Below are 57,150 nucleotides of genomic sequence, written 5' to 3' on the forward strand. Positions count from 1 at the left end.
GACAAGGCGGCACAGATCCGGGTTGCCGATGAGGTCTTCGGCGGCACCGGCGGCGAGCGCTTCGTCGAAATGCTCGACCGGGGCGAGGCCAGCATTGCCGCGGTGATGAAGCGCGCCTCGGTGCTCACCGAAGAACAGATCGCGCAGGCCGATGAGCTCGACCGGCGCTATACCGCGCTCACGGCGAGCCTGCATCGCGGCTGGCAACAGGCGGCACTCGGCGCCGCCGACTTTGTGGCCCAGGTGCTCAATATCCAGACCGAGACCGACAATCTCGCCGCCTCTGACCTCTTTCGCAACCGCTTGCAGGCACCGCAGATCCTCGGGCCGGACGTTGACGGTGCGTTGAAGGACAACGGGCAGGCGGTGGCAGACAATGCCGAAGCCATTTCCGATTTGCTGAGCCTTTACGAGAGCTTCGGGGCCGAAGCTGACAGGCTCGCACCGATCCTGAGCCGCTTCGGTGGTGAGCTGAACCGCATGGGCGAGACCGCGGCCGGGCAGAGCTTGCAGGATGTGGCCCTCTCGATGCAGAGCCTCACCGGCAAGCTCGATGCAGGCGAGATCAGCGCGGGTGACTTCGAGCGGCAGATGCGGGCGCTGATCGAAGAGGCGCAATCGGCCTTCCGCGCGCTCGGTGACATTGACGATGCGCGCTTTGCCAAGGTCATTGACCGGCTGGGCGGGCTCTGGACCGCGCTTGAGGCGCTGCGCACGAAGGCGGCAGAGCTGCGCAACACCCTGCCGGGCGGGGGGCCTGCGCTCGGTGACACGCGCGCCGAGGCGATTGCCGAGGCTCGTTCGGGCAGCTATGCGCAAAGCAGCCCCTATGTGCTCGACAGCTCCCCCCGCCCGAAACAGCCGCCGCCGCTTCTGGGCGAAACAGGCCCCGAGCCCGGTGCGGGCAAGCGCGGTGGCGGGCGCGGTGCCGATGACTTCGCCCGCGTCGTCGCCGACCTTGAACGCGAGAAAGCCGCCCTTGATGCCGAAGCCGCTGCGCTGATCGCGTCTGCCGCTGCCGGGCGTGATTATGCCGATGCGGTGGAACTGGCCCGCACCCGTGCCGAACTCCTGACCGCAGCCGAGCGCGAGGGCAAGGCGATCACGCCCGAGCTGAGCGCGCAGGTTGATCAGCTCGCGCAAAGCTATGTGGCGGCAGGCAACCGCGCCGAAGCGGCGGCAGACAAGCTCAAGCGGATCGACGAAGCGGGCAAACGCGGGGCCGCGACATTGACCGACCTCTTCACCGGCGTTCTCGAAGGTTCCATGAGCGCCGAAGAAGCGCTCGGGCAACTTCTCCTGAAGCTCGCCGAGGTGCAATTCGAACGCGCGATGACGGGGCTCTTCACCGGCGCCTTGGGCGGCTTTGGCACATGGCTCGGCGGGGCGCTCGGCTTTGCCTCGGGTGGATATACCGGCGACGGCGGCAAGCTGGAACCGGCGGGCATCGTTCACCGGGGCGAGTTCGTCATGTCGAAGGCCGCAACCGCGCGTCTGGGCGTTGGCAACCTAGACGCCCTGCACAGTGCTGCCCTTCGCGGTTACAGCGACGGCGGCTTTGTCGGGGGTTCGGCACCGAAGGCGATGGGGGCGCTCGGTAAGGCCACGGCCGCGCCAGTAATCACGCTCAACAATGCGGTGACGGTGAACGCGAGCGGCGGCACGCCCGAAGCGAATGCCGACCTCGCCCGGCAAGTGGCAGATCAGACCGAGCGGGCGATGCGCGCCGTTGTGGCCGAAGAGATCATGCGTCAGATGCGCCCCGGCGGCATGATGCGCTGAGACTCCACAGGAGCGCCGTGGAGCGCGTTCTTCCTCCCGCGGGCAGGTTGGGCCGGAACGGGGCATGAGGTGACTCAGAAACCCCTCTCTGAGTCTCTGGCGGTGCTGCGGAGGCAGGGACCGGGAACGGGTGTTTCAGCCGAGGGAGAGAAGCGGGCGCAGCCCGCGAACGACCGGGGAAGGGAAGCATGTCAGCATTCCTTTCCGCGGTTTCCTATTTTGGTCCAAATATTATTTGTTGAGTAAATTAGAATACGAAGCCGCGGAAAGGAATGCTGACACACCTCCGGTTCAAACCTACTTTCCTCGGTTAGGTTTCCCCTTCCTCGGCCGAATTGAGCTTCCTCGGCAAAATCCCCGCACCATCCTCGGTTCGAAAGCACCGCCGCGGCGCCTTCAAAGAAATGCACAGAAACGCTCCGGGGGTGAAGATACCCCTTGAAGCGCTAACCGTTAACTATTATAAGCATGCATGTAACCCTTCCAACGTGAGTTAATCATGACCAATCATATTCGCCTTCCCTCGGAACGTATCGAACAACTGCGCCAGATCGCCGAGGCGAGACACACCACCATTGCCGAAGTGATCGCCGGGTTTGTCCGGTCCGAAATCGCCGCTGGCACGATCCCCGCCGCTGTGCCCGGCATCGACGTTGAAACAGCCGGAACCGAGATCGTCATCAAGGCGAACGGCTTCGAGGCCTCAGTGCCGATGCATGAGGGTCCGACGCTCGCCGACGTGCTGAAAGGCGCAGCCACGCTCTCGACCGATCCCGAGCGTAAGAAGCAATGGCTCGAAGGCCTCGGCGCGCTCTCGGGGGTGCAAGTCAGACGTGCGGGCAACGGCTTGAAGATCGTCTCGCCTTTGACAGGCCAAGTGTTCCCGCTCAACCTCGACGTTGCCGTTGACCTCGGCGAGGAAATCGCACGCCAAACGACCAAATAAGAACAGGGGCGAGCGCGGCAACGCTCCACCCCTGAATATGTCCTTTGATGACCCCTCGAAAATACCATGTGCTCTGACAACACTCAAGCCTCTACCCCGAGTTTGACCCCTTATTCCGGTCAATCTGACAAGGAGATTGAGGCGTGGTTTCGCTGGAAATACCCGAACGGCGCGACCGACAAATCGCCGGGGGCCTATGCGGCCGAACTCTTCAAATCACGACCGAACCGCGACGACCCGACCGGGAAAGATGAGTGGTATTCCCGCCTCACCGGGGCACAACTCGCTATTCTCGACGATGCGAAGCGCGTGAAGGGCGCCGAAAAGGACGAGAAGAAGCGCATCCAGTTTCGGGGCCGATACGATCTGAGCGACGAGGAAAGCCGCAAATACTGGGCGCTTCGTGACTTGCCCCCCGTGGGTGGCAAGATGGTGGAATGGGACCGGGCGCGGGACATGTTGCGAAAACGCAAGAGCGCTGCGCCCCGGAAAAACGCAGACCTCTCGACGATGACACCCGCCGACGCGGAACAGCACCGCCGCAAACAGAACGCCGAGGCCAAGCAACGCTCGCGCGCGAGGAAGAAAGCCGAGCAAGCTGCCGCGGTTCAGTTGGCCCCGGCCACGGCTCTTGCCTCAACGCAAGCCGCGCCGAGCGATGACATCGCCGCGTTACTCGCCATTCTCGACGCCGCCGAGATCGCCGCGGAAAATGATGAAGCCAACCGGAAATAGCTATCAAGCTAGATAGCTAAGTAGCTAATTTAAAATAGAAATTTCTATTGACGCCGGATTCCGGCCCGGTCTAGACTCTGCTTATCGAACCACTTCGGAGCACATGGGATGCCGACATTCATCAACGAAGAGACCTACACCCGCCTTCTGATCGACCTGCGTGAGGCTGCGCGGGCCGGTGATTGGGAAAGCGCCCTCGCCGAAGTTCTCGGTGGGGTGAACGTCCTGCCCGAGGCGTGCCGGGGCGACTTTGTGGGGTGAGAAAAGCGAGCATGCGAGGTTCGCTTGTTCGCGAAAAGACACCAATTTCGAAGCCGGTTGCGGCTCGACCTTTGATTCTAAAGGAGAAAACACCAATAATTTGCCTTCGATTTGCCGTGCGACAACCACTCGAAAAGTGTTTAATAACAGGTTTGCCCCGCGCAGATCAGCGCTGAGCACAAACCGGGACGGGCCGCCCTAGGAAAGCAATGACCCGCCCCTGATCGCAACGTTCGGAAAAGAGGAAAAACATGACCGAACATCTTAAGACGACACCCCTCAAACAGAAGGAAGCCGGTATGGCCCTCGATATCATAAAGAAGCCCAAAGCAGCAACACCTGCCCCGTTCATGATGACCAAAACAATGTTCACCCTGTGGATCAACAAGATCCGCTTGATTGGCGATTTCGATTTCCGTTATCCGAGCGCATACTTGAGTCAAGAACAGCTCGAAGGCCAATCTGATTGGGAAGACGTCGAGATTTATCTCGATACAACCGAGGGCCTTGTGACTGCGCGTCACGAGAAAGACTCAGAGCTGGTATGGGTGACGATCACTCCCCAAGCGCCTTGGTCAAACATCGAAGACGCTATGCACTGGTTGATGAACGAAGCGAAGGCGGCCTGAACACCGGCACCATGAACTTGTTCTCGGGCGGGGTGAAAACCTCGCCCGGCACATAAACGACAATGCGGGCGCTTCGTGTGCCCGCATTTTTCCTTTCCCACCGAACAAGATCGCGACACCGCCCTATAGAGAAAGGGTAATAACCCGAGCGTCCGCATGTCTGCACCCGTCACCCTTTCCGAGCTTCAAAAGATGCACCAGATGGCCGCCGCTCTGGTGGTAGCTGATCCGGTCTATCTGCCGGTCTTCGAGCGTATCGAGCTTGAGCTCGCGGCCTGTCAGGCCAAGGATGATGCGATCAGTCGGGCGCGCGCAATTGCTGCCTGTTACAAGGCGGTTGCTTGAAGCAGCTCTTGCATGTGCTCAAGCGTGGCGCCGTCACCATAGCGCTCGCGCGAGAGGCGATGCCCGAGCAAGTCGCGCCTGATCCTGTCATCAATCCCCGCGGCGAGCATCCGGTCTTCGAATGAGTGACGCAGCGAATAGAGCGTGTGGTCTTCGCTTTCCATGAGCCCGTTTTCACGCAAAAACTTGTTGATCGTAGCGGAAAGGCTGGCGCTGCTCTCCCGGTAGCGCGGAAAGCCCTCTGGGAAGGCGCGCAGGGCCTCAAGCGACACGCCAAGAAGGGGAACGATGCGCTTCGCGTGCTTCGTCTTCACTTGCCGACCTTCCGGCTCAATCGAGATATGCGGGACGTTGTGATTGAGCTTGATTGTCTTCGACGACAGGGCGGCGAGTTCCGAAGGTCGGCATCCCGTGTTGACCATCGCAAGCAGGATCGCGCGCGCCTCGGGGTTCAGCCCGTCCAGCGCACCCGGCGCAAGCAGCTTCTCCTTGATCCATTTCACTGAGAAGGGCGGGCGCTTCTTGGCGTCACCTTCCTTGAAGGCTAGATCAGTGAGCGGCAGCACGAGGCCGAGCCGCTTCATTCTGTTGACAGTCTTCAATATGTCGCCGAGGTGAATCAGATCCTTGTTTGCGCTGTTGGGTGTCAGCTCTTCTTCTTCGAGCCGTTCCATCCACCAGTTGCGGAAGTCGAGCATGTCGTCGCCGCTGATTTCGTGAATCGCTTTGTCACCGATGACCGCGATGAAGTTCTTCACGGCCTTGATCCTCGGGTTCTTCCAGCGCCGAAGCTGATCTTCGGACTTGCCAAGGGTCTTGTCCTTCGCGAGATTCCAGTAAAGCTCAAGTGCCTTACTCACCGAGAGCGCAGGGGTTGGTTCTGCGCCAAGCAGCGCGGCGGCATCGCGCATGTCCGGCGCCGTGGGTTTGTCCTTGAAACCGCCGACTTCCGCGAAGCGATCCCGCAGCTCTTCGAGCGGAAGCTTCGCGACCTGATCGGCCCGCATATAACGAAAGCCACGCGCCTCGGCCAAGTCGCGGGCGGCCTCAAAACGCGCCGCTGCATCCGTGGTGTCGCCCGCGAGCTTCGCTTCCCAGCCCGCAACCATCTGTTCCCAGGTTGCGGCCTCTTTCGTCTGCGCGACCGCGCGGGAATCCGTGTGCAGGCTCACCCATATGAACTCTCGCGGTTCAACCGACGCGTAACGTTTCGGGACGCGCCGATAGAGGTGCAAGGTTCCCTTCACCGAGCCGCCGCGAGTCTTGATCGCCATGATGTGCCCCTGAATGCTTCGGGGCGAGTGTAGCACAAAGTGTAATGCAAAATGTATAGCAAAAAGCGCCGGCGGGCACGAGTGCAAATCAAAAACCCCCTGAATATCAAGGGGTTACCGGACTTCAAATGATTGTGAATGGCGGAGACGAAGGGATTCGAACCCTCGAGACGGTTTCCCGCCTGCACCCTTAGCAGGGGTGTGCCTTCGACCACTCGGCCACGTCTCCGTCGATCCGTATATGCGGCAAGTCCCGGCAGAACAAGCGCCTTTTTACTGTGGCCGGAGGCCGCAGGCAAAGCGCAGGGTGTTTGATCCCCTGATCGAGGAAACGATCCATTCACTGGACTGGATTGACGCCCTCCGGGACAGGGGCGTCGCGACTGCGCCGCGTCCCCTCACGCTCTCCGAGATGCACAATGGCCAATCACATGCCACGACCGAGGCGTCGAGCGGGAAGCGCGGCATCACTCAAATCCGGTTCACGGCGTGGATGGGGTTGAGTTGACCTGGCCTCACCGGGCCAAAGCCCCTCACCCCTCTGCAGGTCTCAGGCCATCTGCCGCATGGCCTGCAAATCGGGCACTGGGGAGTGCCGGTCGACCGGCGGCATCCGCGCCGGGTTCTTCACGACCCTCCAGCGCTTCCGCTGCCGCCCCGGGGCGTCGTGAGTGGTCGTGACAACGTCGAGGCTGGCCTGCCTGCAGCCGCTCTGCCACCGCCCCCGTTGGCACTGGCCGCGCGCTATTTGAAGTTGCGGCTGTCCTTGATCTGGTCCCAGGCCCAGACAACTTGCTGCAGAAGTTCTTCCTGAGACCGGTCGCCACCGTTCATGTCGGGATGCAGCACCTTGATCAACGCCTTGTAACTTGCGCGGATCTCGGTCTTCGTCATCGTGTCCTTCGCCTCGAGGATCTCGAGCGCGCGTCGCTCGGTCGGTGGCAGCTTGCGCCCCACCGCGGCACGGCCCGGGTTCTGCGTCGCATTCTGCCCCAGAAGTTCCATCGGATCGGTGATGCCATGGCGCGCCCACCCCATCTCTTCCTTCGAGCGCCCGAAAGGCTTGGTGGGGCGCTCCCAGACATTGGCATTGTCGAGGAAGGCCTGAAATTCCTCCTCGCTCTGCCCCTGGAAATAGTTCCACTTCAGGTTGTACTCGCGCACGTGATCCTTGCAGAACCAGAAATAGTCATCGAGCACTTTCGGGCTCTTGGGGGCGCGATACTGGCCCGGCTCGTTGCAATCGGGATGATCGCATTTGCGCGTCGAGGTCTCGAATGCGCCCGACATGCCGCGTTTGCCCTTGGTGCGGCGCTGCTTGTCGGCAGCCGCGGAGATGTTGAAGCCGAAGGGGTCGGTCTTGCTCATGGGGCCTCGCGCATTCTCATCCTCGGCATCGCTTCTTGCGGCAACGGACCGACTCGGGGGGGAGAGGATAGAGCATTTGCCGCGAAGGCCAAGAGGCAAACTGCCCCTGGGCCTCTCCCGGACGCCGCAACGCTGCACAAGCAAGGATTTTCTGCCGCATCGCAGCAAAATATTTTGTTTACAGCCCGCTTGGGTCGGTTAACCTGCCCGCATCCGGGGGGGAGGCCGGTTCGCCGGACCCCGGGGAACGTCGCGAAACAGACGACTGGGAGGATATATTTACATGGATCGTCGCACCTTCATCCGGAAGGGCGCGCTCGGCACTGTTGCCGCCGCCGCCGGAACTGCTCTTGCCGCCCCCGCCATCGCGCAGGAGAGCCCGACCGTCACCTGGCGGCTCACCTCGTCCTTCCCGAAATCGCTCGATACGATCTATGGCGCAGCCGAGACGATGGCGAATTACGTGCGCGGCATGACCGACGGGAAATTCAACATCCAGGTGTTCGCGGGCGGCGAGATCGTGCCGGGGCTGCAGGCGATGGATGCGGTCTCTTCGGGCACGGTCGAGGCCTGCCACACCTGCTCTTATTACTACTGGGGCAAGGATCCGACCTTCGCCTTCGGCACTGCCGTGCCTTTCGGGCTCAACATGCGGATGCAGAACGCCTGGTTCTACTATGGCGGCGGCAACGACCTGATGAACGAATTCTATGCGGGCTACAAGGTCACCGCGCTGCCCTGCGGCAATACCGGGGCCCAGATGGGCGGCTGGTTCCGCAAGGAAATCAACACGCTTGACGACCTCAAAGGGGTCAAGATGCGGATCGGCGGCTTCGGCGGCAAGGTGCTGGAACGGCTCGGCGGCGTGCCGCAACAAATCGCGGGCGGCGATATCTACCCGGCGCTGGAAAAAGGCACGATCGACGCCACCGAATGGGTCGGCCCCTATGACGATGAAAAGCTCGGCTTCTACAAGGTCGCGCCCTATTACTATTACCCCGGCTGGTGGGAAGGCGGCGCCTGCCTGCATGCGATGTTCAATGTCGATGCCTATAACGCGCTGCCCGAACCCTACAAGGTGGCGCTCACCGCGGCCTGTCAGGCGGCGAACCAGGATGCGATGGCAAGCTACGACTGGAAAAACCCGACCGCACTGCAATCGCTGATGGCCAATGGCACCCAGCTGCGCCCGTTCAGCCAGGAAGTGCTCGACGGCTGCTTTGCCGCGGCCAACGAAGTCTATGCCGAGTTCGACGCCTCGAACCCCGCCTTCAAGAAGATCCATGACAGCCAATGGGCCTTCCGCAAGGAGGCCTATCTCTGGATGCAGCTGTCGGAATACAATTACGACACCTACATGATGATCCAGCAGCGCAACGGCAAACTCTGAGCCGCGCCCGCGAACCGCCCCCGGAGAAACCTCCGGGGGCTTTTCCTTGCCCGGCGCACTCCCTAGATAGAAGAAAACAAAGGGGGAGACATGCCCGGCATCCTGATCACCGGCGGCGCGAAACGGATTGGCGCGGCGATGGCGCGCGGCTTCGCAGGGGCGGGCTTCCGCGTCATGCTGCATTACCGCGCCTCTCGCACGGAGGCCGCAGATCTCGCTGCCGAGCTGAACCGCGATGGCGAGATCTGCCGTATTGTCGCGGGCGATCTTGCAGATCCGGCCGCGGTGCAGGCGGTGTTCGATGCGGCGGCAAGCTGGCTCGGGCGGGTTGATGTCCTGCTCAACAATGCGTCGAACTTCATGAATGACGATGTCTTCACGCTGAACGATGCGACGATGGATGCGCATTTTGCGGTGAACCTGAAGGCGCCGGTGGCGCTTGCCGCACGACTTGCCGCGCAGGAGATGGACGGCGCCGACGGGCTGGTGATCAACATGCTCGACAACAAGGTTCTGGCGCTGAACCCGGATTTCTTTTCCTACACTTTGTCGAAAGCGGCGCTCCATGCCGCGACAGAGATGCTGGCGATGCGCTTTGCGGGCGCGCCGCGGGTGAACGGCATCGCTCCCTCGATCACCCTAATCTCCGGCAAGCAGACCCCCGAGAACTTTGAAAAATCAAGCCGCATCAACCCGCTGGCGCGGCAAGTGACGCCCGAAGACCTCGTGCGCGCGGCGCTCTATCTCTGGACGGCGAAAGGGGTGACGGGCACAGTGATCGCGGTCGACGGCGGCCAGTCGCTCTGGCAATTGCCGCGCGACGTGGCCTTTCTGGTCAAGGAAGGATACCTGCATGGCTGAGCTCGTCATCCGCCTGGAAGAACTTGAGATTACAATGTTTCTCGGCATCCATGACTTTGAGCGCGCGCGCCCGCAACGGGTGCTCGTCTCCGCCGAGATCACCGTCACCGGCACCGACTGGACGGCCGGAACATTCTTTGATTACGATCCGGTCGCCGCTTTCATCCGCTCTTTCAACGGCACACGGATCGACACCCAGGAAGAGCTGGTGAGCCGCATCCATGCCTTCGTGCGCGCGCGCGAAGGCGTGGTCCATGCGGCGGTTGCCTCGAAGAAACCCGATGTCTACCCCGATGCAAAGGCGGTGGGCGTGCTGCTGCGTGGCTGAAACGGCCCGCCCGGGGGCTGCTGTTCAGGGATGCAGGCGCTCCGAAGCAAGACCTTAACCTTTCCGGCCCAGAGTCCCGGGCAAGTATGATCAGGGCGAGGGTTTTATGCCGGGGGGATTCGCGGATTTCGAAGCCATTCTGACCGGGTTTCCGGGAGCGATCGCGCTCGTGGAAGCCTCGGGCCGTCTGTGCTGGGCCAATCCGGCCTTCACCCGGCGTTTTGCCGCTGAGATCGACCCTGTCGGGCGGACGCTGGCCGATCTTCTGCCCGAGACATTGCTGCGCCGCCTGATTCCCACTCTTGCGATGACCCCCGGCGGCCCGGCCCGTTTCCGGGTCAGTTGCGAGGATGGCGGGAGCGGGACTTGCCCGCTCGATGTCTCGGTCTGGAGCCTGCCCGCCCCCCCCGAACCCGACTCAGGCGCGGTGCTTTACGCCGTGCAGCTCACCGAGGCGCTCTCCAGCGAGGCCGCCGCCGGAAGGCTCGGCCTTGCCCTCGCCCGCGCCGAGGCGGAACTCGAAGCCGCGCGCGCCGAGGTCGATATTCTGCGCATCTCTTCCGAGGCGAGCGGTGTCGTCGCCTGGCATCGCTTTCCGGAATTCGGCTATGGCGAGATCGGCGCGCATTTCGGCACCATGCTCGGCTATCCCGCCGAGGAACGCATCGATATCACCAAGCTCGCGGAGCTGACCCATCCCGACGATTACGAAATCACCAAAAGCGACTTCCTCGCGATGGTCGATGGCGAGAGCCAGTCTTTTTGCCATGATTTCCGGGTCCGCCGCGCCAATGGCAGCTGGGCCTGGATCACCTCGCGCGGTCAGCGCATCGACCGGAGCGATCAGGGTCTGCCGGTGATGATGTGCGGCGCGCTCACCGATATCAGTGACCGCAAGGACAGCGAGGCCTGGGTGCTCGAGGCCTTTGCCGAGGCACAGGAGGCGCGCGACGCCGCCGCGGGAAGCGCCGAGATGATGCGCACCGCGATCCTGTGTGGCGAGATCGCCGTCTGGACGCTCTGCCCCGACCTCGGCGAATCCTGGCTGCCTGACGAGGGCTATCAGTTGCTCGGCTACAAGCCGGGGGCTTTCATCCCGGATCATGCCGGCTGGCAAAGCCTGTTTCACCCGGAGGACCGCGACGAGTCGATTGCCCAGATGCGCGCGCTGGTCTCTGGCGAGAGCACGGTTTACGCGGTCGAGCACCGGCTGCGCCATGGCGACGGCAGCTACCACTGGTATCGGATCGTCGCGCGCAAGATCGACCGCTCCGCGCGCGGCCTGCCCTATCTCATCTCTGGCGCGACGACCTGCATCGACCGGGTCAAGGAAAACGAGCGCCGCTTGTCGGAAGCGCTCGCCGATGCGCAACAAAGCCGCGCGCTCGCCGAGGAACGGTCCGAACTGCTGCGCACCTCGGCAATCTGTGCCGGAATCGGCCATTTCTCGATCTGCCCCGAAACCGGCGAGGGCTGGACCGCGGACGAGACCTATCAGCTCTTCGGATTCGCGCCGGGCACTTTCCCATCGACCGAGGCCGGCTGGCGCGCGCTGATCCATCCCGACGACTTGCCCGAAGCGATCAAGCAGGCCGAGGCGATGAAAGCAGGTTGCTCGGACCTTTACTCGCATGATCACCGCAGGCGCCATGCTGACGGCAGCTGGCACTGGTATCGCGCAGTGGCCCGCAAAATCGACCGCACCGATCAGGGCCTGCCCTATCTGCTCTCCGGCGCAATCATCAATATCGACGCGGTGAAAGAGAACGAGCGCCGCCTCGCCGATGCCGCCACCCAGGCCGAAGAGGCGCGCGCCCGGCTCGACAATCTGGCCGACAACGCCCCCGGCGCACTGTTCGAATACCGTCGCGATGCCTCGGGCGCGGCGGCGCTGCCCTATTTTTCGGCCAAGCTGCCCCTTATGCTTGGGGTCAACGCACGCGATCTGATCGCCGACGCGAGCACGATCTATACGCATATGACCGAGGAGCATCGGGCGCAGATCCGCGAAATGATGGAGGTCTCGCAGCAACGTAACAGCAGCGCGATGGCCCGGTTCGCAATCGACCACCCGCAACACGGGCGGCGCTGGCTCGCGGTTCTCGCCCAGCCCTATTCGCAATCCGATGCGGCAACGATCTGGTTCGGCAACCTGCTCGATGTCACCGAGCAGGTGGCGATCGAGGAACGCGCCCGGAGCGCCGCCGAGGAGCTGCGCCGGGTACACGACCGGATGATGACGATGGCCGAGCATGCCCCCGGCGCGATTTTCGAGCTGCGTCGCCTGCCCACAGGGGCGCTGACCTTCGCCTTCTTCTCCCGCGTGCTGCCCGAACTTCTCGGCGTGAACCCGACCGATCTCAAGGCCGACATGAACGTGCTGTTCACCCATTTCCCGATCGAGGATCTTGAGCGCGCGCAGGAGGCGATAGACCAGTCTGCCCGGACGATGACGCGGTTCGAGCTCGAACACCGGATCGACCATCCCGAACGCGGCTTGCGCTGGATCCATGTCTCGGCGCAGCCCTTCGCCCGGCCCGACGGCACGATCGTCTGGTATGGCAATACGATGGATGTCACCGAGCGGGTCGAGACCGAGAAGCGCGCGGGCGAGGCGGCCGATGCGGTTCGACATGCGCTCGAACGGCTCGCCTGGATCGCCTCGATCGCGCCGGCCGGGCTTTACGAATTCAAGCGCGCGGCTGACGGCTCCACATCGATCCCCTATGCCAGCCCCTATTTCGAAGAGTTGATGGGGCTTGGCTATGGCTTCTTCCAGCAGAACCGCTCTGCCGAAGAGGTTTTTGCCAATGTGCATCCGGACGATCTGGATGATTTCATCGGCGCGCAAGGGCTGACGGCGACCAAAATGGAATTCTGGAACCAGCGGTTCCGCGTCGAACACCCGAGCCGAGGCGAGATCTGGCTGGCCAATTCCGCCACCCCGCGTCGGCTTGAGGACGGTGCGGTGGTCTGGACCGGCGCCCTGCATGATGTCACCCAGGACGTGCGCCGCGAGGCGGAGCTGCGCTCGGCGCATCTGCTTGCCGAAGACATGCGTGCCGAGAACGAGCGTCAGGCGCTTCATGACGGGCTCACCAGCCTGCCGAACCGGCGCTATTATGACAAGGTGCTCGCGCAGCGCATCGCCGGGGCGCAGGACGGCAGCAAGCGCGATTGCACGCTGATCCGCATCGATCTCGACCATTTCAAATATGTCAACGACACGCTGGGCCATGAGGCAGGCGACATGGTGCTGGTGCGGGTGGCGCAGGCGCTCCGCGAGACGCTCCGGGCCAGCGACTTTGCCGCGCGGATCGGCGGCGACGAGTTTTCCATCGTGCTGCGTTCGGGCAGCTCCCGCGAGGAGGCGCGCGCGATCGTCGAGCGGCTGCAGGCGAAGCTTGGCGAGCCGCTCCTCTTCGAGGGGCGGCAATGCCGGTTCGGCGCCTCCTTCGGCATCGCGCAGACCGAGGATCTGGCGCAGATGGGCTCCGAGATCCAGCTCTTCGCCGATGCGGCGCTCTACCGTGCCAAGAATGCTGGGCGCAACCGGATGGAATTCTTCACGCCCGAGCTGCACACCAACCTGCTGCTTGACCGCCGTCTCGCGGCAGAACTGCAAGAAGGGCTCGACCGCGACGAATTCGTGCCCTTCTTCCAGGCCCAGGTGTCAGCCGAGAACGGCGCGCTGACCGGGGTGGAAACGCTTTTGCGCTGGCACCATCCCGAGCGCGGCCTGCTCGCCCCCGATGCGTTCATGCATGTGGCCGAACAGCTGCGGCTCGTGCCGGAGATCGACCGCGTGATGATGGAGAAATCGCGCGGGGCGCTCGCGCGCTGGCGTGCCCGCGGCCTGCAGGTGCCCAAGATTTCCTTCAACGTCTCGGCCGGGCGGATGAACGACCCTGACGTGGTGCAATCGGCGCGCAGCATGGTCGATGGCGAGACGCGGGTGACTTTCGAGCTTCTCGAATCGATCTTCGTCGAAGAGGAAAGCGAGACCTTCCGGTTCCATCTCGATGCGATCCGCGAGGCCGGCATCGAGATCGAGATCGACGATTTCGGCTCCGGCCATGCCTCGATCATCGGGTTGATGCAAATCGCCCCCTCGGCCCTGAAAATCGACCGACGCATCATCGCCCCGGTGGCGCGCGATTCGCGCGCGGCGAACCTCGTGCGCGCGATCATCGAGATCGCCGAGACGTTGGGCATCGGCACGGTGGCCGAGGGCGTGGAGACCGAGGCGCAAGCCTCGGTGCTGCGCGAACTCGGCTGCGATATCTTACAGGGCTATTTGTTCTCGATGCCCCTTTCGGCCGATGATTTCGCGCGTCGGCAAGGAGTTACCTGGCTACCAGGCCCGGAAGGCCTCCCGCAGGCACGGCGGAGCTCCTGAGCCGCCGCTTGGCTCTTGCGGCGTGGACAGCCCGGGCCGAGGCGGCAAATGCCAGGCGCGAACACGGGTTTGCGGGCGGGCATATCTTCACGGCCTGATCGGGCCCGATGAAAAGGCCCCGTCCATGCGGACAAGGGGCAGCAATGGGCCGAGCACATTGATCAGCTCGAAGCCTTCGCAACGGGCGGTTTGCCGATGTGAGGTTGCGGCATTGCATCCGCAGCAATCGGTGACATCTGACGTTCGTACGGCCGGCTGTGGACAGCGCATTGCGCAGGATGCGGACGCAGCTTGTTCGAAAACGCAGCTGGCGCGACCAATGCAATGCGTCCTGAACCGCCGGATGAGAGCATGGTGGCACCGCATCGCGGGGAATTGCCAATAGCTCACCTAATGCAGCGATGGTGAACATTCTCCTTTGCGGGAGCCTGCGGCTTGCCCTTAGCTGATCGAGAAAACGGGCGTGTCCGCCGCAGCCCGATCCATCAGGGAGACGAACCATGCCGCCAAGGATGCGCCTAGAGGGCATCTACACCCCCGTCATCACACCATTTTCTGCCGCAGGCGAGATCGACTATGACGCCTTGGCCGAGCTGGTCGAACGGCTCGTTGGCGCGGGGGTGCATGGGCTCATCTCGGGCGGGTCCACCGGCGAGAACTATGCCGAAACGGTCGAGGAACGTCTGGCCATCGCCCGCTTCGTGACCGAGCGCGCCAAGGGGCGGCTGCCGGTCATCATCGGCACGGGGGCGATGCGCACGCCCGATTCGATCGCGCTGGCCGCGGGCGCGCGCGAGATGGGGGCGGATGCGATCTTGCTGGGCAGCCCGCCCTATGCGGTGCCGACGGAACGCGAAAACGCGCTCAATGCGCTGGCCATCGACCGCGCCGCGGATCTGCCGATTATTCTTTACAACTACCCGGGTCGGATGTGCGTCGAGATGGGGCGCGATTTCCTTGACCGTGTGGGGCGCTCGCGGAATGTCATCGGCATCAAGGAAAGCTCGGGCGACATCAACCGCTTGCATCTGCTTGCCCGGGATTATCCGCATATCCAGCTGAGCTGCGGCATGGACGATCAGGCGCTTGAATTCTTCGCCTGGGGCGCGCGCAGCTGGATCTGCGCGGGCTCGAACTTCCTGCCCGAAGAGCATATCGCGCTTTACGAAACCTGCGTGGTGCGGGGCGATTTCGCCAAGGGCCGCCGGATCATGTCGGCGATGCTGCCCTTGATGCGCGTGCTCGAACAGGGCGGCAAGTTCATCCAATGCGTCAAGCACGGGGTCGAGACCACCGGGCTTTACGCCGGAGCGATGCGCCCGCCGCTCAAGGGGCTGAACAAGGACGACAAACGCGAACTCGAACAGGTGATCGGGACGCTGAAAACGACCGTCGCCGCGATCCTGAAGGGGAACTGACCATGGCCGATCTCTTGACGCACGAAGACTACCAAGCGCGCGCCGCCAGCCTCGATCTGCCGCAAAACGCCTTCATCGACGGCAGTTTCCGCCCGGCGCTGTCGGGCAAGACCTTCGAGACGCTGAACCCGGCCACGGGCTCCGTTCTTGGCATGATCGCGGCCTGCGGAGCCGAGGATGTCGATTTTGCCGTTTCGAAAGCGCGCGCGGCTTTCGATGACGGGCGCTGGTCAAAACTGCCGCCGGGGGCGCGCAAGGATGTGCTGATCCGTCTGGCCAAGCTGATGACGCGTGATGCCCGTGACCTCGCGGTGATGGAAAGCCTCGACAGCGGCAAGACGATTTATGATTGCGAAACCGTCGATGTGCCCGAGGCGATCCATGTGATCAAATGGCATGCCGAACTGATCGACAAGATCTATGATCAGGTTTCCCCCGCCTCCGACGACCATATCGCGATGATTGTACGCGAGCCGGTGGGGGTGGTCGGCCTCGTGCTGCCGTGGAACTTCCCGCTTCTGATGCTGGCGTGGAAGATCGGCCCGGCGCTGGCCGCGGGCTGTTCGGTCGTGGTGAAGCCTGCCGCCGAAACCACGCTGACGGCGCTGCGCATCGCGGAACTTGCCCATGAGGCCGGTGTGCCGCGCGGCGTTTTCAACGTCGTCACCGGATCGGGCGCCGAGGTGGGCGAGCCGCTGGGCCGTCACCCCGATGTCGACATGGTTTCCTTTACCGGCTCGACCGTCACCGGGCGGCGCTTCCTGCACTATTCGGCGGACAGCAACCTCAAGGAAGTGGTGCTGGAACTGGGCGGCAAGAACCCCTGCATCGTGCTCGATGACGCCGAACATCTGGATGCCGTTGCCGCGCATGTGGTCAATGGCGCGTTCTGGAACATGGGCGAGAATTGCTCCGCGGCCTCGCGACTGATCGTGCAAAAGGGGATCAAGGCGCAGCTGCTGACACGGGTGGCGGAACATCTGCGCGCCTGGGTGGTGGGCGATCCGCTCAACCCGGAAGTGCGGGTGGGGGCGCTGGTGTCCAAGGCGCATTTTGGCAAGGTTTCCGCCTATCTGGAGGCCTGCAAGGCCGAGACTATCCATCTGGGCGGCCAGATCATCGCCGAGGGGTTCATCGAGCCGACCGTGGTTGAAGTGTCCTCATCCACCAGCAAACTGGCCGTCGAGGAAATCTTCGGCCCGGTGCTGACAGTGATCGAAGTGGCCAGTTTCGAGGAAGCCATCGCGGTGGCGAATGCGACCGACTACGGGCTTTGCGCCTCGATCTTCACCGCAAACGGCAAGCGGGCGCTGCGTGGCGCGCGGGCTTTGCGGGCGGGCACGGTGACGGTGAACAGCTTTGGCGAAGGCGACATCACCACGCCGTTTGGCGGCATGAAGCTGTCGGGCTTTGGCGGGCGGGACAATTCCATCCATGCGCATGATCAATATACGCAACTGAAGACGATCTGGCTGGATCTGACCGACCCCGCCGACAGCTCGACCGATTGAGGGACGCGATGAGCACGCATGAAGCGATCCGCCAACCGCGGTTCACCGGGCCTGCGGGCTGGGCGGCGATCCTGCCGCCCAGCCCGCCGCGGCCGGTGCTGCAAGGGGCGCAGGGCTGCGACATCGCCATCATCGGCGCGGGCTATGCCGGGCTCTCGGCGGCGCGCCGGTTGTTGCAGATCGATCCGAAGCTTTCGGTGGGGGTGCTCGAGGCCGGGCATCTGGCCGAGGGCGGCACCGGGCGCAATTCGGGCTTCATGATCGACCTGCCGCATGAGTTGACGGCCTCGGACTATGCCGCGGGCGGCGAAAGCCGTGACCGGGTGCTGACGCGGCTGAACCGGTTTGCGATCGATTTCGCGGCGGCGGCGGTGGCGGAATTTGACATCCCGGCGGGCTGGTTTCGCCGCACCGGCAAGATCAACGGCGCGGCCTCGGACGTCGGGTTGGCCGCGAACCGCGCCTATGCGGAGCATCTGGCTGCGCTGGGCGAGGCGCATGAGATGCTCGACGCGCGCGCGATGCGCGCGCTCACTGGCACCGATTATTATCAGGGCGGGCTTTTCACCCCCGGCGCGGCGATGCTGCAACCGGCAGGCTATGCGCTGGGTCTGGCGGGGGGGCTCGAACGCGCGGGGCTGCGGATCTACGAGCGTTCCGGCGTGACCCGGATCGAGACGAATGCAAGCGGCTGGACGGTCAGCACCGCGGGCGGGTCGTTGACCGCCGCGCGCGTCATTCTGGCGACGAACGGGCATCTGGAAAGCTTCGGTTTCGCCAGGGGGCGGCTCATGCATGTGATGCTGAACGCCTGCATGAGCGCCGAGATGAGCCCGGCGCAGATCCGGGCACTGGGCGGGGCGGAGGAATGGGGCCTGACCCCGGCCGATCCGATGGGCGCGACGGTGCGGCGGATCGGACCGGCGCAGGGCGGGCACCGGATCGTCATCCGGCAGGGCGCCTATTACCGCCCCGGCATGGAAACCACTCCGGCGGAACTGGCGCGGCTGGTGCGCGCGATGCGGCGCAAGTTCGACGCCCGCTTTCCGATGCTGAAGGATCTGGCCTTTGACCATGCCTGGTCGGGGCATCTGTGTCTGACGAAGAACGCCGTCACGATGATGCGCGCGCTTGAACCCGGGCTTTTTGCCGCTTGCGTGCAAAACGGGCTGGGCACCGCACGGGGCACGCTGAGCGGGATCGGCGCGGCGGAACTGGCGATGGGCCAGCGCTCGGAGATCACCGACTATTTCGGCGCCGAACCGGAGCCCACAAAACTTCCGCCACATCCATTCGACACGATCGGCGCAAACGCCTATCTTCGGCTCAAGGAATGGCAGGCCCGCCGCGAATGAAACCCCGGGAAAGGAGTGCGATGGCCCCCGTCAGACGTCGTCATCTGCCCTCTCTCGGTGCCTTCGCCACGTTTGAAGTGGCGGCCAAGCATCTGTCCTTCACGCTGGCTGCGAAGGAATTGAACGTGACGCAAGGCGCGGTCAGCCAGCAGATAAGGCTTCTGGAAACCGCGCTTGAGACGCCCCTTTTCATCCGCAAGCACAATGCGCTTGATCTGACCGAGGCGGGCAAGGCGCTCTTTGCCTCGGTCACGGTCGGGCTCGATGCGATTGCCGATGCGGTGGCTGCGATCTCGGGCGGGACCGAGCCGCAGCAGGTCACTGTCTCGGCCACCGACGGCATGGCGCGGTTCTGGCTCAAGCCGCTGATCGACAGTTTTCGCGCCCTGCACCCCGAGGTGGGCTTCACCATCCTCGCCTCGGATGCCGATGACACTTTGCGCAACTATGCGCAGGTGGACATCGCGCTGATCTGCGGCAACGACCGGTGCGAGGTCGGCGAGCAGGTGCATTTCCTGTTTCCCGAACTGGCACAGCCGGTCTGCGCGCCCGCCTATCTGGCCGCGCATGGGCCCTTTGAGACGGTCGAAGTCTTTAATCAGATCAATCTTTTGCACCTACATGACAGCCATTGGAACGCCGATGCGATCGGCTGGCAGCCGCTGGGCTGGACGGAATGGTTTCGCGCCAATGGCGGGGTCTGGGCCAAGGCGCCCTCGAGCCTGATCACCAACAAGGTCGGTCTTTTGATCGAGGCGGCGCTGGTGGGCGAAGGCGTGATGCTGGGCTGGCACCACATGGTGCGTCGCCATATCGAGGCGGGCGAACTGGTCTTTGCCCATCCCGGCACGATCGGCGCGGGGCGCGGCAATTTCCTCAACTGCCGTCAGGCGGCGTTGCGCCGCCCCGCCGTCGCGCGTTTCGTGGCGCATCTGCTGGCGGCGCTCTGAACCCTTCTTGCAATAGTTTCCCTTATGCCGCGCCGCACGAAAAACTCGTTTGCGGGCAGATGCGAGGCTGACGGATACTTCTGGAATTCCGGGCAACCGGAGCGCCGGTGAGACATCAGAAGCTCTTCGGCACGGGAGATGAAACAGAGCAAATCGACGCTATCGGTCCCGCCGCAGCCCTGCGCCGCGCGATCCCGGCTGCGCGTCAGATTTGTTCGGAAATGACCAACAGGAGAGCGAGATGCGGAAGTTTCTGGGTGCGATCTGCACGGCGGCGATGGTGATGGGCGGGGCTGGCGCGGCGCTGGCCGAGGGCAAGGTGATCCATATGGGCACGATGTCCTGGGAAGACCTGACGCCGATCACCGGCATCACCAAGAAGGTGCTGGAAGACAAGGGCTACACCGTCGAGGTGACCGAGTTTTCCGAATGGGGCATCGCCTTTGCCGCGATGACGCGCGGCGACATCGACATCATGGCCTCGCAGACCGATTACGTCGCGCATGATTACTGGACCAAGAACATGACCGCGCTGGAAAAGATCTCGCCGGTCTCGCACGGGCTCTATCAGGCCTTTGCGGTGCCCTCCTATGTCGATATCGCCTCGATCGAGGATCTCAATGCCAATGCCGACAAGTTCGGGGCGAAGATCATCGGCATCGAACCCGGTTCGGGGCTGATGCGCGATGCGGCGACGGCGGTTGAGGATTACGGTCTGGATCTGGAACTGGTCGAAGGCTCGACCGGGGCGATGACGGCGGCGCTGAAATCGGCGGCCGACCGCAAGGACTGGATCGTCGTCACGGTCTGGACGCCCTCGTGGATGATGCTGAAATACGACCTGAAGTTCCTCGCCGATCCGAAGGGCGTCTTCCCCGGGCCGCAAAGCTACTACTGGGTCGGCGCGAAGGGCTTTTCCGCCGCCAACCCGGCCGCGCGCGAGGCGATCGCCAGCGTCTATGTGCCGCTTGAGGACATCACCGCGATCAACGCGGCAGTGAATGATGGCAAGACGATGGATCAGGCCGTGGCCGACTGGCTGGCCGCCCATGCCGATCTGGTGTCGCGTTGGGAAGACATCAAGGCCGAATGAATTCCACCGGCCCGGGGGCGCCCCTGCCTGCGGGCCGTTCAATTCCTGCGCGCGAAAGACCATCGGCATGACGCAAGACCCCTCTGAAATCCTCATCGACTGCCGCGATGTCTGGAAAGTTTTCGGCGAACGCGCCGAAGACGCGATCGCGGCGATCCGCACGCACGGCGCGGGCAAGCGCGAGGTGCTGCGCGATTTCAACTGCGTGGTCGGCGTGGCCGAGGCCAGCTTCCAGATCCGCAAGGGCGAGATCTTCTGCATCATGGGGCTGTCCGGCTCGGGCAAATCCACCCTTGTCCGGCTGCTCAATCGCCTGATCGAGCCTTCCTTGGGCGAAATCTCGATCCGCGGCCGCAACATCTCGCAGATGAACCGCAAGGATCTGCGCGCGCTCAGGGCGCATGAGATCGGCATGGTGTTTCAGTCGGTGGCGCTGATCCCGGGCCGCACGGTGCTCGACAATGCCGCCTTCGGGCTGGAGGTGCAGGGCGTTGCGCGCGCCGAACGCCACCGCATCGCGCTGGATGCGCTGGCGCGGGTGGGGCTGTCGGACTGGGCCAATCACTTGCCGAAGCACCTCTCGGGCGGGATGCAGCAGCGCGTCGGGCTCGCCCGCGCCATCGCCTCCGACCCCGGCATCATCCTGATGGACGAACCGTTTTCGGCGCTTGACCCGCTGATCCGTCGGCAATTGCAGGACGAATTCCGGCAACTGACCAAATCCTTGGGCAAATCCGCCGTCTTCATCACCCATGATCTCGACGAGGCGATACGGATCGGCGACCGGATCGCGATCATGAAAGACGGGATGATGATTCAGATCGGCACCGCCGAAGAAATCGTGCTGCACCCGGCCGATGCCTATGTGGCGGAATTCGTCGCCGGAATTTCGCGGCTGCATCTGGTCAAGGCGCATTCGCTGATGCTGCCGCCCGGCGCTTATGCCGGTCCGGTCGAGAAACTGGCCCGCACCGCGCCCGAGGCCGACGTGCAGGCGCTGATCGATCTGGTGCTGGCCGCGCCCGAACAGGCGGTAGCGATTGCCGAGGGCGAGACGCTTTTGGGCGTCGTGACCGCCCGCACCCTGTTGCAGGGCATCCGCGGCGAAGACGCCGATCAGAAGGCGCAGTAAGATGGCATGGCGTGACGGCATCAAGGCCTTCGATGCGGCCATCGACGCGGGCATGGTCTGGATTTCCAGCCATGGCAACGAGGCCTTCGCGCTTTTGCGCGGGCTGCTGGAGGGCGGCTTCGGCGCGATCCTGTGGCTCTTGGCCGAACTCCCGTTCTGGGCGCTGGCGGGCATGGTGGGGGCGCTCGGTTGGCGGTTGCTGGGGGCGCGCTTCGGGGCCTTTGCCACGGCAAGCCTTGCGCTTTGCGCCGCGCTCGGGCTTTGGACCGAGACGATCGAGACACTGGCGCTGGTTCTGTCGGCAACGACGATGGCGGTGCTGATCGGCGGCGGCATCGGCGTTTTCGCCGGGCTATCGCCACGGCTCGCGCAGGTGCTTGATCCGGTGCTGGACCTGATCCAGACCCTGCCGCCCTATCTTTACCTGCTGCCTGCCATCGCCTTTCTGGGCTATGGTCCGGCCACCGCCATTCTGGCCACCTTCATCGTCGCGGTGCCGCCCACGGTGAAGCTGACCGCGCTTGGCATCTCGCGCACGCCCGTCGAGTTTCTGGAACTGGGCGCGGCCTCGGGCGCCAGCGGCTGGCAGGTCTTTGCCAAGATCCGCCTGCCCTTCGCGCTGGCCTCGATCATGGCCGGGGTGAACCAGAGCCTGATGATGGCCTTTGGCATGGTCGTCATCGCCGGCATCGTCGGCTCGGGCGGGCTTGGGCAAACCATCTATGCCTCGGTGCGCACGCTCGACATCGCCCGTTCGGTCGATGCCGCCATCGCCATTGTCGTCCTGACCATCGTGCTTGACCGCCTGAGCCAGACCGCCGCCCGCCCCCAAGGCCAGCAAAAGGAGATCCGCACATGAGCGATCCGCTGTTTTCCCCCGGCACGCTGATCGCCGCGGGTCTCGACTGGCTGAACACCCACGGGCATGGCGTTTTCGCGCTGATCGGGGGCGCGGCAGAGGCGGTGCTCGATGGCGCCGAGACGGCGCTGCGCCTGCCGCCCGCCTGGGCCTTCATCGGCGCGGTCACGGCGCTGGCACTTTGGGCCTTTGGCGGGCGCATGGCGCTTTTGGCGGCGGTGTCGCTGGGGCTCTGCCTTGCGGCGGGGCTTTGGAAACAGGGGATGCAGACGATTGCGCTCGTCTCCGTTTCGGTCACGGCGTCTGTGGCGCTGGCCTTTCCGCTTGGCCTTCTGGCCGCGCGGCGGCCGCGGCTGGAACGGGCGCTGCGCCCGGTGCTCGACATCATGCAGACGGTGCCGCCATGGGTCTATCTGATCCCGGCGGTGATGATCTTCAGCCTCGGCAAGGTGCCCGCGCTGATTGCCACCGTCGTTTACGGCATCCCGCCGATGCTGCGCATCACCACGCTTGCGTTCAAGGAAGTCCCGCATGAGCTGGTGGAACTGGGGCAAGCCTCGGGCGCGACCCCGCTTCAAGTGCTGAGCAAGCTTGAAATCCCCGCGGCCCGCAAGACGCTGCTGGTCGGGCTGAACCAGACGATCCTTTTGTCGCTGGCCATGGTGGTGCTGGCCGGTCTTGTCGGCGGCGGCGGTCTGGGGGCAGAGGTGACGCGCGGGCTGACCCGGATGGAGATGGGGCTTGGACTGCGCGCGGGTCTCTCGATCGTCGCTGTTGCCATCTTCCTTGATCGCATGTCACGCAGGGCGCTGGAATAAACGCCCGGAGCGACGATGACCGATTCTGCGCCCTTGGTGCCGCTTGGCGCCGCTTTCTTCCCGGTCAAAACCCCGGGCGAGACCCGCAAATACGCCTTTCTGCTGGTGCCGGGGTTCACGCTTTTGGCCTTTTCCTCGGCGGTGGAGCCGTTGCGCATCGCCAATCAGCTCTCGCAGCAGCCGCTTTATCAATGGCGGCTGCTGTCGGAGGAGGGTCAGGCGGTGGCCTCGTCTTCGGGGATTTCGGTCTGCACCGATGACGATCTTGCGGCGCTGCCGCGCGACACCCGGCTCTTTGTCTGTTCGGGCAATCCGGCCAGTGCCGCCGCCGCGCCGCCGGTGGTGGCGATGGTCAGCCGCCATGCCCGCTTTGGCGGCACCGTGGGCGGCATTTGCACCGGCGCCGTGGCGCTGGCCGAGGCGGGGCTCTTGGCGAACACGCCCTTCACGCTGCATTGGGAAAACCAGCCCGCCTTTTGCGAGGCCTTTCCCGATCTCTCGCCCAGCCCGACGATGTTCGAGATCGCGCCACGGGTGATGACCTGCGGCGGCGGGGCCGCCTCGACCGACATGATGATTGCGCTGATTGCCGCCGATCACGGCGCGGAATTTGCGGCGATGGTGTCGGAAATGTGCCTGCGCAAGGTGATGGTCGGGGTCGATGCGGCGCAGCGTTCGGCGCTTTCGGTGTTGATCCGCTCGCGCAATCCGGGGCTGATCGCGATGGTGGCGCGGATGAAGGCGCATCTGGAAGACCCGCTGCCGCTGACCGAGCTGGCGCGGCTTTCAGGCTATTCGCGCCGTCATGTGGAGCGGATGTTCCTGTCGGTTCTGGGCGAAACGCCGGGGGATTTCTATCGCGGGCTGCGGCTCGACCATGCGCGCAATTTGCTCTCGACCACCGATATGCCGCTGATCGAGGTGGCGGTGGCTTGCGGCTTTGGCAGCGTGGCGCATCTGTCGCGCAGCTTCCGCGCAAGGTTCGGCATCGCCCCCACCAAATTCAGCCGGGGCCTGCGCGGCGGTCCTGAACCTGCCCAGATGCGCCGATCAACCAGCCGTCCCAAGCAGCCGGAAAGCTGAGCCAAGCCGCCTCCAGACAGCTTGGCTTGCGTTCGCCGCGCGGATTTGGTCTCGCACCAACAAGGCTGCGCGCCGCGTTGTTTTACGCCTCCACCTGCAAAAGGGTCTTGATCGCGCGGCGTTCGTCCATCGCGCGGTAGCCCTCCTCCACCTCCGCGATGGGCAGCACCAGATCGAAGACCTTGCCCGGGGCGATCCGGCCCGCCAGCACCCTGTCCATCAGATCGGGCAGGAAGCGGCGCACCGGGGCGGGGCCGCCCAGCATCCGCTGCTGCTTGAAGAACATCTGCTGACCGTCGAAGCTGACGCCATGCGGCACGCCGACATAGCCGATCGAGCCGCCGGGACGGCACACGCCCGTCGCCTGCGCCATCGACCCGACGGTGCCCACCGCCTCGATCACCGAGGCCGCACCGATGCCCCGGGTCAGCTCCAGCACGCGCGCGATCCCCTCTGCACCGCGTTCGGAAACGATGTCGGTGGCGCCAAACTCCAGCGCCAGTTGTGACCGCGCCGCATGCCCGCTCATCGCGATGATGCGTTCCGCGCCCAATTGTTGCGTCGCCATCACCCCCATCAACCCGACCGCGCCATCGCCCACCACGACCACCGTTCCGCCTTCGCGCACATCGGCCGCCACCGCACCATACCAGCCGGTTCCCAGCACATCCGACACCGCCAGCATATGCGGGATCATCGCGGCATCGGGCATCTCCTTGGTGGCAACCAGCGTGCCATCGGCCAAGGGCACGCGGGCATAGGGCGCCTGCGCGCCGGTCATGAATTCGCGCCTCTCGCACGACGATTGAAAGCCGAACTGGCAATGCGGGCAGGTGTTGTCCGAAAGGCAAAAGCTGCCCACGACGAACTGGCCGGGTTTGACGGAGCGGACCTCAGAGCCCACCTCGACCACGACGCCGCAATATTCGTGGCCCATGTGCATCGGCGCATCGATCGGGTTTGCGCCGCGATAGGGCCAAAGGTCCGAGCCGCAGATGCAGGTGGCCGCCAGCTTGATGATCGCATCGGTGGGTTTGAGAATTTTCGGATCCTCGACACGTTCATAGCGAACGTCGCCGGGGCCGTGCATCACGGTTGCATACATCTTCTGTCCTTTCTTACGGGGCATCCGGCCCAGCGGCATGGGCGCAAGCTAGGGGTTTTCCGTCCCGACGATAATGCGCTAGACCGGTATTGGGTCTATCTTCGGGGAAGATGAATGCGGCGCGATGAAATGGGCGATCTGATCGCCTTTCTGGCAGTGGCGGAGGAGCGCAGCTTTACCCGCGCGGCGGCGCGGCTCGGCACCTCGCAAAGTGCGGTCAGCGCCGTGGTGCGGCGGCTTGAAGAGCGGCTTGATGTACGGCTGCTGACCCGGACCACCCGGTCAGTTTCCGTGACCGAGGCGGGGCAGCGGCTGGTGGATGCGCTGCGCCCGGCCTTTGACGGGATCGAGGCGCAACTTGCCGCGCTCGATGACATGCGCTCGCGTCCATCGGGCACGATCCGGCTGACCGCCTCGCGCCATGCGGCCGAGCGGATCGTGATGCCGGTGGCGAACCGGCTGATGGCCGATTACCCCGAGCTGCGGGTAGAAATCCTTCTCGATCAACGTTTTGTCGATATTGCGAAAGAGGGGTTCGATGCCGGCATCCGGCTTGGCGAAAGCGTCGATCGGGACATGATCGGGGTCAGGATCTCGGGCGATCTGCAACTGGTCGTGGCTGGCTCGCCCGCCTATTTCGCCCGCAGTCCTGCGCCGCAAACTCCGCAAGACCTGACGGGGCACAACTGCATCAACCTGCGCCTGCCGACGCTCGGCGGGCTTTATGCGTGGGAATTCGAAAAGGACGGCCGCCCCCTGACGGTTCGGGTCGAGGGGCAATTCACGACGAACGACCCCGAGCTTGCGCTTCATGCGGCGCTCGATGGCCGGGGGCTTGTGTGCCTGATGACCGATTATCTTGCCCCGCATCTCGCCTCGGGGCGGCTGGTGCGGGTGCTCGCCGACTGGTGCCCGCCGTTTCCGGGCTATCACCTTTACTACCCCAGCCGACGCCAGATCACCCCGGCGTTTCGGCTTCTGATCGACGCGCTGCGCTGGCGGGGGTAGCCCCCCGCCAAGGGTCGGGCGGTCAGCGGTAGGAAAGGGCAAGGATCGCCTCGGGCAGACGCGCGCCTTGAACCGCGATCTTCGCCGCCTCGGCTTCGATCTCGGCCAGATCCTCGGCGGTCAGGCTGACCAAGGCCGCCCCCACATTCTCGGCCACGCGGTCCAGCCGCCGCGTGCCCGGGATCGGTACGATGAAGGGGCGCTGCGCCAAGAGCCAGGCCAAAGCGATCTGCGCGGGCGTGGCCCCCTTGGCGGTGGCGATGCGCGCCAGAAGATCGACCAGCGCGATGTTCGCCGCCCGCGCCTGCGTCGTAAAGCGCGGCGAATGGGCGCGGAAATCATCGCTGCCGATCTGGGTCGTGGCGTCGATCTTGCCGGTCAGGAAGCCCGCGCCCAAGGGGCTCCACGGCACGAAACCGATGCCGAGTTCGACGCAAAGCGGCAAAATCTCCGGCTCGGGCTCTCGGGTCCACAGCGAATATTCGCTTTGAATGGCCGCCACCGGCTGCACCGCATGGGCGCGGCGGATGCTTTCGGCCGAGGCTTCGGAGAGACCGAAGGCCCGCACCTTTCCCTCGGCGATCAGATCGCGCACTGTGCCTGCGACGTCTTCCATCGGCACATCGGGATCGACGCGGTGCTGGTAGAACAGGTCGATCACCTCGACGCCCAACCGCTTCAGACTGGCCTCAGCCACCTGACGGATGCGTTCGGGTCGGCTGTTCAGCCCCCAGTCGCGCACCCCGGTGACTTGATCGATGTTCCAGCCGAATTTCGTGGCGATCGTCACCTTGTCGCGGATCGGTGCCAAAGCCTTGCCCAGCAATACCTCGTTCGTCCAAGGTCCATAGATCTCGGCGGTGTCGAAATGCGTCACGCCCAGATCGTAAGCGCCGCGGATGACGCTGATCGCCTCGGCTTCGCCCGGGGCGGCGCCATAGGTGGCGGCGAAACTCATCGTGCCAAAGCCGATTTCGGAGACCTCAAGCGGGCCAAGTCTGCGAGTTTTCATCTCTTTCTCCTGCAAGCGGCGGTACCGTTTCTGCCGATCAATCTGGGGGCGGCGGGGCGCGGCGGCAATCGTCTGAAATCAGATTGCTTTCATCTGCTGTGGATATGAATGATCCGGGCCGTCGCGGCATCCCAATTCATATCCGACGAAGATCAGCCTTAGCGCAATTCAGGCACTGGTCAGAGCAGTGCATTGCGCGCAGATCGGCGGCGAGATCGGCCAAACTGGCCGGGAAAGGTCAGACCATGCCGCAGATGCCCCTGCCCTCCCGACGTCGCACACAACATGCCGTGTTGATCGTCGTACTTGCAACCTACATGATGATCATTCTTGACACATCAATCGTGATCACCGGCCTGCCCGAGATCCGCGACGGCCTTGGCTTCAGCCCGACCGGGCTCAGCTGGGTGCAAAACGCTTATACGCTCAGCTTCGGCGGCTTCATGCTTTTGGGCGCGCGGGCGGGTGATGTGCTGGGGCGGCGGCGGGTCTATCTGGCGGGGCTGGCGGTGTTCCTGCTCGCCTCGGCTGTGATCGGGCTGGCGCCGAGTGCGGGGGTCTTGTTGATCGCCCGCGCGGTGCAGGGCGCAGGGGCGGCGGTGCTGGCGCCGACGACGCTCTCGCTTTTGACCATCCACTTTGCGGAAGGGGAAGAACGCAACCGTGCCCTTGCGCAATACGCCGCCGCCGCCGGGATCGGCTCGAGCCTTGGGCTTGTGCTGGGCGGGGTCTTTGCCGGCTGGATCTCGTGGCGGGTCGGCTTTCTGGTCAACGTACCGGTGGCGGGGGTGCTCTATTGGGCCGCCGCACGGCTTTTGCAGCGCCATCCCGGCACCGGGGGGCGGCTTGACATCAGCGGGGCCATCCTGTCGACGCTGGGCATGGCGGGGCTCGTCTATGGCATCGTGCGCTCGGCCACAGCGGGCTGGACCGATCCGGTCACCCTGGGCACGATTGCGACGGGGCTGGCGCTGATCGCGGCTTTCCTGATCGCGCAGCGCCGCCGGGCCAACCCGCTCTTGCCGTTGCGCCTGTTCGCCAGCCGCGAAAGGGTCGGCGCCTATCTTGCCCGGATGATGTTTCTGGGCGCGATGGTCAGCTTTTTCTTCTTTTCCACGCAACTGATGCAAGGCGAGTTGCACCTGACGCCGGTGCAGGCGGGGGTTGGCTTTCTGCCGGTGACGGTACTGACCTTCCTTGCCTCGCTTTCCCTGCCGCGCCTTGTGCGGGCCTTCAGCAACGGCCCGGTGCTGATCGCGGCCTTCCTTGCCATCGCTTTGGGCCTTGTCTGGCTGGCGCAGGCAAGCCTTGACGGCTGTTACCTCGACGCCGTCGCGGCGCCCATGCTTCTGATCGGCATCGGTAACGGGCTGGGTCTTAGCCCGCTGACCGCCGCCGCGATGCGCGGGGTCGCCCCCGAGGAGGCCGGGGCTGCCTCGGGTCTGGTGAATGTCGCGCATCAACTGGGCGGCACGCTGGGGCTGGCCACGCTGATCACCGTTTTCGCCGCCGCGATGCGGGGCGTTTCGCCCCCCGAGGCGGCCCTTGCCCAAGGGATTGTGGCCGGGCTGCACGGGGCGGCGGCTTTGGCGGGGCTTGGGGGGATGATCAGCCTTGCCCTGATCCGTCCGGCCGAATGTCGGCGGTAGCGCCGGCAGACCCGCGTTTCGAGGAGGCGCGTGGGGCCGCGGACCACCCGGTAGCGGGTCGGTCCCGCCGGGAACCGTGCTTCGCTCGACAACGATGGACGACGCCTATTTCCAGTTTCAGCGCAGCGACCTTGGAGGCGGCCCGCCATACTTAAAGTCCGTTTGCCACCCGTCGAGACGGTGCCAGGCTTCGCACCGCGCCCCGCACGATCGGCGGCTCAGGGCCGCCCACGCCTCTCGCTGAGATTGCTGCAGCGGCGGTTTCTGGGGCAGTATTTGTCGTACCGGAGGAGCCCGTCGCTGAACACAACGCGGTGCATCGAAGCGGTCGTTCGCGCGTGGGCTGCAAGAAGGGTGTCGTGGCTTTCCCCTCGTTCGGGTTTGAGGCGTCAGAGCCCCTCTTGGCCGTCAAGAATATCCTTCCATGATGCGCTTGGCGGGGTCTTTGCCCCGGCGCAGACCCGGCATGTCCGGCACGAGAGGTCGTCTCGGAGCAAATCCATTTGAGGCCAAGGACGCCGGGCTCAGGCCAGCCCCGCCAAATGGGTCAGAATTCCAAGGCTCGCCGACCCGGCCAGCACCCCTGCCATGCCCCAGCCACGCTTGAACACCGCCCAAAGTGCCAAGGCGGCAATCAGCGTCGCGGGCAGATCGAGCGTGGTGATCTGCGGCAGATCAAGAGCGGCCGGCCCGAGATCGACCCGCCCCACCTCGCGCCAGAGCAGATGCAGCGCGAACCAGAGCGCAAGGTTCGTGATCACCCCCACCACCGCCGCCGTCACCGCCGAAAGCGCCGCGCCCAGGGCCCGGTTTGTGCGCAGCCGCTCGATGAAGGGCGCGCCAAGGAAAATCCAGGCAAAACAGGGGGCAAAGGTCACCCAGCTGGCAAGGAGGCCGCCCAATGTGCCCGCAATGAGCGGCGCCTCCCAGCCCGCGATGCGAAAGGCCGCCATGAAGCCCACGAATTGCAGCACCATGATCAACGGCCCCGGCGTCGTTTCCGCCATGCCCAGCCCGTTCAGCATGTCGCCCGGGGCAAGCCAGCCGTAATCGGTTACCGCCGCCTGCGCCACCCAAGCCAGCACCGCATAGGCGCCGCCAAAGCTCAGCACGGCCAGTTTCGAAAAGAAGAGCGCAATCGCGGTGAAGACACTCTCCGGCGCAAGCAGACAAAGCGCCGCCACCGGAACCAGCCAAAGCATCAGCACCACGGTGGCTGCCTTCAGCGCGGCGCGACGCTCGGCTCCGGTCGGGTCGCCGTGCTCCTCGCCCAGAACCGTTTCGGCATCGGTGATCGCAGGGGCGCCCGCCGCGCCATGCCCGCCGGGAGCGAAGGCCTTGGGCGCGATCAGGCCACCAAGCACGCCAATCAGCGCCGACGCCGCCACGATGAGCGGAAACGGCAGCGCAAAGACGAAAATCCCCACAAAAGCAGCCAGCGCCAGCGCCCGTTGCGCCGCCGTCTTTAACGCGCGTTTCGCCACCCGCGCCACCGCCTGCGCAACGATCGCCAGCACCCCGGCTTTGAGCCCGAAGAACAGGCCCGCAACCAGCCCGACCTCGCCCCAAAGCGCATAGATCCAGCTGAGGGCCATCAGTGCAGCCACACCGGGCGCGATGAACAGCAGGCCCGCCAGCAGTGCGCCGCGCACGCCATGCATCAGCCAGCCGATATAGGTGGCCAGCTGCATCGCCTCGGGACCGGGCAACAGCATGCAAAAGTTCAGCGCATGCAGGAAACGCGCGTCTCCAAGCCAGCGTTTCTCCTCGACAAGAATGCGGTGCATGACCGCGATCTGCCCCGCCGGCCCGCCAAAGGACAGGCCCGCGATCCGCGCCCAGACGCGCGCCGCTTCGCCCAGACCGGGCCGTTCGATGGTCGCGGGCATCAGGGCCCTCCTGCGGCAAGGATGTGCTGCCCCATGCGGGCCTGTCAAACCCGCACGGAACAGGCTTGGGCGCAGATCAGGCCGCGTCGTAATGGGCAAAGACGCGGGTCTGGCCGTCGGGCGTGATCAGATGCACGTCATAGGCCTCGCGCTGATCTTCAGGCCCCATGCCGGGGGCGCCGAGCGGCATTCCGGGCACGGCCAGCCCGAGCGCCGCGGGGCGTTCTGCCAGAAGCCTTCGGATGTCGGCCGGGGGAACGTGGCCCTCGATCACATATCCCTCGACGCGGGCGGTATGACACGAACGCATCGGCGCGGGGATGCCGCTTTGCACCTTGAGCGCCTGCAGCGCGTCGTAATCGATCACCCGCACCGTCACGGCAAAGCCGTCGGCCCGCAACACATCGATCCAGGCTTCGCAGCAACTGCAGTCGGGATCCTTGACGACAGTGATTGCCACCGGTTCTGCGGCGGCAAGCGGGGACGCGGCCAGAAGCCCCGCCACAAGGGCGAGGATCTGACGGCGGGACAGGTCGTGCTTGGTCATGTCGGTTCCCCCTCAGGCGCTGACGTGGAATTCGGTCATCATGCCGGTGGCGAGATGCCCCATGTGGTGACAATGCAGCATCCATGGCGCGGCCTCGCCCGCATCCAGCGCGACCGTCACGCTGCCCATCGGCGGCACCGAGACGGTATCGCGCACCGCGCCCTCGAAACGGGCGCCGTTCACCTCGACCACCTGAAACACATGGCCGTGCAGATGCATCGGATGCGCCATCATCGACATGTTGTGAAACATCATCTCGACTCGTTCGCCCGATTTCGCCTTCACGGGCAAGCGGTTATCCCATGTCCGCCCGTCGATCGTCCATTGATAGGGCATCATCATCCCCATCAGCATCACCATCGGCTGCGCTGTGGCAGTCCGTGCGGGAAGCGGCGTGACGGCGCGGAGCGCCAATTCCTGCGTCATGTCCCCCGAGACCGCCGAATGGGGCACGTCAGAAAGATCGGCCAGCTTCGGCACTGCCGCCCCTTTCGGCGCGAGGATCAGCCCGGTGCGCTCGCGCGTGCCTTCGCGCAGCGCAAGGATCGGCAGGGCGGCGCCGTCGCCCGGCATCTCGATTTCAATGTCGAGCCGCTGCCCGGGCGAAATCGCAAACCGCGTGCCCGGCAGCGGCACCACCGGGTTGCCATCGACCGCGACGAGCCGCGCCTTTGCCGCGCCGGTGTCGATCCAGAAGGCGGTCATCGCCGCCCCGTCGATCACCCGCAGCCGCACCCGGCCGCCCTTTTCGACCCGCACCACCTCGGGATCGGCGAGCGTCCGGTCGTTCGCCAGATAGGCGTCGAAGTCGTAATCGTTCAGATCCATCGACATACCGCCTTCCATCGCGGCGTGCATCTCTGCCATGCCGGGCATGGACATCATGGCGCCCATTCCCCCCATGCCCTGCATGCCCGGCATCGGCGCGGCGGAATGATCCATGGCGTTGTGGTCCATCGCCGTGCCGCCGGTGATCGTCTCGAGCACCTCTTGCGGGGTCGCAAAGGCGAAGTCATGGAGCAGCATCACCACTTCCTGCCGGTCTTCGGCGACCTCTTCGGGGCGGCGCACGATCAGCGGCGCGGCCAGAAGACCGATTTCCTGATCGGGGATGTGGCTGTGCATCCAGAAAGTGCCCGGGCGGGCTTCGAAATCGAAGCTGCGGCTTTGGCCGGGTTTCAGCATCGGGTTGGTGTTCGGCACGCCGTCTTGCGCATTGGGCGGGATCTGCCCGTGCCAATGCACGATGGTGTCGATCGCAAGCGCATTCGTCAGATCGGTGCGAAAGCGCTGGCCCGGATCAAGGCGCAGGCCGGACCGGCCCTGCGCATCCAGAAGGCCCATCACGGTCGCTGCACGACCATTCACCTCGATCACCCGCGTCGTGGCGGTGAGCGAAAAGGCGTCGGCAGCAGCCCGGGCGCGGGCAGGCACAAGGGGGAGCGCGGCAAAGGCCGCAGAGGCGGCCAGAAAGCCGCGGCGGGAAAGATTGGTCATGGTGATCTCCGGTTCAAGAAGGGGAACGTGGCGAAGATCAGACGCGGGGCGGCGGGCCCTCGGGTTCGGGGGAAACGAGCGCCAGCAGCACCGGAACCGCAGGCGGGAAGAGGCGCGAGATACGCTCGGCCCGTTCTGCGGGCTGCACCGGCTCGGGCGTCAGCGACGCGGACAGACAATGATGCAGGCAGCCGTCCGGCGCGGCAGGGTCGGTATGGTGTGAGGCAGACAGAGACGGCATCCCGCCCATGTCCTTCATGCAATCAGTGCCGTGATGCGGACAGGCCGGAGGCGCGGCGACGACCGGTGCAGCGGTTCCAAGCGCCGCCAGAAAGACGGCGATCAGGGTCAGGCGAAGCAGGGCGCAAAGAATCCGCATGGGCGCAGCATGGCACGAGACGGGGCCGCTGTCAGGTGACGATTTCATGAGCAAAGCGTGGCGGCTCCCTCGGTTCTCTTCAGGCATGATGATGCGACATCACCGTGAGCAAATTGCCCGGGGTGCCTTTGCCAAACCTTGCGCTGCGCCCGGCACGACCGAAGGCAATGGGCGGCTCACACCCCTTGCTGCGGTGGGCTCGAATGACCGGTTCGCAGGCCGGTGCCGTGAAGGTCGTTTGCCTCGAAAGGGCCGGGTACGTCGATCCGCACCGGGAGCGTCACGGCACTATGCGCGGCAGGTCAGGCCGGGCAGATCGGGCCGTGTCCGACGCTCTGACCTTTGCGGGGAGAATACGGCCGAGGCGGGCTTGCCGCCGAGAAACTGGTCTTGTTCGCCCCCGCTTCGTGGCAAGACCCAACGCAGGAAAAGGCCCCCATCCTTGCGGACAGGGGCCAGGTTCGTCGATCAGGCTCTTCATTGGTGCCCGAGGTTTTGGTTTCGCCTGGGCCTTCTCGACGTCTGGGGCAAGCGCACCTGCCCCCGATCTCTCAATTCAACACGCGCGCGCCCGCTTTCATCAGCGTGACGGTGGTGGTCGCGCCGCCCATGCGGATGTCGGTCACATCGAGCCCCTGCACCGCCGCAGCACCCCCGGCCGCCTCGCCCGTGACCTCAATCGAGGCGCCGCCGAAGGTGGCATCGAGCAACCGCCGCAGCGCCTCGCCCTTCGCCTCGGCTTCATAGCCGCCGGGGATAGGGCGCAGCGCCACTTCGGGCAGGGTCTTGGTGCCAACGATCAGATGCATGAGCTTCTATTGCCTATAGGAAGAAGAGTTTCAGGAGGCATCGCGCTGCCCCCTGATCGACGTTCATTCAGCTGCCACGAGATTAGCCCGTTGCAGTTCGACGGTTACCTTGAGATTTGGCTTCCCCGAAACATACCCAGAGAAAACGCCCCTGCCGGAGACCAATTGACCTTTGAGTTCCAACACGAAACTGCTCAAAGGTCCGAAGATCGACATTCCGTAGCCGGAGTGTTGACGAACACTCACTTTGCCGACCAGTGTATCTCCCTGCTCTTGGAACTTGCCGGAGAAAATAAACGCTGAGTCGCCCCCTTTCACAGTCAGGTCCTCGAGTTCAATAACCCCGGCCCCGACTGAGCCCAAGCTACTACGGAAACGCACCGTGTAAGTGCCATTGCTAGTGTGGGACACAGCCCAACTCCTTTCGATTTTCCCACAACCTCCCACGTTTTCCATGGGATAGGTCTGTGGATAGACCGACACGTTATTGATACCGCCCCTCAGCCATGATTTCCCGAGCCTATCGACCCGGGAGGGCCGAGATTTGGTAATCCGACGGTGTGCCAATCATCCGCCGGAAAGCCGGGGCGCAAAGCTCGAACCTTTGCGCCCCAACCTTCAACCTCTCAGCTACAACCGCTCGTGGCGCCGCAGGTGTTGCATTTCATGCAGGTGCCGTTGCGCACGAGCGTATAGTTGCCGCATTCGCCGCAGGCCTCGCCCTCGTAGCCCTGCATCTTCGCCTTGGCGCGCGCATCCATCGCCACCACGCCCGAGGCGATCGCGGTCGAGACGGCGACATTGGCCCCCACCGCCATCGCGGTCTCGGGCACCAGCGTGTTGAGCGCCGCCACCGGGTCCATCTGCCCGGCCCCGCCGCGCAGCACCACAAGCTCTTGCGGCAGCCGCTTGCGCAAATAGCCGGTCGAGGAGATCTGGCGCAGCACTTCGAGCGATTTCGAGGCCGCGCTCTCGCTCACCGGCTCGACATTGCGCTTGCCCTCGTTGGCGCCGCCACCAAGGTCGTCGAAAGCAGTGCCCTGCGGCTTGATATGGGCCAGATCGGTACGGTCGAGATAGCTCACCGCCAGTTCGCGGAACACATAGTCCAGTATCGAGGTGGCGTTCTTGATGCTGTCATTGCCCTGCACCATGCCCGCGGGCTCGAATTTGGTGAAGGTGAAGGCATCGACGAATTCTTCCAGCGGCACACCATATTGCAGCCCCACCGAGACCGCGATTGCGAAGTTGTTCATCATCGCGCGGAAGCCCGCGCCTTCCTTGTGCATGTCGATGAAGATCTCGCCCAGCGAGCCATCGCCATATTCGCCGGTGCGCAGATAGACCTTGTGGCCACCGACCACGGCCTTTTGCGTGTAGCCCTTGCGGCGGTCGGGCAGTTTTTCGCGGTGCGAGCGAACGATCTCCTTCACCACGATCTTCTCGACAATTTTCTCGGCCAGCACCGCGGCCTTCGCGGCCTGGCTGCCGGTGGCGAGGATCTCTTCGGCTTCCTCGTCGTCTTCCACCAGCGCCGCGGCGAGCGGCTGGGAAAGTTTCGAGCCGTCGCGGTAAAGCGCATTCGCCTTGATGCCGAGCGACCAGCTCAGCTCATAGGCCGCCTTCACATCCTCGATGCGCGCACTGTTCGCCATGTTGATGGTTTTCGAGATCGCGCCGGAGATGAAGCTCTGCGCAGCCGCCATCATGCGGATATGGCTCTCCACGCTCAGATAGCGCTTGCCCTTCTTGCCGCAGGCATTGGCGCAGTCGAAGACGGCGTAATGCTCGGGCTTGAGGAACGGCGCGCCCTCCAGGGTCATCGTGCCGCAAACATGGTCGTTGGCGGCGTCGATCTGCGCGCGGGTGAAGCCCAGATGGCGCAGCATGTCGAAAGTGGGGTCGTTGAGCTTCTCGGCCGGGATGCCGAGCGTCTTGGTGCAGAAATCCTCGCCCAGCGTCCATTGGTTGAAGACGAAGCGGATGTCGAAAGCCGAGGGCAGCGCGGCTTCCACCTTCTCGATCTCGCGCGCGCCGAAGCCATGGCCGATCAGCGCGGTGTGGTTGATGCCCGGGCAATTGCCAAGGCTGCCGTGGCCGACCGCATAGGCGATGATTTCCGCGACTTGCGCCGACCCGTAGCCAAGCCCCTCCAGCGCCGCGGGCACCGAGCGGTTGATGATCTTGAAATAGCCGCCGCCCGCGAGTTTCTTGAACTTGACGAGCGCGAAATCGGGTTCGATCCCGGTCGTGTCGCAATCCATCACGAGGCCGATCGTGCCCGTCGGGGCAATCACCGAGACCTGCGCGTTGCGGTAGCCATGCGCCTCGCCAAGCGCGAGCGCCTCGTCCCACGCCATCTTGGCGAGCGCGATCAACCCCTGATCGGGGCAATTCGGCGCATCCAGCGCGACGGGCGGCACCTGCAGCCCCTCATAGGCGCCGTTGCCATGCGCTGCGGCGCGGTGGTTGCGGATCACCCGCAGCATGTGGCCTGCGTTTTTCGCATAGCCCGGGAAGGCGCCGAGTTCGGCCGCCATCTCGGCCGAGGTCGCATAGGCGATACCGGTCATGATCGCGGTCAGCGCGCCGCAGAGCGCGCGGCCCGCATCGCTGTCATAGCCAAGCCCCATGTTCATCAGGAGCCCGCCGATATTGGCATAGCCAAGGCCCAGCGTGCGGAAATCATAAGAGCGCTGCGCGATTTCCTTCGAGGGGAATTGCGCCATCGTCACCGAGATCTCGAGCGTCACCGTCCAGAGCCGGGTGGCATGGACATAGGCTTCCGCATCGAACTCGCCGCCCTTGAAGAAGGTCAGCAGGTTCATCGAGGCGAGGTTGCAGGCGGTGTCGTCGAGGAACATGTATTCCGAGCACGGGTTCGAGCCGCGGATCGGCCCGTCTTCGGGGCAGGTGTGCCACTCGTTCACCGTGTCATGGAACTGGATCCCCGGGTCTGCGCAGGCCCAGGCGGCATGGCCGACCTGATCCCACAGATCGCGCGCCTTGATCACTTTGGCCACGCCGCCATCGGTGCGGCGCAGAAGCTCCCAGTCGGCATCGTCCTTCACCGCCTTCAGGAAGGCGTTGGTGACCCGCACCGAGTTGTTCGAGTTTTGCCCCGAGACCGAGATATAGGCGTCGCTGTCCCAATCGGTGTCATAGGTGGGGAATTCGATCGAGGTGAAGCCCTGCCGCGCATATTGCAGCACGCGGTTGATATAGGTCTCCGGGATCATCGCCTTCTTGGCGGAGCGGATCGCCGCTTTGAGCCCCTCGTTCACCGCCGGATCGACGCGTCCGGCCTCCGAGCCGTCAAAGCTGCGGATCGCCTCGAAGATCCGGTTCAGCTCGCGCTCGTGCATTTTCGAACCGGCAACGAGCGAGGCAACCTTTTGCTCTTCGATCACCTTCCAGTTCACGAATTCCTCGATATCGGGGTGATCCATGTCGCAGATCACCATCTTGGCGGCGCGCCGCGTGGTGCCGCCCGATTTGATCGCACCCGCCGCGCGGTCGCCGATTTTCAGAAACCCCATCAGGCCCGAGGATTTGCCCCCGCCCGAGAGCTTTTCGCCCTCGGCGCGCAAGCTCGAGAAGTTGGTGCCGGTGCCGGAGCCGTATTTGAACAGCCGCGCCTCGCGCACCCACAGATCCATGATGCCGCCCTCGCCCACGAGGTCGTCCTTCACCGATTGGATGAAGCAGGCATGGGGTTGCGGATGCTCATAGGCCGAGGCCGATTTCACGAGCTTGCCCGACATGAAATCAACGTAGTAATGGCCTTGGCTCGGCCCGTCGATGCCGTAAGCCCAGTGCAGCCCGGTGTTGAACCATTGCGGCGAGTTCGGTGCCGCCATCTGCGCCGCGAGCATGTAGCGCATCTCGTCGAAATAGGCGCGCGCATCTTCCTCGGTCGAGAAATAGCCGCCCTTCCAGCCCCAATAGGTCCAGGCGCCGGCCATCCGGTCATACACTTGCTTGGCCGAAGTTTCGCCGACAAAGCGTTGATCTTCAGGCAGTTTTTCAAGCTTGGCAGTATCGGGCACGGAGCGCCACAGGAACGCGGGCAGGCCCTCTTCCTTCACCCGCTTGAGCGCGGCCGGAACGCCCGCCTTGCGGAAATATTTCTGCGCCATCACATCGGCGGCCACCTGGCTGAACTGCTCGGGAACCTCGACGCAATCGTTGTGGAACACGATCTTGCCATCCGGGTTGCGGATCTCCGAGGTGGTGGTGGTAAAGGCAATTGCGCCATAGGCGCCGCTTTCCGCCGAGGTGAACTTGCGTTCGATCTTCATCTGCCCGTCCCTTGGTGCGTTCGTGGTCTCGTTTCGGTCTTGAGACGCAGGAAAGATCCGCTTGCAAACCCCCGCCCGGGATCTCGCAACTGCGGATCGTGCCTGGCGGCCGACCGTTTTGATTGGCTGTCTCGCTTGAGCGCCCAACACTAAATCTGGTGGCTCAACTTATGACGTCCCACAACCTGCCGCGTGTAGCAGGCAGCGTCAACGCAATTTTCACCAATTCCAGGCGCGTTTTTCTGTTGACGGGGGATGGCGGATTTTCCGCCCAGATTCTTCCACATCCGGCAGGGCCGCGGCGCGGCGCAGTCAGGGCGCGAATTTCCCTTTCGGCGCGCCATTTTACACGTCAAAGTTGTTGATGATGTCGAAATCATCCACAGCCCCCCAATATCTTGTGGAGAATTTGAGCGCGGGTCACGCCCGGTCCATGCTGCGGCTGCACGGGGACCGATCTGCCACGGTTCATCGCCAAAGCGCGGAAAAAGGAAGCAAAAGACGCTCCGAACGACCGCGGGGGATTCGCGGCTTCGGCCCCCTTGCACCACAAGACAAAGCCCCTGCGAGCAGGCCTCGCCCATACCATATGTAGCGGAAATATCCTTTCGATTCCCGATCCGCAAATAAGGATGGGGCCCCGAGTCGGTACATTTTTCGGATTTACAGGAGCACGAAAGGCCCATCGGCAGGATGGTCGGGGCGGCGAGATTCGAACTCACGACCTTCTGTACCCAAAACAGACGCGCTACCAGGCTGCGCTACGCCCCGACGCGCCCTCTCTAGCGGCAGGGCGCGGTGCTGAAAAGCGGAAATCTCAGGGAACGAGCGGTGCTACCGCAAACCCCGGCACCAGCCCCAGCTTCGCCGCCTGTCCGCCGCCGAGCTCAAGCACATAGCGCACCGGCCCGCCCGAGGGGATTGGCGTCTCGTCGAGCGGTCGCGCCCCCGCATGGATCCGCGCGATCCGCCCCTCCTCGTCAAGAAAGATCATGTCGAGCGGGATCAGCGTGTCCTGCATCCAGAACGCCACCTCGCGTGGGCTCTCGTAGAAGAACAGCATCCCGGTTCCGGGCGCGAGCATGGTGCGCCCCATCAGCCCCCGCGCGCGTTCGGCCTCGTCGTCAGCGATCTCCACGGCGATGCCCGCAAGCTCTGCGCCATCCCGGTCGAGGACGCAGAGCGCCGCCCTGTCACCTGACGCGCGCGCCGCCACAAGGGCGGCGGGGTCATGAGCCTGGGGCGCACAGGGTCCGGCCAGAGCCGCCCCGGCCGCGCACAAAGAAAGCGATAAACAGATCAGGCGCGCAGCGCCGCTTCCCAGCTTGCGACCTGCGCCGCCATGCGACCGCGCCGTCCCTCGATCACCTTCAGACATACCGCTTCCCCCGGCGCCAGATCGGCAAAGCCCGAGCGGCGCAGCACCTCGACATGAATGAACACATCTTCGGGCCGACCGAACACATTTGCAAAGCCAAACCCCTTGGCCTTGTCAAACCACTTCACCCGTGCCGGTTCATAGGGCAGCGCCGCGACCATCTCGGGGTCGGTCTCGCCCAGATCCTCGATCGGCGCGAGCCGGGTTTCGGCCTCGGGCGGCAGGATCTCGAGCACCTCGACCGCCTGCGCACCTCGCGGCGTCGCCTGCACCCGCACCCGGATCCCGGCATTGTCCGCCACCGATCCCTGACCGAAATTGCGAAGCACATTCGCGTGCAGCAAGATGTCCGGGCCGCCCTCTGCGTCGAGGATGAAACCGAACCCCTTGCCGGCATCAAACCATTTCACGCGCCCGGTTACTTCCCGGACACTGTTGTGTGTTTCCAGCATTCGCCGTTGTCCTTGGCCTTGCGCGGGCCGCTTCTGGATCTCTCGCGCGTCAGCTTCCAGTTGTCACAGGTCAGCGACCGGTTTCAAGCCGAAAAGACTGTTCGGTTCGGATGTTTTGCAATTCGCGAAGCGTGAATGACCGCCGTGATCGGGAACTGTAACCGACCGGATCGAAAGGCTTTCACGGATTACGTCGCGTCACCTCCCAGGCGGCTCCGGGAGCCGTTCGGCACCAGCGGAACCTGTCGTGCAAGCGAAAAGCGCCGTCCGCCCAGAACTCGATCTCCAGCGGCACGAGCCGGAATCCCCCCCAGAACGGCGGGCGGGCAGGCATCGGCCCATGCATTGCCGTGACTTTCGCCACCTCCGCCATCAGCGCGGCGCGCGAGGGAAGCGCTTCACTTTGCCGCGACGCCCAGGCGCCCAGACGCGACTTGAGCGAGCGCGAAGCATAGTAGGAATCGGCCTGCGGACCGTCCTCGCGACTCACCAGACCCCGGACCCGAATCTGCCGCCGCAAGCTTTTCCAATGCGCCACGAAGGCGGCCTTGCCGAGGCCCGGGCCCGCGCCCTCGATCTCCTGTGCCTTCACCGAGCCGTAATTGGTGTAGAAGAGGAAGGCGCCCCCCGAGGGCGCGTTTTGCGCTTCGATTTCCTTCAGGAGCACCATCCGGACATTGGGCAGCCCCTCGGCGTCGACAGTGGCCAGCGCGATCGCATTCGGATCGTTGATCTCCGTCTTTTCCGCTTCGGCAAGCCATGCCTGTGCCAGCGCGAAAGGATCCTCCCCCGCGAAAATTCCCGTCCTGTCGCTCATCGGATCGTCCTTCCTGGCGGGCCGCGGGCGCCCCTTCGCTGCGACGACTGGGCCCCTGCCCCGGCGTCAACCCGCCTTGATGCCCCTGCATTCTTCGCCTAATGCTTTCGCACTTACCAGAGGGAAGCGGGAGAATCCGACATGACGACGGGCCTTATGGCGGGAAAGCGCGGTCTCATCATGGGGCTGGCCAATGACAAGTCGATCGCCTGGGGGATTGCCAAAGCGCTCTCCGATGCGGGCGCCGAACTGGCCTTTTCCTATCAGGGCGAGGCACTGAAAAAGCGCGTCGAACCGCTCGCCGCCTCGCTCGGCACGCCGCTTCTCTTTGAATGCGACGTCGCAAGTGAAGAGAGCCTCGATACGCTCTTTGCCGGGATCAAGGACGCCTGGGGCACGGTGGATTTCGTCGTCCATGCGATCGGCTTTTCCGACAAGAACGAGCTGCGGGGCCGCTATGTCGATACCTCGCGCGGCAACTTCACCATGACCATGGACATTTCGGTCTATTCCTTCACCGCGGTCTGTGCCCGCGCGGCGGCGCTGATGCCGAACGGCGGCGCGCTGCTCACCCTCACCTATTACGGCGCCGAGCAAGTGATGCCGCATTACAACGTGATGGGCGTGGCGAAGGCGGCGCTTGAGGCCTCGGTCAAATATATCGCGGAAGATCTTGGCAAGATCGGCATCCGCTGCAATGCGATCTCGGCCGGGCCGATCAAGACGCTTGCGGCCTCGGGCATCGGGGACTTCCGCTACATCATGAAGTGGAACGAACTCAATTCGCCGCTGCGCCGCAACGTGACGCAGGAAGAAGTCGGCAAAGCCGCGCTTTATCTCTGCTCCGATCTCGGCTCGGGCACCACGGGCGAGAACCTGCATGTGGATGCGGGCTATCACGTCGTCGGCATGAAGGCGGTGGATGCGCCCGATATCGACGTGGTGACGGGCCGCAAGGACTGAGCCCAACCCCGAGGGAAGAATGACGCTCGCCGCTTTTCTTGCGATCTATTTCGTGAACCTGGCGGCGGCGATCTCGCCCGGCCCGGCGGTGCTTCTGGCCGTGCGCACAAGCCTGCGCGAGGGCTTTGCCCGCGGGGTCTGGCTGGCTATCGGCATCGGGCTCGGGGCCTGCGTCTGGGCCTTGGCCGCGCTCTTCGGCCTTGCGCTTCTCTTCAAGATCGCCCCCGCCCTTTTGAGCGTGCTCAAGGTCGCGGGGGCGGGCTATCTTTTCTATCTTGCGGTGAAGATGTGGCGCCACGCACCCGAGCCACTCGATACGCGGATGGATGAGACAACCTCGGCGCGCTCGAACCTTGGCCTTGTCTGGCAAGGGATCGCGGCACAACTCGCCAATCCGAAACCGGCGGTCTTCTTTGGCACGATCTTCCTCACCTTCATCCCGCCGGATGCGGCCCTCTGGGCTTATGGCGTGATCCTCTTCATCGTCTTCTTCAACGACGCGGCCTGGAATGTGATTGTGGCGCGGATCTTTTCGCTCGACCATGCGCGCCGCGTCTATCTCGGGTTGAAAACCTTCATCGACCGTTTCTTTGGCGGGCTTCTGGGGCTTTTGGGCCTCAAGCTCGCCCTGAGCTGAGGAGCACACGCATGGCCGAGCGCTTGCCGCATGAAAAAGGCTTTCACGTAAGCTGGGACCAACTCCACCGCGACGCGCGCGCGCTCGCCTGGCGGCTGGATGGCAAGGGGCCGGGCGACGGCGCGTGGCGCGCCATCGTCGGCATCACCCGCGGCGGCATGGTGCCGGCGGCGATTGTGGCGCGCGAGCTCAACATCCGGGTGATCGATACGATCTCGGTGAAGGGCTACAACCACCAGACCCAATCCGACCCGGTGGTGATCAAGGCACCGCAGGATGATCTGATGGGCGATGGCGGTGAGGGCATTCTCGTCGTCGACGATCTCGTCGACTCGGGGCGGACGCTGGAGCTGGTGCGCAAGCTCTACCCGAAAGCGCATTTCGCCACCGTCTACGCCAAGCCGAAGGGGCGGTTGCAGGTGGATACGTTCATCACCGAGGTGAGCCAGGACACCTGGATCTTCTTCCCCTGGGATATGGCGCTGCAATATGTGCAACCCTATCGCGGCACCGATTGAGGGGGGCGGCCCTGCGGGCCGCTTGCCTCCGGCGGGGATATTTTTTGCAAGATGAAAGCGACGCGGCGTCTTTCGGGGCGCCGTTTTCTTTGCGGCGGGCCGCCCTCCCTGCCCTTGCCAAGCGCGCGCCCCGGTGGTGAGGTGGCGCGACGTTTGCCGGAGGCCCAGATGACCCTTTCCCCGCTCAACCCCGCGCTTGGTGCCACCTTCGCTCCCCCGGTGATGGAGGCGCGGCGCTGGCTTGAGGGGGTGCAGTTTGCGCCCGAGCGGCCGCTGATCAACGTGTCTCAAGCCGCGCCGGTCGAGCCCCCGCCGCTGGCGTTGCGCCAAGCCATTGCGACCGCCGCGCTCGACACCCCCGCCGCCCATCTTTACGGGCCTGTCCTCGGCCTGCCGGATTTGCGCGCAGAACTCGCCACGCAATGGTCGACGGCTTATGGCGGCGCGATCCGCGCCGATCAGGTGGCGATCACGCAGGGCTGCAACCAGGCCTTTTGCGCGGCCCTTGCCACGCTTGCGGGCGCGGGCGATGCGGTGCTTCTGCCGACGCCGTGGTATTTCAACCACAAGATGTGGCTCGACATGGCCGGGGTGGAGGCGGTGCCACTCCCCACCGGCGAGAGCCTGCTGCCGGACCCGGACCGCGCCGCGCGCCTGATCACGCCCGCCACCCGCGCCATCGTGCTCGTGACCCCCAACAACCCCGGGGGCGTCGAATATCCGGCAGAGCTTGTGCGCGCCTTTTACGAGCTCGCACGATCGCGCGGCCTCGCGCTGATCCTGGATGAGACCTACCGCGATTTTGACGCCCGTCCGGGCGCACCGCATGATCTCTTTGCCGATCCCGACTGGGCCGAGACGCTCATTCACCTTTATTCCTTCTCCAAGGCCTACCGGCTCACCGGCCACCGCGTCGGCGCCATCGTCGCCTCGGTCGCGCGGCTCGCGGAGGTGGAGAAATTTCTCGACACCGTGGCGATCTGCCCGAGCCAGCTTGGCCAGATCGGCGCGCTTTGGGGCATGCGCAACCTTGCTCAATGGGTCGCGGGCGAGCGCGCCGAGATCCTCGCGCGCCGCGCCGCGATGACGGCGGGTTTTGCCAGGCTCGACGGCTGGAAGCTCCTTGGCTGTGGTGCTTACTTTGCCTATGTCACCCATCCCTTCTCCCTGCCCTCCCCCGAATTCGCCAAAAGTCTCGTGCGCGAGGCCTCCCTTCTCCTGCTTCCGGGCACGATGTTCATGCCCGCCTCCGACCCAGAAGGCGCGCGCCAGCTCCGCATCGCCTTTGCCAATATCGACACCCCCACCATCGGCGAATTGATGAGACGGCTTGCCGCCCTCGCGCCGTGAGCCTTGCGGGTCCGCGCCCGAAGCCCTAAACACCGCTGAAAGGCCGAAAACCGGGAGGACGGGATGTCGACGAAGCTGCGCACGCATGGCAAGGGCGTTGTGGTCTGGATCCTGCTTGCGATGCTCGTCTTCGGGCTCGGCGGCTACGGGGTGCGCAGCTTCTCGAGCGGCGTCAAGGCGATCGGCTCGGTTGGCGGCACCGATATCACCGTGCAGGACTATGCCAATGCGCTCCGGCAGGAAATGAACGCTGCTGCGGCGCAGGTTGGCCGAGCGATGAGCTTTGAGGAAGCGCGCGCCATGGGCCTCGACCGCGCGGTGCAGGCGCGGCTCTTCGGGGCGGCAGCGCTTGGCGAACAGGCCGAGCGGCTGCATCTTTCGGTCGGCGATGCCGAGGTGAGCCGCCAGATCATGCAGGCGGCGCCCTTCCAGGGGGCAGACGGCAAGTTTGACCGTACGGCCTACCGCGAGGTTCTGCGCCGTCAGGGCTACACCGAAAAGGCGTTCGAGACCCGGCTGCGCGCCGATATCGCCCGTTCGATCCTGCAAGGAGCCGTGGCGGGGGGCGCGACGGCACCGAAAACGCTCGTGGATGCTTATGTCGGCTATCTGGGCGAGACCCGCGATATCAGCTTTGCCGAGATCACCGAGGCGGAACTCTCCACCCCGGTCGGCACGCCCGACACGGCGGCGCTGAAAGCCTATTACGAGGCCCATCAGGCCGATTTCACCAAGCCCGAGGCGCGCGAGATCACCTATGTCTGGCTCACGCCCGAAATGCTCGAGGACAAGGTCGAGATCGACGCGGCGTCGTTGCAGGCAAGCTATGACCAGCGCAAGGATGACTATGTCCAGCCCGAGCGCCGCGCGGTGTCCAAACTCGTTTTCCCGACCGAGGCAGAAGCCGAGGACGGCATGGCGAAGCTGGCCGCGGGCACGGTAACGCTCGCCGATCTCGCGAAGGAACGCGGGCTTGACCCGCAAGACATCGCGCTTGGCGAAGTGAGCGAGGCCGAGATCGGCGGCGCGGCGGGCAAGGCAGTCTTTGCCGCTCAGGGCCCCGGTGTGATCGGCCCCTTCGAGACGGATCTTGGCCCGGCGCTTTTCGAGATCACCGCCATCGTCCCGGGAGAAACGACGACGTTTGAGGAGGCGAAGCCGGATCTGAAAGCCGAACTCGCGATGGAGCGCGCACGGCGGATGATCTTGGACCAGACGAGCGATCTTGAGGACCGGCTCGCCTCGGGGGCGACGCTCGACGAGATGGCGCAGGAAACCGGGATGCAGCTTGGCCATATCTCGCTCTCGGCGGACACCACCGAGGGCATCGCCGCCTATGAGAGCTTTCGCGATGCCGCAAACAAGGTGACGGCGGAAGATTTCCCCGAACTCGGCACGCTCGACGATGGCGGCGTCTTCGCGCTGCAACTCGACGGCATCACCCCGGCGGCGCCGATCCCCTTCGAGGAGGTGCGCGACAAGGTCACCGAGGGCTGGCGTACCGCTGAGCTCACGCGCCTGAAGGAAGAGCGCGCGAAAGCGGTGATCGCCGATCTCGCAGCCGGCAAAAGCCTTGCCGATCAGGGTTTTGCCGCTCGCACCGAAGCGGGTCTCGCGCGCGGCGCCTTTGTCGAGGGCGCGCCGCAGGCGCTCGCCCGCACCGCTTTCGAAACCGCGCCCGGCAAGGCCGCCTCGCTCTCCGACGCTGGCAAGGTCTATGTGATCTCGGTCAGTGCGGTTCATGCTGCCAATCTTGAAAGTGCCGAGATGAAGCAGCTCACCGGCACCTTCTCGGACCGGCTGGGCCAGATGATCGGCAATGATCTCGTCGATTTCTACGCGCGCGCCGCGCAGGACGAAGCCGGCATCACGCTTGACAGCGCCGCGATCAACGCGGTGCAGTCCCAGATCCAGTAACGGAGGCCCCCATGGTTGCCCTTTCTCCCAGTTACGAGGCGTTCGAGGCGGCCTGGAGCGCGGGTCAGAACCAGCTTGTCTATGCGCGCCTCGCCGCAGATCTGGACACGCCGGTTTCGCTGATGCTCAAGCTGGCGGATGCGCGCGAAAACTCCTTCATGCTCGAATCCGTCACCGGCGGCGAGGTGCGGGGGCGCTATTCGATCATCGGCATGAAACCCGATGTGATCTGGAAATGCCACGGCGAGAAGGCCTGCATCAACCGGCAAGCCCGGTTCGAGGATCGCTTCGAAGACTTGCCGGGCCATCCGTTCGAGAGCCTGCGTGCGCTCATTGCCGAAAGCCGGATCGAGATGCCCGAGGATCTGCCCGCCGCGGCGGCCGGGCTTTTCGGCTATCTCGGCTATGACACGATCCGGCTGGTCGAGCATCTGCCGAACGTCAACCCCGACCCGCTCGGCGTTCCCGATGCGGTGCTCATGCGCCCCTCGGTGGTGGCCGTGCTCGATGGGGTGAAGGGCGACGTGATCCTTTGCGCCCCCGCTTTCCAGGGCTCGGGGCTTTCGGCGCGCGCCGCCTATGCGCAGGCCGCCGAGCGGGTGATGGATGCACTGCGCGATCTCGACCGCACGCCGACCCAGGGCCGCGAGATGGGCGAGGTGGCGAAAGTGGGGCCGTTGCGCTCGAACTTCACGCCCGAGAGCTACAAGGCCGCCGTTGAAAAGGCGAAAGATTACATCCGCGCGGGCGATATCTTTCAGGTCGTGCCGGCGCAACGCTGGGCTGCCGATTTCCCGCTGCCGCCGTTTGCGCTTTACCGCTCTCTGCGCCGCACCAACCCCTCGCCCTTCATGTTCTTTCTGAACTTCGGCAGCTTCCAGATCGTTGGCGCCAGCCCGGAGATCCTCGTGCGGCTGCGCGCGGGGGAGGTGACGATCCGCCCGATCGCAGGCACCCGCCCCCGCGGGCAGACGCCCGAGGAAGATCGCGCGCTTGAGGCCGATCTGCTCGCCGACAAGAAGGAACTGGCCGAGCATCTGATGCTCCTTGACCTTGGCCGGAACGATGTCGGCCGGGTGGCGAAGGTGGGGACCGTGCATCCGACCGAGAAATTCGTGATCGAGCGGTATTCCCACGTCATGCATATCGTTTCGAACGTGGTGGGCGAACTCGCCGAGGGCGAGGATGCGCTTTCGGCGCTGCTCGCGGGGCTGCCTGCGGGCACGGTGTCGGGCGCGCCCAAGGTGCGGGCGATGGAGATCATCGACGAGCTGGAGCCCGAAAAGCGCGGCATCTATGGCGGCGGCGTCGGCTATTTTGCCGCCAATGGCGAGATGGACATGTGCATCGCGCTGCGCACCGCCGTGGTGAAGGACCAGACGCTCTACATTCAGGCCGGCGGCGGCGTTGTCTATGACAGCGACCCGGAGGCCGAGTTTCAGGAAACGGTCAACAAATCCAAGGCGCTGCGCCGCGCCGCGGAGGATGCGGGCCTGTTCGTCCGGCACGGCAACAGCTGAGCTGCGGCACCCTCAGGGCGCCGCCATCGCCTCTACGGTGGCCGAGAGCGGCGCGAGGTTGAGCGCACTTGCCGCGCCTGCGCGCCAGTCCTCGAGCCCCGCGACGGATTCGGGCCAGGCCGAGAGCATCACCACCACCGCGCCATCGCGCCCGGCTTCAAAGGCCGCGCGCGCCAGCGTGCGCGTGATGTAGGGCGCTTTTTCACGACGCTGATCCAGCTCGCGCCAGATCCGGCTTTGCAGGCCCGCCCCTGCCGCGCCCATGCCCGCCGGACGCGTCACATAGACCATCCCCTCATCGGCGAGCGCCCGCTCGACCTGCTGGCGCAACAGGCTCACACCCTGAAACACCGGCGGATCGGGCTCGACGAGGGCAAGCGCCTCCGGCATCGCGGCGCGCCATGCGGCAAGCGCCACCTCCACATCCTTGGGGTCCGCCCCCGCCGGGAGCGGATCGGCCAGAAGCGCCACCTCGAACCCTGCCGCGCGATAATCGGCGGCAGCGGCGGCGGCATCGGGGCGGGCGGGATCGAGCACCACCGTCACCCAGGGGCCAAGCGCCTTGATCGTCTCGCGGTCGAGCCCGCCCGCGGCGGGGCCAACATCGCGCAACAGCACCGTGAGCCACGGCTTGCCGGGTTTTTCCGCATAGGCGGCAGCAAAGCGCTCGATCGCCGGGCCCTCGGCGGCAGGCATCGGCGCGGCGGAAGGCGCGGCCGCGGGCGCCTCATCAGACGCCGCCTTGGGTCCGGCCCCGGCAGTGGCAGGCCCCGATTGTGCCGCGGCGCCGATCTGCGGCAACCGGTTCACCCGGGTGCCCGCGGCATCGTCAAAACCGCGGCCCGTGCCGGGCACGATCACGCCCGGCAGCGCCGGACTGGCAGGAACCAGCGCCCCATCGGGCATCAGGGTGATCTCCTGCCCGGGGCCGGGGAGCGCGGCAACCGGTGGCAGATCGGGGGCGACGGTCTCGCCCGGGGGGGCGACAGGCATCTCGGGTGCCGCGCCGGGCAAGGTTTCAAGCGCGGCCTCCGGCGTCACCGGGTTGGTGGGGGCCGCGGGGGCCTTCGCCTCGGTCTCGGGGCGCGGTGGCGGATCGGTGACCGGATCGGCAGCGGGTGTCGCGGCCTCGGCCGGAGGCGCGGCAGGTGGCGCCGCCGCTCCGTTCGGCACGGCAGTTTCCGAACCGGGCGTGGGCGGCGTCTCGGCACTGTCGCGCACGAATTCAGACCCTGCGGGCAGCGGCACCTCCTGCGCCGGCCCACTGCGGGCCGCACTCGCCTCGTCAGATGCGGGGGGCGCTTTGGTCTTGGACTCGGGGACAACGGGCGGCACAGCCGTTTCAGGACGGGACATGGCCCCCGGTCCGGCCACGGTTCCGGCGGGGGCGACCGCCGTCCGGGTGGTCGGGGGGGGAGGCAGTATCAGCGAGGCCGCAGCAAGCCCCAGCCCCGAAACGACGACCCCGGTCGTCAGTCCCGCAATCACGCCACGCGCCATTCTCCGCTCTCCCGTTTCACGCCTGTTCCGGCTCTTGTGCTTTCTGCGCCCGAGGGCCGCGCCCTCCCAGCGCCTTGCGGGCTTGACCCCGGCCGCCTGCTCTGAGCATCTATACCCCGACGTCGGGCCCGGTTCACCCCCAGAATGCGGGCGGCGAGGAAGGAATGCCCATGCTGCTGCTCATCGACAACTACGACAGCTTCACCTACAACCTCGTCCATTATTTCGGCGAGCTCGGCGCCGATGTGAAGGTGGTGCGCAACGACGCGATGGATGTGCAGGAGGCGATGGGCCTTGGCGCAGAGGCGATCGTGCTCTCCCCCGGCCCCTGCGACCCCGCTCAGGCGGGCATCTGCATTCCGCTGACGCTGGCGGCCGCCGAGGCGGGCGTGCCGTTGATGGGGGTCTGCCTTGGCCATCAGACCATTGGCGAGGCTTTTGGCGGCAAGGTGATCCGCGCGGGCGAGATCGTGCATGGCAAGATGGGGGCGATCCACCACGCGGGCAAAGGCGTCTTTGCCGGGCTGCCCTCACCGTTTCAGGCCACGCGCTATCATTCGCTGATCGTCGAGCGCGAAAGCCTGCCCGATTGCCTTGAGGTCACCGCATGGCTTGAGGGGGGCATGATCATGGGCCTGCGCCACAAAGAAAAGCTGATCGAGGGGGTGCAGTTCCACCCCGAGTCGATCGCTTCCGAACACGGCCATCAGATGCTGCGCAATTTCCTCGATACCGCGAAAGTGAAGGTGAGCGCATGAGCGAGCTCAAACCCCTGATCGGCCTTGCCGCCGAACGCGCCCTGACCCGCGCCGAGGCCGAGACCGCCTTTGAGGCGCTCTTTGAGGGCGCGGCGACCCCCGCACAGATGGGCGGGCTTTTGATGGCTTTGCGCACCCGCGGCGAAACGGTCGACGAAATCGCCGCCGCGGCCGCGGTGATGCGCGCGAAGATGACCCGGATCACCGCGCCTGCAGGCGCGATCGACATCGTCGGCACCGGCGGCGACGGCAAGGGCACGCTCAATATCTCGACCGCCACCGCGCTTGTGGTCGCGGGCGCCGGTGTGCCGGTCGCCAAGCACGGCAACCGCAATCTCTCCTCCAAATCCGGCGCCGCCGATGCGCTCACCGCGCTCGGGCTTGACGTGATGAAAGGCCCGGCCGCCGCGCAACAGGCGCTGAACGAGGTGGGCCTCACCTTCCTCATGGCGCCGATGCATCATCCGGCGATGAAGCATATCGGCCCCACCCGGGTTGAACTTGGCACGCGCACGGTGTTCAATCTGCTTGGCCCGCTGACCAACCCCGCGGGCGTGAAGCGCCAGCTCACCGGCGCCTTCTCCCGCGCCTGGATCCGGCCGATGGCCGAGGTGCTCAAGGCGCTCGGCTCCGAAGCCGCCTGGCTCGTGCATGGCTCGGACGGTACCGATGAGCTTTCGATCTGCGGCGTGAGCTGGGTGGCGGCGCTCGTCAATGGCGAGATCACCGAATTCGAGGTGCATCCGGAAGAGGCCGGCCTCCCCGCCCATCCGTTCGAGGCGATCATGGGCGGCGAGCCCTCTGAAAACGCGGCCGCCCTGCGCGCGCTTCTGGCAGGGGCACGGAGCGCCTACCGCGATGCCGTGCTGCTCAATGCCGCCGCTGCGCTCGTGGTGGCGGGCAAGGCGGGCACGCTCCGCGAGGGCGCGCAGATCGGCGCGGAAAGCATCGACAGCGGCGCGGCAGAGGCCAAACTTGCCGCGCTGAAAGCGGTGCTCGACGCATGACGAACATCCTCGACCGGATCAAGGCCTACAAGCTTGAGGAAGTGGCGGCGGCAAAGGCCGCGCGGCCTCTGGCCGAGGTGGAGGCCGCGGCCAAGGCCGAAGCCCCGGCCCGCGGCTTTGCCGAAGCGCTTCGCAACAAATCCGCGCAAGGCTATGGCCTGATTGCCGAAATCAAGAAAGCCTCGCCCTCGAAAGGGCTGATCCGCCCGGATTTTGACCCGCCCGCGCTGGCCAAGGCCTATGAGGCGGGCGGCGCCGCCTGCCTCTCGGTGCTGACCGATGGCCCGAGCTTTCAGGGCGCGCCTGACTTTCTCGTCGCCGCCCGCGCGGCCTGTGCGCTCCCCGCGCTGCGCAAGGATTTTCTCTACGATCCCTATCAGGTCGCCGAGGCGCGTGCCTGGGGGGCGGACTGCATCCTGATCATCATGGCCTCGGTTGAGGACAGCCTCGCCGTGGAGCTGGAGGATGTGGCCTTTGGCTGGGGCATGGATGTGCTGGTCGAGGTGCATGACGGCGCGGAGCTTGACCGCGCGCTCAAGCACCTGAAATCGTCGCTGCTGGGCGTGAACAACCGCAATCTGAAGACTTTCGAGGTGACGCTCGATGTCACCCGCACGCTTGCGCCGACGATCCTTGCCGAAGGGCGCGAATTGGTCTGCGAAAGCGGGATCTTCACGCGCGAGGACATGGCGGCGATGGCCGAGGTTGGCACGCGGCGGTTCCTGATCGGCGAAAGCCTGATGCGGCAGGCCGATGTGGCGGGGGCAACCCGCGCGCTGCTCGCATGCTGAGCCATTTCGACGGCGCCGGAAAGGCGCATATGGTCGATGTCTCGGACAAGCCGGTGACGGCACGCGAGGCAGTGGCGGAGGGCTGCATCGTGATGGCGCCCGAGACGCTGGCGCTTGTCCTGCAGGGCACAGCGGAAAAGGGCGATGTTCTGGGCATCGCCCGCGTCGCCGGGATCATGGGAGCGAAGAAGACCTCCGAGCTTATTCCGCTCTGCCATCCGCTGCCGATCACCAGGGTGGCGCTTGAGCTGACGCCCGATGAGGCTTTGCCCGGAGTGCGGATCCGCGCCACGGTGAAGACCACAGGGCAGACCGGGGTGGAAATGGAGGCGCTGACTGCCGTTTCGGTCGCCGCGCTGACGCTTTACGACATGCTTAAGGCGGCCGAGAAATCCATGCATATCGAGGAGATACGGCTTGTGATGAAGGATGGCGGCAAATCGGGCCGCTATGAGGCCGCGCCGTGATTTCTGTCGCGGAGGCGCTCGCGCAGGTGCTGGCGCTCGCCCGACCGCTTCCGCCCGAGCGCGTGCCGCTTGCCGAAGCGCTTGGCCGTGTGCTGGCCCAGCCGGTCACGGCCCGCCTCACCCAGCCGCCCTTCGATGCCGCGGCGATGGATGGCTACTGGATTGCCGCGGCCGATGCCCGCCCCGGCGCGCGGCTTATCGTGACCGGCGCGGCCGCGGCGGGCCATGCGCATCAGGGCGCGCTTTCCCCCGGACAGGCCTTGCGCATTTTTACCGGCGCGCCCTGCCCCGCAGCCCCCGGCCGGGTGATCCCGCAGGAAGATGTGACCCGCGAAGGCGACGGCATCACCCTTGGCACCTTGCCGAAATCCGCCCATATCCGGCCCCGCGGCGGCGATTTTGCCGAGGGCGCCGAGGTGTTTCCGCGCCGCCCGCTCACACCGCGCGATCTGGGCCTGATGGCCGCGATGAACATCGCAGAGCTGCCGGTGCATCGCCGCCCCCAGGTTGCGATCATCGCCACCGGCGACGAACTCGTGATGCCGGGGGAGCGCCCCGGCCCGGACCAGATCCTGTGCTCGAACAGCTTTTTGCTTGCGGGCGCGGTGACTCAGGCAGGCGGTATCGCGCGCATGCTGCCGATCGCGCGCGATACCGAGGCGAGCCTGCGTGCCGTGCTCGGCGCGGCCGAAGGCGCCGATCTGATCGTCACTTCCGGGGGCGCCTCGGTGGGGGAGCATGATCTAGTCGGCAAGGTCGCGGGCGAGATGGGGCTCGCGCGCGCCTTCTGGCAAGTGGCGATGAAACCCGGCAAGCCCTTGATGGCGGGGCGGCTCGGGGGGGCTGTGCTTTTGGGTCTGCCCGGCAATCCGGTGGCCGCGGCGGTTTGCGCCGATCTCTTCCTTGCACCGGTTTTAAAGCGTTTTCAGGGCCTTGAGATTCCGGCCAGCACCGCCAAAGCGGTGCTTGGTTGCGATGTGCCGCCGGAAGGTCCGCGTGCGCACTACCAGCGTGCCCGCCTTTCGCTGGGCGGCGATCTTCCGGTGATCACCCCTTTCGCGCAGCAGGATTCCGCGGGGCTGAGCGTATTGGCGCAGGCGGATGCGCTTTTGATCCGCCCGCCGCAAGACGGCCCCCGGAGCGCGGGCGAGATCGTCGACTATCTGCCGCTTTGAGCCGGACGCGTTGACACGAAACGCGAACGAGGTTAGAACAAGAGGTGAACGCAGGGGGACGTCTGGCACGAGGGGATCGTGAATGCTGACACGCAAGCAACTGGAACTTCTCGAATTCATCCAAAAGCGCATGGCGCGCGACGGGGTGCCCCCGTCTTTCGACGAAATGAAGGATGCGCTCGATTTACGCTCGAAATCGGGTATTCACCGGCTCATCACCGCGCTGGAAGAGCGCGGCTTCATTCGCCGGCTGGCGCATCGGGCGCGGGCGCTGGAAATCGTGAAACTGCCCGAGTCGCTCGAGGCGGCAGCGGTCGCCGCCGCAGCGACACCGGCGAAGCCGAAGGTCCGTCCCGAGGGGATCGAAGGCGACCGGGTGGACCCGCCACGCGGCGCGATGGCCGTGGCAGCGGCCGCGCTGGAGATCCCCCTGATGGGGCGGATCGCGGCCGGGGTACCGATCGAGGCGATTGCCGAGATCTCGCATCATGTGGCGGTGCCCGGCGCGATGGTTTCCGGCCGAGGCGCGCATTACGCCCTTGAGGTCAAGGGCGATTCGATGATCGAGGCGGGGATCAACGATGGCGACATCGTGGTGATCCGCTCACAGGGCACGGCGGAGAGCGGCGAGATCGTGGTGGCACTGATCGAGGATCACGAGGCGACATTGAAGCGCTATTTCCGCCGCAGCGGGATGATTGCGCTCGAGGCGGCGAACCCGGCCTATGAGACGCGGATGCTGCGCGAGGATCAGGTGAAGGTGCAAGGCCGCCTTGTGGGGCTGATCCGCAGCTATTGAGGCGGGCGGGTCCAGAGCCGGTTGCCAGCCTCCGTCGTAACCGAGCGCATCCGGCCCGCCACATCGAAGGCGAGCGCACCGCTCCGCGCGAGGCTGCGGCTGTCGTAAAGCGTGCACGCGCCGGTGAAATCCACGGGCGCGGGTTTGTCAATCACGACCAGAGCCGAAGCCCGGCAGGCCTCGGGCAGGGCCGCGGGCGCGCCCTTCCCCGTCAGATGCACGAGGGCATGGCCCTGCCACTCCGCCTGCCGGCGGCCCCTCGGGCCGACAAACCCCGGGCGTTCGGCAGCCTCTTCGGGCGTGGCCGTGTCGCCATCGGCCACAAGCCAGCCCTCGGCGGTATAAACAGGCGCGGCTTTGGACAGGGCGCGTCCCGACGGGGTCATCAGCCCGACAAGCGCGCCCTCAGGCGCGATCAGCAGGGCCGGGCGTGGGGCGAGCGCCCAGCCGGCAACACTGAGCGCGAGCATGATGACGGCGCAGGCGCGTAGGCCCCCCCGGGCCAGCACGGCGACAGCTGCAGCGAGCGCCATGGTCGGCAGCACCCATCCGGGCGGCGCGGGAAGCACGCTTTGCGCGCCGTCAAGCCCCGCCACCCAGGCGGCGACGGCGAGCACCCAGCCGGTGCCCTTGCCCATCACCCAGAGCGCGGGGCCCGCAAGGCCAAAGGGCGCGAGGCAGGCGGCGATCACGCCTGCAGGCATCACCACGACCCCCATCATCGGCACTGCGAGCAGATTGGCGAGCAGGCCGTAATGCGACATGCGCCCGAAATGCGCCGCCGCGATCGGCGCGGTGACGACCCCGGCGACCAGCGAGGTGAGGATCAACATCGCCAGCGGGCGCAACGGAACGGGGATGTGCTTTTGCCAGGCAGGCCAGGGTTTTGCGATCAGGATCAGCGCCACGGTTGCGGCGAAGCTCATCTGGAAGCCGGGGCCGAGCAGCGCCTCGGGCCAGAGGGCGAGCAGGACGAGGGCGGCAAGTGCTACGGTGTTCAGGGAAAGCGCGCGGCGGTCGAGCAGCACCGCCGAAAGCATCACCGAGGTCATGATCCAGGCGCGCTGGGTGGCGATATCGGCGCCGGAAATCCACAGATAGGCGGTCGAGGCCAGAAGCGCCGCGATGGCGGCGATTTTTTTCGTGTTCCACCAGAGCGCCACCCAGCCGATCAACGCGAACCCATGGCGGATCGCGGCGAAAACGAAGCCCGCGAGCATCCCCATATGCAGCCCGGAGATCGAGACGATATGATAGAGATTGGCGGCGCGCATCTCTTCGTTCGTGGCCTCCTCGATGCCGGAGCGGTCCCCCGTCATCAGCGCGGCCGAGACCGCCCCTGCCTGCCCCGGGATGCGCGCCTGCATCGCCGCGGAAAGCTGCATCCGCAGCCGGTGCGCGGCAAGCGCCCGGTCGTCCGGGTCGGGCGGGGCGATCACCACGACGGGCGCGCGGGTATAACCGACGGCGCCGAGCCTTTCGAACCAGGCGGTGCGGCGGAAATCCCAGGCACCGGGCTCCACCGGGCCATTGGGCGGGCTCAGATGCGCCGTGGTCATGACCACCAGCCCCGGCTCCGGAGCGAGCGCATCGCCCCCCCCATGCAACGCGATGCGCACCTTTGCGGGCGTGCGCGCGGGGGGAGTGCCGGGCAGGCGCACCTGATCGAGAGTGAGGCGCAACACGTCGCGCGCCGAGCGGTCGATCCGCAGAATTCGCCCCTCGACCGGGCCATAATAGCGATGCGCAAGCACCGGGGCGGCGACGGTGCGAGCGCGCAGATCGGCGGCCAGAAGCCCGCAAGCGACGAAGATCAAAAGCGCCGCAGGCAGTCGCACGGGCCCCGCGCCCCGCGCCCAGACCAGCGCAGCGGCGAGCGTCACCGCACCCGCCAACACACGCAGCCCCGCCGTCGGCTCGTCGGGGAGCGTGAAATAGCCCCCGATCCCAAGACCGAGCGCGAGCGGTGCCCAGAGCATCCAGTCGAGTTGGGCACGCGCAACCGCGCCGAGAGGGTCGGAAAGCCCGGCCATGCGGAGACCCCGCGCGAGCGGCCCAGCTTCGAAACCGCTGCCCCCGGCGATCCGCTGCACTTGTCGCGCCCCCCCTTGGTGATTTAGAGAAATCCCCAAGAGAGCCTACGGGCATCATGGTTTCCAAAAGGTTAACGTGGCCGCTCCGGACCCATCGGCGCGCCGCGAGAAAGGCCCCAATGTCGCAAAAGCCAATGTCGCAAAAGATCGTCACCCGCTTCGCCCCCTCGCCCACCGGCTATCTGCATATCGGTGGTGCGCGCACGGCGCTGTTCAACTGGCTCTACGCGCGCGGCCACGGCGGCACGTTCCTTCTGCGCATCGAGGATACCGAC

The 57,150-nt window shown here is 65.2% G+C and carries 50 protein-coding genes and 2 tRNA genes (1 of these 52 only partly in view); 34 read left to right on the forward strand and 18 right to left on the reverse strand.

Features of this window, described 5'->3' with window-relative positions; translation table 11 throughout:
• From CRO22_RS18905 to CRO22_RS14065, 6 genes are all read left to right on the forward strand, one after another.
• A partial coding sequence (locus tag CRO22_RS18905; RefSeq protein WP_097070798.1) for a phage tail tape measure protein occupies nt 1-1,782 on the forward strand: 1,782 nt, incomplete at its 5' end.
• A 499-nt stretch (nt 1,783-2,281) separates the two neighbouring features.
• Entirely contained in the window at nt 2,282-2,728 is a 447-nt protein-coding gene (locus CRO22_RS14050) for a hypothetical protein (RefSeq protein WP_097070799.1), read from the forward strand.
• 66 nt (nt 2,729-2,794) lie between these two features.
• Nucleotides 2,795-3,463: a hypothetical protein gene (locus CRO22_RS14055; RefSeq protein WP_141399450.1), complete on the forward strand. Its 669-nt coding sequence runs from the start codon at nt 2,795-2,797 to the stop codon at nt 3,461-3,463.
• Between the two features lie 108 nt (nt 3,464-3,571).
• Nucleotides 3,572-3,724 (forward strand): hypothetical protein, encoded by a 153-nt coding sequence (locus tag CRO22_RS18910; protein WP_176518654.1) that lies wholly within the window; start codon nt 3,572-3,574, stop codon nt 3,722-3,724.
• A gap of 251 nt (nt 3,725-3,975) precedes the next feature.
• Nucleotides 3,976-4,353 carry a hypothetical protein gene (locus tag CRO22_RS14060; protein ID WP_097070801.1) on the forward strand — a complete coding sequence of 126 codons (378 nt, stop codon included), beginning with the start codon at nt 3,976-3,978 and terminating at the stop codon, nt 4,351-4,353.
• A gap of 156 nt (nt 4,354-4,509) precedes the next feature.
• On the forward strand, nt 4,510-4,698 hold the full coding sequence (locus tag CRO22_RS14065) for a hypothetical protein (protein WP_097070802.1): 189 nt from the start codon (nt 4,510-4,512) through the stop codon (nt 4,696-4,698).
• Here the strand turns inward: CRO22_RS14065 and CRO22_RS14070 are convergent.
• The 3 genes from CRO22_RS14070 to CRO22_RS14085 all read right to left on the reverse strand — a co-directional run bounded on the left by CRO22_RS14070 (nt 4,680) and on the right by CRO22_RS14085 (nt 7,340).
• A complete protein-coding gene (locus tag CRO22_RS14070; protein ID WP_097070803.1) occupies nt 4,680-5,972 on the reverse strand; it encodes a tyrosine-type recombinase/integrase in 1,293 nt (430 codons plus the stop codon). The genes CRO22_RS14065 and CRO22_RS14070 overlap by 19 nt on opposite strands.
• 139 nt (nt 5,973-6,111) lie before the next feature.
• Nucleotides 6,112-6,201 (reverse strand) — tRNA-Ser (locus CRO22_RS14075).
• Between the two features lie 515 nt (nt 6,202-6,716).
• The gene (locus CRO22_RS14085; protein WP_097070805.1) at nt 6,717-7,340 is read right to left on the reverse strand and encodes a J domain-containing protein; all 624 of its coding nucleotides are present in this window, start codon (nt 7,338-7,340) and stop codon (nt 6,717-6,719) included.
• 283 nt (nt 7,341-7,623) lie between these two features.
• Between CRO22_RS14085 and CRO22_RS14090 the strand changes: the two genes are divergently transcribed.
• The 13 genes from CRO22_RS14090 (at nt 7,624) to CRO22_RS14150 (ending at nt 24,537) form a co-directional block, all read left to right on the forward strand.
• Nucleotides 7,624-8,730 carry a TRAP transporter substrate-binding protein gene (locus tag CRO22_RS14090; protein ID WP_097070806.1) on the forward strand — a complete coding sequence of 369 codons (1,107 nt, stop codon included), beginning with the start codon at nt 7,624-7,626 and terminating at the stop codon, nt 8,728-8,730.
• 90 nt (nt 8,731-8,820) lie between these two features.
• Nucleotides 8,821-9,591: an SDR family oxidoreductase gene (locus CRO22_RS14095; RefSeq protein WP_097070807.1), complete on the forward strand. Its 771-nt coding sequence runs from the start codon at nt 8,821-8,823 to the stop codon at nt 9,589-9,591.
• Nucleotides 9,584-9,919: a dihydroneopterin aldolase gene (locus CRO22_RS14100; RefSeq protein ID WP_097070808.1), complete on the forward strand. Its 336-nt coding sequence runs from the start codon at nt 9,584-9,586 to the stop codon at nt 9,917-9,919. The genes CRO22_RS14095 and CRO22_RS14100 overlap by 8 nt, the downstream gene beginning before the upstream one ends.
• A 106-nt stretch (nt 9,920-10,025) precedes the next feature.
• Nucleotides 10,026-14,318 (forward strand): PAS domain-containing protein, encoded by a 4,293-nt coding sequence (locus CRO22_RS14105; RefSeq protein ID WP_097070809.1) that lies wholly within the window; start codon nt 10,026-10,028, stop codon nt 14,316-14,318.
• Nucleotides 14,319-14,818: 500 nt separating this feature from the next.
• Nucleotides 14,819-15,736: a dihydrodipicolinate synthase family protein gene (locus CRO22_RS14110; RefSeq protein WP_394341497.1), complete on the forward strand. Its 918-nt coding sequence runs from the start codon at nt 14,819-14,821 to the stop codon at nt 15,734-15,736.
• A 2-nt stretch (nt 15,737-15,738) separates the two neighbouring features.
• Nucleotides 15,739-17,247, forward strand: a complete 1,509-nt coding sequence (locus tag CRO22_RS14115; protein ID WP_097070811.1) for an aldehyde dehydrogenase — start codon at nt 15,739-15,741, stop codon at nt 17,245-17,247.
• Nucleotides 17,248-17,255: 8 nt separating this feature from the next.
• Nucleotides 17,256-18,602 (forward strand): NAD(P)/FAD-dependent oxidoreductase, encoded by a 1,347-nt coding sequence (locus CRO22_RS14120; RefSeq protein ID WP_097070812.1) that lies wholly within the window; start codon nt 17,256-17,258, stop codon nt 18,600-18,602.
• Nucleotides 18,603-18,622: 20 nt separating this feature from the next.
• Nucleotides 18,623-19,552 carry a LysR substrate-binding domain-containing protein gene (locus CRO22_RS14125; protein WP_097070813.1) on the forward strand — a complete coding sequence of 310 codons (930 nt, stop codon included), beginning with the start codon at nt 18,623-18,625 and terminating at the stop codon, nt 19,550-19,552.
• Between the two features lie 241 nt (nt 19,553-19,793).
• On the forward strand, nt 19,794-20,645 hold the full coding sequence (locus tag CRO22_RS14130) for a glycine betaine ABC transporter substrate-binding protein (protein WP_097070814.1): 852 nt from the start codon (nt 19,794-19,796) through the stop codon (nt 20,643-20,645).
• 67 nt (nt 20,646-20,712) lie between these two features.
• The gene (locus CRO22_RS14135) at nt 20,713-21,777 is read left to right on the forward strand and encodes a quaternary amine ABC transporter ATP-binding protein (RefSeq protein ID WP_097070815.1); all 1,065 of its coding nucleotides are present in this window, start codon (nt 20,713-20,715) and stop codon (nt 21,775-21,777) included.
• Nucleotide 21,778: 1 nt separating this feature from the next.
• The gene (locus CRO22_RS14140; RefSeq protein WP_097070816.1) at nt 21,779-22,636 is read left to right on the forward strand and encodes an ABC transporter permease; all 858 of its coding nucleotides are present in this window, start codon (nt 21,779-21,781) and stop codon (nt 22,634-22,636) included.
• Nucleotides 22,633-23,454: an ABC transporter permease gene (locus tag CRO22_RS14145; protein WP_097070817.1), complete on the forward strand. Its 822-nt coding sequence runs from the start codon at nt 22,633-22,635 to the stop codon at nt 23,452-23,454. Before CRO22_RS14140 ends, CRO22_RS14145 begins: the two co-directional genes overlap by 4 nt.
• 15 nt (nt 23,455-23,469) lie before the next feature.
• Nucleotides 23,470-24,537 carry a GlxA family transcriptional regulator gene (locus tag CRO22_RS14150; protein WP_245860985.1) on the forward strand — a complete coding sequence of 356 codons (1,068 nt, stop codon included), beginning with the start codon at nt 23,470-23,472 and terminating at the stop codon, nt 24,535-24,537.
• Between the two features lie 82 nt (nt 24,538-24,619).
• Here CRO22_RS14150 and CRO22_RS14155 read toward each other — a convergent pair whose 3' ends face one another.
• Entirely contained in the window at nt 24,620-25,642 is a 1,023-nt protein-coding gene (locus CRO22_RS14155; protein WP_097070818.1) for an alcohol dehydrogenase catalytic domain-containing protein, read from the reverse strand.
• A gap of 114 nt (nt 25,643-25,756) precedes the next feature.
• On the opposite strand from CRO22_RS14155, the gene CRO22_RS14160 reads away from it, so the two are divergent.
• Complete coding sequence (locus CRO22_RS14160) at nt 25,757-26,650, forward strand: LysR family transcriptional regulator (protein ID WP_097070819.1); 894 nt, start codon at nt 25,757-25,759, stop codon at nt 26,648-26,650.
• 22 nt (nt 26,651-26,672) lie between these two features.
• On the opposite strand, the gene CRO22_RS14165 is transcribed toward CRO22_RS14160, so the two are convergent.
• Nucleotides 26,673-27,662, reverse strand: coding sequence for an aldo/keto reductase (locus tag CRO22_RS14165; RefSeq protein WP_097070820.1), 990 nt, complete (start codon nt 27,660-27,662; stop codon nt 26,673-26,675).
• A gap of 245 nt (nt 27,663-27,907) precedes the next feature.
• Here CRO22_RS14165 and CRO22_RS14170 point away from each other — a divergent pair, with 245 nt between their 5' ends.
• Nucleotides 27,908-29,311 carry an MFS transporter gene (locus CRO22_RS14170; protein ID WP_097070821.1) on the forward strand — a complete coding sequence of 468 codons (1,404 nt, stop codon included), beginning with the start codon at nt 27,908-27,910 and terminating at the stop codon, nt 29,309-29,311.
• A gap of 524 nt (nt 29,312-29,835) precedes the next feature.
• Here CRO22_RS14170 and chrA read toward each other — a convergent pair.
• The 11 genes from chrA to pdxH form a co-directional block, all read right to left on the reverse strand.
• A complete protein-coding gene (gene chrA / locus CRO22_RS14175) occupies nt 29,836-31,200 on the reverse strand; it encodes a chromate efflux transporter (RefSeq protein WP_097070822.1) in 1,365 nt (454 codons plus the stop codon).
• A gap of 76 nt (nt 31,201-31,276) precedes the next feature.
• Nucleotides 31,277-31,747, reverse strand: coding sequence for a DUF411 domain-containing protein (locus tag CRO22_RS14180; RefSeq protein WP_097070823.1), 471 nt, complete (start codon nt 31,745-31,747; stop codon nt 31,277-31,279).
• A 12-nt stretch (nt 31,748-31,759) separates the two neighbouring features.
• The gene (locus tag CRO22_RS14185) at nt 31,760-33,244 is read right to left on the reverse strand and encodes a multicopper oxidase family protein (protein WP_097070824.1); all 1,485 of its coding nucleotides are present in this window, start codon (nt 33,242-33,244) and stop codon (nt 31,760-31,762) included.
• Nucleotides 33,245-33,281: 37 nt separating this feature from the next.
• Nucleotides 33,282-33,623, reverse strand: a complete 342-nt coding sequence (locus tag CRO22_RS14190) for a hypothetical protein (protein ID WP_097070825.1) — start codon at nt 33,621-33,623, stop codon at nt 33,282-33,284.
• Between the two features lie 551 nt (nt 33,624-34,174).
• Nucleotides 34,175-34,432 (reverse strand): hypothetical protein, encoded by a 258-nt coding sequence (locus CRO22_RS14195; RefSeq protein ID WP_097070826.1) that lies wholly within the window; start codon nt 34,430-34,432, stop codon nt 34,175-34,177.
• Nucleotides 34,433-34,495: 63 nt separating this feature from the next.
• Nucleotides 34,496-34,750: a hypothetical protein gene (locus CRO22_RS19430; RefSeq protein WP_394341498.1), complete on the reverse strand. Its 255-nt coding sequence runs from the start codon at nt 34,748-34,750 to the stop codon at nt 34,496-34,498.
• Nucleotides 34,751-35,058: 308 nt separating this feature from the next.
• Entirely contained in the window at nt 35,059-38,733 is a 3,675-nt protein-coding gene (locus tag CRO22_RS14205; protein ID WP_097070828.1) for a vitamin B12-dependent ribonucleotide reductase, read from the reverse strand.
• A gap of 694 nt (nt 38,734-39,427) precedes the next feature.
• A tRNA-Pro gene (locus tag CRO22_RS14210) sits at nt 39,428-39,504 on the reverse strand.
• A 46-nt stretch (nt 39,505-39,550) separates the two neighbouring features.
• Complete coding sequence (locus CRO22_RS19215; protein ID WP_245860986.1) at nt 39,551-39,871, reverse strand: DUF192 domain-containing protein; 321 nt, start codon at nt 39,869-39,871, stop codon at nt 39,551-39,553.
• A 161-nt stretch (nt 39,872-40,032) separates the two neighbouring features.
• On the reverse strand, nt 40,033-40,563 hold the full coding sequence (locus CRO22_RS14220; protein WP_097070830.1) for a cold-shock protein: 531 nt from the start codon (nt 40,561-40,563) through the stop codon (nt 40,033-40,035).
• 181 nt (nt 40,564-40,744) lie between these two features.
• The gene (gene pdxH, locus CRO22_RS14225) at nt 40,745-41,380 is read right to left on the reverse strand and encodes a pyridoxamine 5'-phosphate oxidase (protein ID WP_097070831.1); all 636 of its coding nucleotides are present in this window, start codon (nt 41,378-41,380) and stop codon (nt 40,745-40,747) included.
• Nucleotides 41,381-41,521: 141 nt separating this feature from the next.
• Between pdxH and fabI the strand changes: the two genes are divergently transcribed.
• From fabI to trpE, 6 genes are all read left to right on the forward strand, one after another.
• A complete protein-coding gene (gene fabI, locus CRO22_RS14230) occupies nt 41,522-42,343 on the forward strand; it encodes an enoyl-ACP reductase FabI (protein ID WP_097070832.1) in 822 nt (273 codons plus the stop codon).
• Between the two features lie 19 nt (nt 42,344-42,362).
• A complete protein-coding gene (locus CRO22_RS14235; protein WP_097070833.1) occupies nt 42,363-42,980 on the forward strand; it encodes a LysE family translocator in 618 nt (205 codons plus the stop codon).
• Nucleotides 42,981-42,991: 11 nt separating this feature from the next.
• Nucleotides 42,992-43,498, forward strand: coding sequence for a xanthine phosphoribosyltransferase (gene gpt, locus CRO22_RS14240; RefSeq protein WP_097070834.1), 507 nt, complete (start codon nt 42,992-42,994; stop codon nt 43,496-43,498).
• 168 nt (nt 43,499-43,666) lie between these two features.
• Complete coding sequence (locus CRO22_RS14245; protein ID WP_097070835.1) at nt 43,667-44,848, forward strand: aminotransferase; 1,182 nt, start codon at nt 43,667-43,669, stop codon at nt 44,846-44,848.
• Between the two features lie 63 nt (nt 44,849-44,911).
• Complete coding sequence (locus CRO22_RS14250; RefSeq protein ID WP_097070836.1) at nt 44,912-46,765, forward strand: SurA N-terminal domain-containing protein; 1,854 nt, start codon at nt 44,912-44,914, stop codon at nt 46,763-46,765.
• A gap of 11 nt (nt 46,766-46,776) precedes the next feature.
• Complete coding sequence (gene trpE / locus CRO22_RS14255) at nt 46,777-48,285, forward strand: anthranilate synthase component I (RefSeq protein ID WP_097070837.1); 1,509 nt, start codon at nt 46,777-46,779, stop codon at nt 48,283-48,285.
• Nucleotides 48,286-48,297: 12 nt separating this feature from the next.
• Here trpE and CRO22_RS14260 read toward each other — a convergent pair whose 3' ends face one another.
• Nucleotides 48,298-49,785 carry a divergent polysaccharide deacetylase family protein gene (locus CRO22_RS14260; protein WP_097070838.1) on the reverse strand — a complete coding sequence of 496 codons (1,488 nt, stop codon included), beginning with the start codon at nt 49,783-49,785 and terminating at the stop codon, nt 48,298-48,300.
• 170 nt (nt 49,786-49,955) lie between these two features.
• On the opposite strand from CRO22_RS14260, the gene CRO22_RS14265 reads away from it, so the two are divergent.
• The 6 genes from CRO22_RS14265 (at nt 49,956) to lexA (ending at nt 54,782) form a co-directional block, all read left to right on the forward strand.
• A complete protein-coding gene (locus tag CRO22_RS14265; protein ID WP_097070839.1) occupies nt 49,956-50,543 on the forward strand; it encodes an anthranilate synthase component II in 588 nt (195 codons plus the stop codon).
• A complete protein-coding gene (gene trpD, locus CRO22_RS14270; RefSeq protein WP_097070840.1) occupies nt 50,540-51,550 on the forward strand; it encodes an anthranilate phosphoribosyltransferase in 1,011 nt (336 codons plus the stop codon). The genes CRO22_RS14265 and trpD overlap by 4 nt, the downstream gene beginning before the upstream one ends.
• Nucleotides 51,547-52,341 carry an indole-3-glycerol phosphate synthase TrpC gene (trpC, locus tag CRO22_RS14275; RefSeq protein WP_097070841.1) on the forward strand — a complete coding sequence of 265 codons (795 nt, stop codon included), beginning with the start codon at nt 51,547-51,549 and terminating at the stop codon, nt 52,339-52,341. The genes trpD and trpC overlap by 4 nt, the downstream gene beginning before the upstream one ends.
• Nucleotides 52,335-52,808: a cyclic pyranopterin monophosphate synthase MoaC gene (gene moaC, locus CRO22_RS14280; protein ID WP_097070842.1), complete on the forward strand. Its 474-nt coding sequence runs from the start codon at nt 52,335-52,337 to the stop codon at nt 52,806-52,808. Before trpC ends, moaC begins: the two co-directional genes overlap by 7 nt.
• Nucleotides 52,805-53,983, forward strand: a complete 1,179-nt coding sequence (locus CRO22_RS14285) for a molybdopterin molybdotransferase MoeA (protein WP_097070843.1) — start codon at nt 52,805-52,807, stop codon at nt 53,981-53,983. The genes moaC and CRO22_RS14285 overlap by 4 nt, the downstream gene beginning before the upstream one ends.
• An 82-nt stretch (nt 53,984-54,065) precedes the next feature.
• Nucleotides 54,066-54,782 (forward strand): transcriptional repressor LexA, encoded by a 717-nt coding sequence (lexA, locus tag CRO22_RS14290; RefSeq protein WP_097070844.1) that lies wholly within the window; start codon nt 54,066-54,068, stop codon nt 54,780-54,782.
• Here lexA and CRO22_RS14295 read toward each other — a convergent pair.
• Complete coding sequence (locus tag CRO22_RS14295) at nt 54,776-56,815, reverse strand: ComEC/Rec2 family competence protein (protein ID WP_097070877.1); 2,040 nt, start codon at nt 56,813-56,815, stop codon at nt 54,776-54,778. The genes lexA and CRO22_RS14295 overlap by 7 nt on opposite strands.
• Before the next feature lie 194 nt (nt 56,816-57,009).
• On the opposite strand from CRO22_RS14295, the gene gltX reads away from it, so the two are divergent.
• Nucleotides 57,010-57,150 carry the beginning of a glutamate--tRNA ligase gene (gene gltX, locus CRO22_RS14300; protein ID WP_097070845.1) on the forward strand. The gene runs 1,260 nt beyond the window's last position, so 141 of the gene's 1,401 nt are visible here — the first part of the coding sequence; its start codon is at nt 57,010-57,012; its stop codon lies off the right edge, out of view.

Source organism: Rhodobacter maris (assembly GCF_900217815.1).
In the GTDB taxonomy this organism is placed as follows: domain Bacteria; phylum Pseudomonadota; class Alphaproteobacteria; order Rhodobacterales; family Rhodobacteraceae; genus Rhodobacter; species Rhodobacter maris.

What these genes read in the sequence shown, in the direction of transcription:
- CRO22_RS14220 (WP_097070830.1), bottom strand. Translation starts at nt 40,563, where the DNA reads ATGCTGGAAACACACAACAGTGTCCGGGAAGTAACCGGGCGCGTGAAA.
- chrA (WP_097070822.1), bottom strand. Translation starts at nt 31,200, where the DNA reads ATGCCCGCGACCATCGAACGGCCCGGTCTGGGCGAAGCGGCGCGCGTC.
- CRO22_RS14295 (WP_097070877.1), bottom strand. Translation starts at nt 56,815, where the DNA reads ATGGCCGGGCTTTCCGACCCTCTCGGCGCGGTTGCGCGTGCCCAACTC.
- CRO22_RS14160 (WP_097070819.1), top strand. Translation starts at nt 25,757, where the DNA reads ATGCGGCGCGATGAAATGGGCGATCTGATCGCCTTTCTGGCAGTGGCG.
- CRO22_RS14155 (WP_097070818.1), bottom strand. Translation starts at nt 25,642, where the DNA reads ATGTATGCAACCGTGATGCACGGCCCCGGCGACGTTCGCTATGAACGT.
- CRO22_RS14065 (WP_097070802.1), top strand. Translation starts at nt 4,510, where the DNA reads ATGTCTGCACCCGTCACCCTTTCCGAGCTTCAAAAGATGCACCAGATG.
- CRO22_RS14165 (WP_097070820.1), bottom strand. Translation starts at nt 27,662, where the DNA reads ATGAAAACTCGCAGACTTGGCCCGCTTGAGGTCTCCGAAATCGGCTTT.
- CRO22_RS18910 (WP_176518654.1), top strand. Translation starts at nt 3,572, where the DNA reads ATGCCGACATTCATCAACGAAGAGACCTACACCCGCCTTCTGATCGAC.
- trpD (WP_097070840.1), top strand. Translation starts at nt 50,540, where the DNA reads ATGAGCGAGCTCAAACCCCTGATCGGCCTTGCCGCCGAACGCGCCCTG.
- CRO22_RS14245 (WP_097070835.1), top strand. Translation starts at nt 43,667, where the DNA reads ATGACCCTTTCCCCGCTCAACCCCGCGCTTGGTGCCACCTTCGCTCCC.
- lexA (WP_097070844.1), top strand. Translation starts at nt 54,066, where the DNA reads ATGCTGACACGCAAGCAACTGGAACTTCTCGAATTCATCCAAAAGCGC.
- CRO22_RS14190 (WP_097070825.1), bottom strand. Translation starts at nt 33,623, where the DNA reads ATGCGGATTCTTTGCGCCCTGCTTCGCCTGACCCTGATCGCCGTCTTT.
- trpC (WP_097070841.1), top strand. Translation starts at nt 51,547, where the DNA reads ATGACGAACATCCTCGACCGGATCAAGGCCTACAAGCTTGAGGAAGTG.
- CRO22_RS14120 (WP_097070812.1), top strand. Translation starts at nt 17,256, where the DNA reads ATGAGCACGCATGAAGCGATCCGCCAACCGCGGTTCACCGGGCCTGCG.
- CRO22_RS14135 (WP_097070815.1), top strand. Translation starts at nt 20,713, where the DNA reads ATGACGCAAGACCCCTCTGAAATCCTCATCGACTGCCGCGATGTCTGG.
- CRO22_RS14125 (WP_097070813.1), top strand. Translation starts at nt 18,623, where the DNA reads ATGGCCCCCGTCAGACGTCGTCATCTGCCCTCTCTCGGTGCCTTCGCC.
- trpE (WP_097070837.1), top strand. Translation starts at nt 46,777, where the DNA reads ATGGTTGCCCTTTCTCCCAGTTACGAGGCGTTCGAGGCGGCCTGGAGC.
- CRO22_RS14140 (WP_097070816.1), top strand. Translation starts at nt 21,779, where the DNA reads ATGGCATGGCGTGACGGCATCAAGGCCTTCGATGCGGCCATCGACGCG.
- CRO22_RS14250 (WP_097070836.1), top strand. Translation starts at nt 44,912, where the DNA reads ATGTCGACGAAGCTGCGCACGCATGGCAAGGGCGTTGTGGTCTGGATC.
- pdxH (WP_097070831.1), bottom strand. Translation starts at nt 41,380, where the DNA reads ATGAGCGACAGGACGGGAATTTTCGCGGGGGAGGATCCTTTCGCGCTG.
- moaC (WP_097070842.1), top strand. Translation starts at nt 52,335, where the DNA reads ATGCTGAGCCATTTCGACGGCGCCGGAAAGGCGCATATGGTCGATGTC.
- gpt (WP_097070834.1), top strand. Translation starts at nt 42,992, where the DNA reads ATGGCCGAGCGCTTGCCGCATGAAAAAGGCTTTCACGTAAGCTGGGAC.
- CRO22_RS14205 (WP_097070828.1), bottom strand. Translation starts at nt 38,733, where the DNA reads ATGAAGATCGAACGCAAGTTCACCTCGGCGGAAAGCGGCGCCTATGGC.
- CRO22_RS14145 (WP_097070817.1), top strand. Translation starts at nt 22,633, where the DNA reads ATGAGCGATCCGCTGTTTTCCCCCGGCACGCTGATCGCCGCGGGTCTC.
- CRO22_RS14150 (WP_245860985.1), top strand. Translation starts at nt 23,470, where the DNA reads ATGACCGATTCTGCGCCCTTGGTGCCGCTTGGCGCCGCTTTCTTCCCG.
- CRO22_RS14180 (WP_097070823.1), bottom strand. Translation starts at nt 31,747, where the DNA reads ATGACCAAGCACGACCTGTCCCGCCGTCAGATCCTCGCCCTTGTGGCG.
- CRO22_RS14085 (WP_097070805.1), bottom strand. Translation starts at nt 7,340, where the DNA reads ATGAGCAAGACCGACCCCTTCGGCTTCAACATCTCCGCGGCTGCCGAC.
- CRO22_RS14130 (WP_097070814.1), top strand. Translation starts at nt 19,794, where the DNA reads ATGCGGAAGTTTCTGGGTGCGATCTGCACGGCGGCGATGGTGATGGGC.
- CRO22_RS14110 (WP_394341497.1), top strand. Translation starts at nt 14,819, where the DNA reads ATGCCGCCAAGGATGCGCCTAGAGGGCATCTACACCCCCGTCATCACA.
- CRO22_RS14235 (WP_097070833.1), top strand. Translation starts at nt 42,363, where the DNA reads ATGACGCTCGCCGCTTTTCTTGCGATCTATTTCGTGAACCTGGCGGCG.
- CRO22_RS14090 (WP_097070806.1), top strand. Translation starts at nt 7,624, where the DNA reads ATGGATCGTCGCACCTTCATCCGGAAGGGCGCGCTCGGCACTGTTGCC.
- CRO22_RS14070 (WP_097070803.1), bottom strand. Translation starts at nt 5,972, where the DNA reads ATGGCGATCAAGACTCGCGGCGGCTCGGTGAAGGGAACCTTGCACCTC.
- CRO22_RS14115 (WP_097070811.1), top strand. Translation starts at nt 15,739, where the DNA reads ATGGCCGATCTCTTGACGCACGAAGACTACCAAGCGCGCGCCGCCAGC.
- CRO22_RS14100 (WP_097070808.1), top strand. Translation starts at nt 9,584, where the DNA reads ATGGCTGAGCTCGTCATCCGCCTGGAAGAACTTGAGATTACAATGTTT.
- CRO22_RS14170 (WP_097070821.1), top strand. Translation starts at nt 27,908, where the DNA reads ATGCCGCAGATGCCCCTGCCCTCCCGACGTCGCACACAACATGCCGTG.
- CRO22_RS14060 (WP_097070801.1), top strand. Translation starts at nt 3,976, where the DNA reads ATGACCGAACATCTTAAGACGACACCCCTCAAACAGAAGGAAGCCGGT.
- CRO22_RS14185 (WP_097070824.1), bottom strand. Translation starts at nt 33,244, where the DNA reads ATGACCAATCTTTCCCGCCGCGGCTTTCTGGCCGCCTCTGCGGCCTTT.
- CRO22_RS14105 (WP_097070809.1), top strand. Translation starts at nt 10,026, where the DNA reads ATGCCGGGGGGATTCGCGGATTTCGAAGCCATTCTGACCGGGTTTCCG.
- CRO22_RS14055 (WP_141399450.1), top strand. Translation starts at nt 2,795, where the DNA reads ATGTGCTCTGACAACACTCAAGCCTCTACCCCGAGTTTGACCCCTTAT.
- CRO22_RS14050 (WP_097070799.1), top strand. Translation starts at nt 2,282, where the DNA reads ATGACCAATCATATTCGCCTTCCCTCGGAACGTATCGAACAACTGCGC.
- CRO22_RS14095 (WP_097070807.1), top strand. Translation starts at nt 8,821, where the DNA reads ATGCCCGGCATCCTGATCACCGGCGGCGCGAAACGGATTGGCGCGGCG.
- fabI (WP_097070832.1), top strand. Translation starts at nt 41,522, where the DNA reads ATGACGACGGGCCTTATGGCGGGAAAGCGCGGTCTCATCATGGGGCTG.
- CRO22_RS14265 (WP_097070839.1), top strand. Translation starts at nt 49,956, where the DNA reads ATGCTGCTGCTCATCGACAACTACGACAGCTTCACCTACAACCTCGTC.
- CRO22_RS14195 (WP_097070826.1), bottom strand. Translation starts at nt 34,432, where the DNA reads ATGCATCTGATCGTTGGCACCAAGACCCTGCCCGAAGTGGCGCTGCGC.
- CRO22_RS14260 (WP_097070838.1), bottom strand. Translation starts at nt 49,785, where the DNA reads ATGGCGCGTGGCGTGATTGCGGGACTGACGACCGGGGTCGTCGTTTCG.